The sequence below is a fragment of the Solibacillus kalamii genome (assembly GCF_002174535.1).
Taxonomy (GTDB): Bacteria; Bacillota; Bacilli; order Bacillales_A; family Planococcaceae; genus Solibacillus; species Solibacillus silvestris.
The window spans coordinates 461,372-519,042 of sequence record NZ_NHNT01000002.1 but is presented as its reverse complement, the minus strand read 5'-3'; the positions used below and the strand labels follow the sequence as shown (position 1 = coordinate 519,042).

Below are 57,671 nucleotides of genomic sequence, written 5' to 3'. Positions count from 1 at the left end.
GGAAGTCCAAAGCCCATTGTTCGCCAGTAACCGGAAAATAAAACAGATTGATCTTTTTGTTTGAAGTTACGATTCGTCCATACTGTATTATCCCCTGTATCCAGTGCGAGAATAGCATCCGGTGCTACTGTTCGGTCAATGGCGCGGATAATTCGGGATGGATGAACAGGATAACCTTTAGTATTGCCCTCCTCCTCATTTTGCGCTGCCCATTTATCTTTTGCTTGCTGTAAATGGGCTACCCAATCCTCGGAGCGGGTGAATTCTTGCAGGCTCTCCGTTAAAATTGGAATAACTTCCTCAGTTTTTCCCATGATTCCTAGTTCTGTCGGAATTTCTTTTACAAACTTATCAAATTGGCGGTCGATCTGAATAATTCGTGCATCAGTTGGCACAAACCCTTCCGGCCACCAAGTCGTGCCCGCAAGGAGTACTACATCTGCCTGTTTAAATACATCTGCAGCATAAGGATTCCCGCCTTCGCCAATCCCTTGTAAAACAAGCGGTGAAGTTTCATCAAACAAACCTTTTCCGCCTAAACTTGTAAGAATGCCGGCTCCCCATAAATCCGCCATTTTTTCCAAATCCGCTGAGACAGAAGTGGCACCTAAACCAGCCAGAATCATCGGTCGCTTGGCTGTTCTCATAATGTCTGCTGCGTGTTTCAAACTTTCATTAGTAAAGCTGGAAGTACCCTCAATCACATCGGGCAATCGACGCGGTTCCCCTTTAGCAGGCATCATTAAAATATCCTTTGGTATGGACACATGGGTTACAACCCTCTGTCCGAGAGATGTCCGTGCTGCTTTTTGCAGAACTTCAATTGTCGCATCTGGGTGTGCCAGATTTGCAGAATATGCAGCAAAAGGCTTCACAAGCTCCTGCTGGTCAATATATTGCGGATATTCTGTGCCGATTTTACTGCTTTCGGCCTGACCAGTGATTGCAAGTACAGGCGCTCTGTCTGCATGCGCATCACCAAGTCCATTTATAAGATTTGCTGCACCTGGTCCCATCGTTGCAGTACACACACCGAGACCACCAGTGAGTTTAGCTTCTGCAGACGCCATAAAAGCAGCTGTCGACTCATGTTTAACAGCAACGTACTTAATTTTATCCTGTTTTGCCAGTGCATCGATGAGTCCGAATGTCGCATCACCTACTACCCCATATATCCGTCGTACACCGAACATATACAGTTGATCGAGCATTAATTCAGAAACTGTTCGCTCTATTTTTCCCATGACATATGAACCTCCTTGATAGACCTTCCTAACCTGCCAGTTATAAAGTCTAATTTATATTTTTTGTTCACCTTTTTTAACTTTCCCTAAATCATTCGAGTTAATCTTCCTTTTTTTAAAACGCTGGTTATGTAATATCGCGTTGGGAAATTTTATCAAATAATATATAATGAATGAACTTATGGAAACATCTTTTCTTCGTGGTTTTTTAAAGGTTATGCTATATTCAAATTGTTAGGAGTGATTTGATGAAGAAATTTTTAACTGTTACTGTAATTATTCTTGTTTTACTCGGAGCAGCCGGATATGCTGTTTGGCATTTTGGGACAAATATTGCTTCCGAAAAAATCGTACAACAAGTAGAAGCTAATTTAAATGATGAAGATAAAGAGGAAGTAAAATCCTATATTGCAAAAGATCCAAAGCTTCAGGAAATTGTAAACGAAGCGGCAACTACGAATCCCGATTCTCTACCCTTCCAAACGAAGGAAGAAGCAACTCGTCTGTTAATAAAAAAAGTAGGCATTAATCGTTTACTAGCCATCCAGGAACAGGCTCAAAATGGTTCAATCAGTATTGATGAAGTAGTTTCTGAAATGGAAGGTACACTGTCTGAGGATGAAATATCTGCGTTAAAATATGTTTTATATAAGGAATTGTATAACCAGAATTAGTCAACTCGCCGTCAATAGCAACAGCTTCGTATTGGTGAACTCAAAAATAAAACTCGATTTCGAATAAACGGAATCGAGTTCTTTTTATACAATGTATTTTTCTTTGCATATAGCCATAATAAATTATATTTACTTTGCATTATCCTAAATTTCTTTAAGTTAGGAGGAACTAATATTAAAAAATGGCCATATATTTTAGGCATTTTTACTTTCGTAGTATTTTGTTTTTTATGGATAACGTTTGAAACAGCCCACATTCAAGCTTTTGACAAGGGCGCTTTTGAATTATTGTACGGTAACAAATTCATTACACTGTTTCATTATTTAGGTGAAACTAAATTTATTTTTACTGTCGCAATAATTCTTTGTCTCATTATTTGGATTTACAAAAAAGACTATAGATTGATTGGTTTTGTTATTTTTTCCGTAGGTGGTGGATACGGATTATATCAACTATTAAAACGAATAATTGAGAGGCCGCGTCCGGATATAGCGGATCAATTTTCTACATTTAGTTTTCCTTCAGGACACGCTGTACATGGCTTGGTATATATATTTACGATCGCATATGTACTTAACCGACTTTACACTTCATCAAGAACTTCACTAGTCGTTTGGATCGCAGCCATTGTCTTAACTATACTAATTGGAATTTCTCGAATCACAGAGGCACGTCACTTTGCTTCAGATGTGATAGCTGGTTGGTCGCTTGGCTATAGCTGGTTTATGCTTTGCTTTTTGTTGTATAAAAGAAGTAATGATTTTAGACGCTCAGAAAATAACCATTCTGATATTTAGATAAGTTTGCGAAAGCAGAATACTGGAAAGCATCCTTCGAATAATTTTAGAAATTTTGGCGAGAATAGTCACAGCACTAGGTTCGAAGGATGTGACACTGTGGACTTTTTTTACGGACAAGAATCTCTAACGGCAATTCAATGGATATTAAGGGCAATTATCGCCTTCTTTTTCTTATTTTTTGTAGTTAAAACAATGGGGTTACGTTCGTTTTCCCAACTACGATTACTTGATTATACAATGGCAATACTCATTGGCAATATCATCGCCCACCCACTATCAGATGAAGGGTTAGGATTGGAAGGATCATTGATTTCCATGTCTGTTTTAGTCGTCCTTTATTTAGGTTGTTTATATGTAATGAGAAAGTTTATCCCGTTCAGAGAATTTGTAGCGCCTCCCCCAATTGCTCTCGTTAAAAATGGGCAAATTAATGTAATAAATTTAAAAAAAGCAAGAATCACAATAGATGATATTTTATCAGAAATGAGAAAACAAAGTATTTCAGATATCAATAAGATTGCTTTAGCTCTATGGGAACCGGATGGGGAGATATCAATTTTTCTTTCTCCAGACCATCAGCCTGTAACAAAGTCAGATCTCAATATTACATCCCAACCTTTTTCCTATCCAATTACGATAATAAAAGAGGGTAAGATTAAATATGAAACGTTACGTAATTCACCCTATACTGAAGAAACCCTTAAAAATACTGTAAAAAAATCTTATAACGTAGAAATTAATGCGATATTGATTGCAACAATTGATCAAAATAATCAACTGCAAATTTTCCTCAAGTAGAACCCAAGTAGAACTATTAAATTGTAAGGTTCTTTTGCATTGTAACAGTTGGAATTTCATCACCATTTTTATTAATGATGATTTCTTCCTTCACGATTTTATATCCCATTTTTGAATAAAGCGCGATATTATTCTTTTCAATTTTTCTAACTTTGCATTTTGAAACAAATATATTATTTTGTACAGCGTAGCCTTCTAAGTATTTCACCAAGTTAGTTGCTACGCCCTCCCCCTGGTTTTTAGGTAAAACAGACAATCTTGAGAAATACATGAACCCATCATTTAAAATGCATTTTACGAGTGCTATTAATTCATCGTTATCGTATACTCCGAACATTTCTGTCCCTTTCTTTAATTCAGTAAGAATGGAGTCCTCTGTTTCATTTAAAGCACTGGACGGTTGTGGGTCTGTTTCGTAACGCTTAAATGCTTGATGGATAACTTTAACCGCTTCCGTTGGTTTAATTTTCTTTTCAATCTTCAAAATAGCACCCCTTTTGATAAATATACTAATTATACATATATTACAAAATAAGTAAATTCAAAAAAGAACATTTTCTTATATCAGAAAAATGTTCTTTCTAGTAATATTTATTTAATCTCAAAATCACTTAGCAGATGAAGTCCTTGTATAGTAATGCTTGGTGAATTACGAGAATTCAATTCTTATAAAGAAATTCAGCGATCGAATAAACTATAGAAATCAAGGGTAGCGCAACAAAAAAGAAAAACCAGAAAAAATCCGCATTCTTAATTTTAAGCTTAGGTTTAATTTCTCTTTTTGCTTTTACACCAATCTCCATTACTACACTCCTTTACTACATAATTTTGAAGAAGATTCACTTCTAATTTATCCAAAACTGTAGTAAATCATATACCCTTTCTTTCAGGAAAGCAACCCATAATTGATATATTTCATAGTGTATTTTTTCACTATTTTTCTTCCCGCTAAAAAAACCGATTAATTCATAAAACTAAAGACCTTTTTCACTCTCTCCCATCATACAAATAAGCGCTGTTTCTTGTAATTAAACCGCGCACGAAGGTTAAATTTTGTTATTCTGCTATAAAAAATCATTACATCATATTAGGGATAAAAACTTTCACAAATAAGAAGTAGCCTAAAGCACCAATAACTAAGCCGATAATGATGATTCCAATCGATAATGTTTTAATTTTTATGATTTTCACCTCACCTAAATTACCTCTCAATATAAATTACATCATTTGGAGGTTCAAGATACTCTTTATCCCCTAATGAAAAAGTGGTATGTAAACGTTCAATTTCCGCATACTGAATTGCTTTACCCTCATTGACAAAAACCAATAGATAAATATCATCCCTCGAACCAATGTTGCTTGGATCAGTGAATTTAACGCCGACCTGTTTTTCTATATCTGCTTGTGTCGTATAAAGCTGAACTAAAAACGCCTTGTCCCATTCGAAATCGTCAAATGTGTTTAGATAAGTTTTACTGGTGCTATTACCGGATACCATAATAATCGAAGAATGCAGTCTTTTTTCAATTTCTGTATTCCGTTTAATATCGCTATCATTACACCCGGTTATCAATAGCAAGACTAGCAATAAAAACGCAATCTGTTTTATCAATACTAAATCCCCTTTATGAAAATAGACGCGAATTCTTGTTCAAGAACCGCGTCTTTCAATTAAGTTATGGAGCAAAATCAATTAGGCCTGTAAACAATAAGAATAGCGCTAATACCCAAAAAATAAAGAGCGATGAGGAAAGAATTAAAGAGAGAATGGGAATTAACTTTTTCTCTTTTTCTTTCGATAGCGCCACAAGTGATAATAAGATCCCTATAAATGTCATGACATAGGTGATATAATCTCCTGTCATATTTCCAGTCTACTTTCTTATACAATGTTAAGCAAATATCGGTCTTTAATTAAATCTTAACTATTTTATACTATGCCCCAATAATGAAATTGAATAGGACTATTTCAGAACCTCGTCGATTTACTGATTCAAGTCTGTCACCTGTAATTTATGATAAATATTAGCTACCCTCATATTGATAAATGATTTGTACAACACCGGAAGAGAATGTTCTTGTATTTACCACTTTTAAATTTAACCTCTCTTTAATATCGATAAACAGCGGTTTGCCTTCTCCCAATACGACTGGATGAATGGATAATCTAAATTCGTCAACAAGCCCTAAATTGATAAAAGTAGTAATGAGGCTTGCTCCGCCATATAGCCAAATATCTTTACCAGGTTTGCTCTTTAATTTAATCACTTCTTCACGGATGTTATCATTTATAAATATTGCCTCATGACCGGTCCAATTTTGAGTTCTGGAGAAAACATATTTCTCTTTACTATGAACCAAATCCCACATTTCTTTTTCGGTTTCGGAGCCCCCTTCTTCAGGAATATAGTGTCCCCATAAGTCGTAGCTTTTTCTGCCGTAAAAAATTGTATCTACTTGATTCAAAAAATCGTTAAAGTTCATTTCCGGGTCCATAATACACCAATCTATTTCACCGTTTTTCCCTTCAATCAATCCATCTAAAGTAATTGCCAAATCTAAAATTAGTCTTCTCTTAGTTGTATGATCTGCCATAATTTTTTCTCCCTCTTTGATGCTGCTTACTTCCACTCTTCACCCAAAATCGCGTAATAGTATTCATCCCACCACTCATCACCGTTGGGAATACATTTTTTGAAATATCCTTCCCTTCTCATGCCAATTTTCTCCATTACACGATATGAAGGCGGATTTTGTGGCTGACAAGTTGCGATCACTCTATGTAGCTTCTTTTCTTCAAAGGCATATTGTAACATTGCTTGAGCCGCTTCAGTAGCATATCCTTTATTATAAAATTTCGGGTTGAATACCCAGCCAATCTCATAAGTATGATCTCCAAAATATTTACCGAAAAATATATGTCCAATCAAAGTATTTTCAACTTTCAATATGACTGCGAACTTCTCCGCTACATTCCCCAAGTTCTGTTCGATAAATTCTTTTGCCATTTCTTCTGTAAAAACCCCTTCAGGTATATATTTCATGACATTGGCATCGGATGTATATTCATATACCGCCTGTAAATCGGTCATTTCGAATTTCCGTATTAATAATCTTTCGGTTTCAACGTGCATTCCATTACCCCCATTTATAACTACTATTTTCTAGTTTCGACATTGGTTGATTGTTTACCTTTTTAATAAAACGTTCTGGTTACTTCAAACAAAAAATCCTCACCACACGAGTTGGCGAGGATTTCACTTAGCATTTACTTAAGCTTGTTGATTGTTTCTTTTGAAATATAGAAACCACTTTCATTGTATACGCTGATAGTATTTGTCAGAATTTCATTTGTCGTTACTTTGCCTGATTTATCCGCTGTTTTTTTAATAATTATGTCCTTATTTTCAGGAATTTCATAAGTAGTGGTACCTTTCTTCACTACAAGTACCGCGTTTTCCTTATCCGATAGGTCGATTGAAGTCGTCATTCCTTTACCATTCAATGCTACTTCTGCGTTCGTGTAAAGATCTTTTGTTAATTTATCTAATTTAATGCCCATGAAGTTGGCCATTTCTTTTGCTAAATCGGTATTGTCAACTAATCCGGAAATTCGTTTTGGTCCATATGAGTACAGGAATACGTCATCGCCCGTATGTCCACCAGTAGTGTATCCTAAATCCGCACGCTTTGATAAAAGATCGACGAGTGTACCGGCAAGCTTCTTCGTTTCTGCTGCGTTCAGGGCAGCCGTTTCCTCTGCAGTTAAATTATCAAGTCCATATAATTTCGCTACTTCAACTAAATTCGAACGATCGGGCTTTAAGTGGCTTAGTGCGCCTTCAACTGTCATCGTTGCCTTCTTCAATGGATTAATATAATTGGAAATATTAATTTTGTCATATGTAGAGTTCGTGTTTTCATTACCAATCGTAATCCCGCTGTTGCCGTGGTCTGTTACAGCTATAACCATCGTATTTTTATCTTTCTTCGCAAATTTCAGCGCTTCATTTACCGCATCATCGAATGACAAAATATCCGTAACCATTCCGATTGGATCATTCGCATGGGCTGCCCAGTCGATTTTACTGCCTTCGATCATAAGGAAGAATCCATCCTTATCTTTGTTCAGCGTATCGATCGCTGTTGACGTCATTTCTGCCAGTGAAGGTTCATTTGGATTTGTTTTCGTACGATCTAGTTCATATGCTAAAGAACTGCCCGCAAAACTTCCGTAAATTTTATCGGATTTAGATTTTAATAACTCATCCCGCGTCGTAATGAGGTCATATCCTTTCTCCTCAATTACGTTAACTAGATCTTCGCCATCTTTCCGGTTTTCTGATTTTAAGTAATCATATCCACCGCCAAGAATCACATCCATATTTTGATACACTTGCTGCTCACCGATATCGTCATAGTTACTGCGAGAAGTTACATGTGAAGAAAAACTTGCTGGTGTCGCATGCTGAATTTCAGATGTGGACACGATTCCTGTTGCCTTGCCAAGTTGTTTTGCTCCTTCTAACACATTGGCAACTGGTGTAAATGCATTGTCCGGATTTCCTTTTACGCCCGGCATATCAATTACGGATGGCAGTACCCCTACATAACCGCTGTTTGATTTATGGCCGGTAGCAAGTGCCGTTCCAGCTGGTGCCGAATCTGTGATAGCCGATTCTGCTGAATACGTTGTCACACCACCTGTTAAAATTTCATCCATTGCGAGACTTTCACCTTTGTACCAGCGAGCTAACGATACAGCATTATTGCTGGAACCGTCCATCACTAGCATGATAACATTTGTCGGCTCCTTTTTTGCTTGTTTTGCTTCAGCTTCAGTATTGAACTGCATGACAGAAAGAGATGATACTGCCACTGTCCCCGCAAGTGCATAAGTAAACCATTTTTTCTTGTTCTTCATCAATGAAATTTCCTCCTAAGCAACCGCTAATTTGTAATTCGATTTCATTGTAAAGTTCTTTTGTAAATCTAGAATGCTACAATTGTTAAGAAATATTGAGTCATTGTGAAGGTCAAAAAAAAAGAGGGAAGCTCATCATCCGCTTCACCACTTTAAAAATTGATTATAGTAAAATATCTATCCATATTTTAATGGCCGTGGCACCAATCATAATTGCAAGCAGCCATTGCAGCATTTTTACATTCATTTTCTGGCCGACTTTTGCACCAAGTGGCGCGGCAATGATACTAGCGATAATCATAATAAATGCCGGCCAATAGTCTACCTGGCCTGTCATCACTTTGCCGACACTACCACCGATCGAGGAGATGAATGTAATTGCCAAGCTTGTCGCAATCGTGATTCGAGTTGGAATTTTTAACACCGTCAGCATAATCGGTACAAGTAAAAATCCGCCGGCTGCCCCGACAATTCCTGACCCGATGCCGACAATCAGTGCAAGTGAGCTTGCCAATACTTTATTGAAGGTAATTTCTGTTGTATTTTCAACCGTTTTCTTTGGTATAAACATCATAACAGCTGCAATGGCGGCTAATAGACCATATACAATATTAACGGCATCTTCAGACAAAAATCCTGAACCGTAACTGCCGATGAAGCTACCGATTAAAATCGCCACACCCATATAGATAATGAGTTCTCTGTTTAACAACCCGCTTTTACGGTAAGCCCAAACCCCTGCAAGCGATGCAAATAGCACTTGTACAGCACTAATACCGGAAACTTCATGTGCGGTAAATGCCACCAAACCGAACATTGGCGGAATATAGAGCAGCAACGGGTATTTAATGATTGAACCGCCGACACCTAGCATTCCGGATAGAAACGAGCCGATAAATCCAAGCCCGAATATGACAGCTATATACATAAATGATAAATCGATTTCCATATGTTTTCCTTCTTTCAAAAATTCAATTTATACCTCAGCTAAATAATTGTGACTTCAGCTGGGGTTTATCTTTATTCAACGGGCGTTTATACACCCGCTGAATAAAGATATAGCGAGTAGAAGCTTCATCTACCCGCTATTTTTTTATGCTTTTTGAATGTAGAAGTACAGGACGCCTGCTTCTTCTTTTTGTTCTACGATAGTGTGGCCGCCTGCACCTGCCCATGCAGTAAAGTCATTTAATGCACCTTTGTCTGTCACTAATACTTCCAGAACTTCTCCTGAATTCAATGTATCGATCGCCTTTTTTGTTTTTACGATCGGCATTGGGCAAGCTAAACCTTTAGCATCCAGTGTTTGTTTAATATTCATGTATAATTCCTCTTTTCATTAATTTGATTGTTCTATTAAAATCATTTTTTATTAATCGTTATCTTACTGCACAGCGGTTCGGACCAATCTCCATCTCTGTCTGTTCTTCATCGCTTGGTGTCACTTTCCCCATATTCACGATGCGGATTTCCTGATAAGCATTCGGCTGCGGTGGCAAGTTGTCTGTTACCATTGAACGGAATTGCTTTTCGTCTTGTACATTTAAACCATGGTTTTCAGCGAATAAATCACCTAAACGTTTTGCTACTGTTCCGTCTTCATTCAGCTCATCGATGATCATGAAGTGCGCTGGCAGTACGATTAAATCTCCAGCCAATGTGCGGTAGCGTTTGTATAATGTTTCACGTAAGTCACCAACCCAATCCTCCGCTAATCCGGCTAAGTCCGGGCGACCGATCGAATCGATAAACAGGATGTCTCCTGTTAATAAGTACTTTCCGTCAATCACAAATGAAGTTGACCCAATTGTGTGACCTGGCGAATACATCGCGCCCACTTCGATTTCCGATGCACCTAATGTTACTGTTAGGCCATCTTCAAGTGCTGTATAATCGAAAACTACTTCTTCTGCATCTTTTGGCGGCAGGTAGTATGTTGCACCTGTTTTTTCTGCAATATGACGTCCACCAGAGATGTGATCTGCGTGCAGGTGCGTATCGAAAACATGCTTAATCTCAACACCTTTTTCTTTTGCGAAGTCAGTGAATACATCCGTGAAGCGAACTGCATCGATAATTGCTGCTTCCCCACCGTTGATTGCCATGTAAGAAAGACAGCCTTTTCCTAAACGTACAAACTGATACAGTTCACCGCCATTGTTCAAGTCTCCAACTTTAATCGGTTCAAGGTACATCGACCATGACTTCATGCCGCCTTCTAGATAACCGACTGACAGACCTGCATCTGAAAGCATTTCCGCCACCATGATGGATGATCCTTCTTTAGCACATACAACCAATACTTCTTTTTCGGCAGGAATTTGCGGTAAAATTTCATCTACGCCATCCAACAGTTCAAAATAAGGAATATTTAAATAATCAAATTTGTGACCTTCGATTTTCCAGTCTTTAAATGCATCTTCATTACGAACATCTAAAATAAACAATTCTTTGTTTTCGATTACTTTACGCGCCACTTGTGCGGCTGTCCATGCTGTTACTGTCATCTAAATTACCCCCATAGGTATATTTTGGTTTAAAATTTTTTCTGTTAAAACGTTAATGTTGGTGCTGCATCCTTCGCATATTCCATGAATGTAACGGCACCGCCTACTTCAATGCCATCCACGAAATCAGCTTTTGTCAGGCCCATTACGTCCATTGTCATTTGGCAGGCGATGAACTTCACACCTAAATCCTGTGCCATTTCCACTAATTGCGGGATTGCAGGTACATTCGCATTGGCAAAGCCTTCCGCAAAGTGTTCTTTACCGGCAGGCATTTCAAGTGCATTCATCCCTTGTTTATGAATGAGGTTCAATCCTTCAAATGTGAAAAAGATGGCGACTTCTTTATCGGAAGCTGCTGCTGCCGTTGCGATATTGAATACTTTATACGCATCGAAAAGTCCGCCGTTCGCTGCGATGATTGCTACTTTGTTTGTCATATTACTCTACCTCTTTCTTCAATTCGCCTTCATAACCTGTCATACCAGGCAAGACGTTGTATACTTTTGTAAATCCAGCTTCAGCCAGTTGTTTTGCTGCCATATCTGAGCGTGTACCTGTACGGCAAATTACATAAATAGTTTGGTCTTTATCGAGTTCATCCATTCGTGTTGCTAATTCGCCCATAGGAATTGATTTTGCTCCCGGGATATGGCCAAAAGCGTATTCCGCTGCTTCACGTACGTCCAAAATCATTCCATCTTCCTTCACGGCATCTTCATTCGAAATCGTTTGTTCAAATGATTTTTCCGCTGCATCATTGATTTCCGGATTGCACTTTCGGATATAGTGATAAAACACACCATTTACTTCATTTGAGCCGATATATTGATGACCGACCGTTTTCGACCATGCAGCTAAATCTGCCACCGAGCCTTTATCTGTCGCCTGAATCTCGAGCACTTGTCCTTCTGCCACATCATTCATCGCTTTTTTTGTTCTGACAATCGGCATTGGACAAGCTAAACCTTTTGCATCAAGTTGTACGTCTGATTTAATCATCGTTATCCTCCTAGGGGTATTATCCTATTTAAATTTTTTACTTACTTAACTTCGCCATTCCATTCAAGCATACCGCCTGTCATATTCGTCACGTCAAACCCTTGTGATTCCAAAAAAGCTGTTGCCTGACCGCTGCGGCCGCCTGAACGGCAAACCATAATGTACGGTGTTTTCTTATCCAATTCGTGCATACGGAATTCCAGTAATCCTAATGGAATATGGGTAATCCCCGGAATATGACCTGCTTCTACTTCCGCTACTTCACGAACATCGATTAAATGAACCGCTTCACCTGCTTCTAATTTTGCTTGTACTTGTTCTGGTAAAATTGTTTTCATTCTTTCTTCCTCCTTAATAGGCACTCATGCCGCCACGTATATTCGTGACACGGCTATAGCCTAATTTTTTCAGTTGATTACATGCTTGTTTGGAACGCATGCCGCTTTGGCAAATGACCACAATTTCCTTATCCTTTGGCAGTTTTGAAAAATCAGAGCCAAGTGGGAGATTTTTAAATTGCTTCACATTGCGCGCTTTATACTCAGCAGGTGTGCGTACATCAATAAACAATTTGTCTTTGTCATTGATCATTGTTTTGAGTTCTGTCGTCGAAATCGTCTTGACGCCTTTTGCCGGCTTCATGCGCCAGGCTAAAAATGCCACGATCACGGCGATTAACAGTATTGTTTCCATATGTCACCTCTTATATGAATAGGTTGACGTTTCCGTCTTCCGCATCCGCTAAATAGGCCGCTACTCCGGCGTATTCGATGCCATCAAGCAATTCTTCTTTTTGAAGTCCCAATAAATCCATCGTCATCGTACATGTCACAAGTTTAATATCTTGTTCCTGTGCCATTTCAACGAGTTGTGTCAACGTTAATGCGTTATGCTTATTCATTACATGCTTGATCATTTTTGGTCCCATGCCAAGCATCTGCATTTTTGATAAGCCAAGTTTTTCTGCTCCGCGCGGCATCATTTTGGCGAACATTTTTTCCAGGAACCCTTTCTTAACAGTTACCGGTTCTTGTTTTCGTAATGCATTGATACCCCAAAAGGTATGAAAAATTGTTACCTCATGATCATATGCAGCCGCACCGTTTGCAATAATGTAAGCAGCCATCGCCTTGTCGTAATCACCGCTGAATAATACGATTGTTGTTCTTTTCTTTTCCAACGAAAGTCCCCCTACCCCTATAGGTATAATATATTTTAAAAATAAAAAGCCTTATCGACTTTTTACTAGTAAATCTACTGCCTGTTTGACCATGGCATTTTTATCCATCGTTTCGGCATCTTCCTTTGAAAGACACTCCACTAAATTATCCGTTACGATGACACCGATTGTACGGTCAACAGCAGAACGGACAGCACTAAGTTGTGTGATAACATCTTTGCAGTCCTTTTCTTCTTCCATCATCCGTAATATGCCGCGTAACTGACCTTCGACTTTTTTCATTCGAGCCAATACTTTTGGATCATACTGCATATGCTCACCTCATTTGGAATGATTTATTAACCAAACTATACTACCCCACAGGGTATATGTCAAACATTTAATTTTCTAGTAGTGTTGAGAACAGAAAAGCTATTTCTCACTTTGTATTATACCCCTATAGGTATAAATGTCAACAAAAAGAAACTCGCACTTTTGTGCAAGTTTCCAAAACTAGAGCTCATGTCTTTCCGCATCTTGTTTTGTTGGATGCACTGTTCCAAATGGATGATTTGGTGGTGCATAGATGGAATATAACTTTAACGGAATATTTCCGATATTGAATAAGTTATGCCATGTGCCAGCAGGGATGATGATGGCGCTATCATCAAAAACGATCCATTGCAAATTTAAATTGTCTTTACCTTTACCCATTTGAACAATTCCTTAACCTTGTTTAATCCGTAGAAACTGATCGACATTCGGATGCACAATATCCTCGCCTGGATGAAAACTCATGACAGTCAATTGCAGATGATTCCTGGTCCATAAAACGGTCCGGAACGTACTATTGCGCTTTGTCGCTCCATGAATATTAATGACAAATGGGTTTTTGCCATAGTCCGTTATATCATTCATGCTGTTACCAAAATCCCAATATATATTGGGCATAAAATTCATGTTGATTTCATCCCTTCGCTTACAATGTATTCCATATAAATAGATTATGAAAACTTACAGTTAACGTTCACTTTCTTTTGAGTTAATTCCATTTATTCCTTTAGTACAGGGGCATTTTTTCAATTATTATACATACCACAACAATCATCGATAAAACTATCGTTAACCATATAATCTTTTCTCCTAACAATAATACAGAGGGATAAATTAGTTTCTTTAGTGTCCGTTTTAAGATTATATGTTCTTTAAAATATCTTGCGGATTTATTATTCCATAATAAAATTAAAAATAACACTTTTCTTTATAGGAAAAGTGTTTACTGTAGTTCTTCGGTATGTCATGAAAGAATTTTATAAACAGCACGCTGATGCGAGAAAGTTTTAAAACCATGAATTCCATGGAAATTGCCGCTTCCCGAGTTATTGACACCGCCAAATGGTAAATGAAGATGCGTATTGTGCATAAAAATACCGTTGACCGTCACTCCTCCAGAAGACGTAGTACGGAGCACCTGCTGTTGGAAATGTTCATCCTCACTATAAATATACAGCGCTAAAGGCTTTGGATTCTGCTGGATATAGCGAATCGCCTCCGACACATCCTTATACGTTTTTACAAATGTGAGCGGTCCGAAGATTTCCTCATCCGCAATCCGCATGTCGGGCATAATATTTCCTAATAAAGTCGGTTCGATTAAACGATTTTCATCATCAAATATCCCTCCGCTTAATACGGTTGCTCCTTTTTCCATTGCATCCTCGAATAACCCCTTAATCCGATAATAGTGTGCATCATTGACAATTTGAGTACGCTCCGTTGTGCGTAATTTACCGTCACCATAGAGCATACCTAGCGTCATTTGCTGAAAAGCCCGTGCAAAACCTGTTAAATCGTCTTCATGAACAAATAAATAATCTGGTGAAATACAAAACTGGCCAGCCATCATTACCTTTCCGAAAACGATTGTTTGCGTCGCTTTGAAAGGATTATACCCTTTATCGATAATAACCGGCGATTTACCGCCAAGCTCAAGCGTTACAGTTGCCAGATGCTCGGCCGCTTCACGCATGACTATTTTGCCGACACGGGGACTGCCCGTAAAGAAGAAATGATCAAACGGCAGCTTCAGTAATTGCTCGGATACATCGGCTTCCCCCTGAACGAACGCGACCTCCTGCTCATCAAATACCGATTCAATTATATCTTCCAGTATCTGATTATAGGCAGGATTAAACTCGCTTGGTTTAATTAATACACAGTTTCCTGCAGCCAATGCATCCACTAATGGATGAATTGTTACGGACATCGGAGAATTCCAAGTCCCGAAAATGCAAACACAGCCGCGTGATTCATATAAAATATAGGCTTCTCCATCTTGAGTATTTTCAACCCGATCAGGTTGCATCCATTGCTCCAGATGCTGAACAGTAAAATCAATCGCCGATGTGACGGAATAAATTTGTTGCTCGGCTGTCATAGTCGTCATGGCAAAATCACTGTTCGCGGCCTCTACCAAATCCTGTGTACGTGTCAAAATCGCATTTTTCAAATTCATCAGTTTTTTGATACGCTGCTGTGCTGTTGTTTGACGTGCCTGCCACTGAAAACTTTTTTGCTTGTCAAAAATACTTTGTAGCTTGTTTAACGTAGAAAAACTCATCTTTCCCACTCCCTTTTATAAAATTAAACTTACCTATTTCAAATCCTTTAATTTAAACAAGCTGCTCTGTGGCTGGTTCTTCTTCCTCTATTTTCAAATTGCGCTTTTGCAATGTGATGACAAAGATTCCAAGTGCAAGAACAACTGCGCCTAAGCATGCAAACAGTAAGTACGACAAGCCTTGACTTAAATTTGGAAGTCGTAAAAACAGTCCTAGGAAAGATGTTGCCAATAACGACGATACTGCAACAGCTAACTGAATGACACTCATTGCAACACTAATATCTTTATCAGGCAAGTTCATTTGAATTCCTGTGTGGAAAATTGAAATCAGGACACCGCTGGACGTTCCCCAAATTAAACAAATAATCGTTAAGGCTAATGTAGAAGCAGATGTTGTAAAGAACGTTAAAGTGAAAATCATAGAAGCAAAAATAACCATCGCAATGATTGCAACCAATTTGAAATCCTTCAACTTTACAACAAGGAATCCGCTCATTGCAGCAAATATGAAGGAAGTCGTCCCTCGAAACGTCATAAATAAGCCTGTTTCAGTAGGTGTAAAACCAAATAAATTTTGTAAGAACATCGGCAATAAAAAAATTAGCCCGGTTGCGGCAAACATAACGGCAAAAACACTTAACATGCAAACGACAAAAACCCGATATTTAAATAACCGTAATGGCACGACCGGATGTGCAACCTTCTTTTGGCTAGTAATAAAACCGAAAATCGACAGGACAAAGACGATGACCAACACGAACATCGGGACAGATAGCCAAGGAATTCTTGAGCCGCCAAATGTTGTAATCGCAACAAAAACTAAAATAGCGGCACTTAAAATACTTATTCCCTTATAATCAAGTTTCGCATTTTCTGTCCTCGGAATATTCGGCATATATTTAACGACTAAATACAAGCCAACCACTCCAATTGGAGCTATCGAATAAAATACCCAGTGCCAGGACATATACTGGACAAATATTCCACCCAATGTAGGCGCGACTATTGCTGTAATGGCATTTAATGCCCCATAAAACCCTAAAAACTTCGCCCTGTTCGCCAAATCAAATATATCGCTGATGACGATCAGACCAACTACAGCCGCAAGTGCGCCGCCTAAGCCCTGTATCGCCCGGAAAATCATTAAATGGTAAATATTCGATACCAACAAAGGTGTTATTATTTCCGAGACTAAAATAACTAAAATACCGATAATCAAAATTTGTCTGCGCCCGTAAATATCACTCATTTTCCCTACTATTGGCGTCATTATTGCACTTACAGTCAAATTTACAGTGAATACGAGCGAGTAAAATTCGATGCCGCCAATATCATCAATAATTTTAGGCAACGCGACTGAGAACTGGGAGGAAACCATAAGCCCCAATTCAATACACATAAAGACCCCAACCATTAATAAAACCTTTTGTTTATATGTTAGCGACTCAACAGTTTTAGACGTTTTTAACATGAACAAAATCACCTCTTTGATTTTGATTATTTTGTTAGACTAAACTTTCCGCTCAATTAAACAAATAGCCCGAACTATAACAATGTTGTGTCGTCGGCTCAGACGTCTTATCTATAAATTCGGATTAATTTTCTGAGTTTCATTAAAATAGAGAGCGACTTGATTTAAATATTTCATATATTTAAACGCAAATCACTCTCTATATATAATCCTCTATTTATGCGCCATAATAGTTTGCTGCTCTGTTTGAACAGAATTTTGACTGGTCCAATTTAAAGCATTAATTGCCAGATCATAATATTGATCAATGCTTCCTAAATAATTTTCGTAGTATTTAGCCTGCTTTATAAATAAGTGACAATCGATTTCCTCCGTGAATCCAATCCCGCCATGAATTTGGATATTATGGGACGCCAATCGAATGAATGCCTGCGTTGCAAAAATACGCGCACTGCAAATTGCCTCAATCCGGTCTTCTGAAAAAGTCTCCATTGCCCAGTTTGCATAATAGGAAAGCGAACGTGCAGTCTCCAAATCCAATTTCATATCTGCTAGACGATGTTTAATCGCCTGGAATTTACCGATAGGGTTTCCGAATTGTTCACGGATTTTAGCGTACTCGCTGGCCATCTCCACTATATGCTCCATTGCACCTACCGCTACGGAAGATAACGCAGCATTATAATAAAGCAAACCCTCCTGCAACATTCCCCAGCCATCTCCTATTTGGCCAATAACATTTTCAGCCGGAACTTTCACTTGTTCAAATTCAACCATTGACAGCTTTCTCGTTTCAGCAAAATTATCCTGTGGTGTAATCGAAATTCCCGGTGTGCTAAGATCCACAGTGATTAATGTAATTTCATTGTGTATTCGTAGTGGAACTATAACATGCTGTGCGAGCTCTAGATCTGGCACCAGTGTTTTCACACCATTTAAAATAATCTGCCCCTGACTCACTTCACCAGAAAGCCGGATCCCCTGCTCTTTATAGCTGCCACCTGGCTCTAACCATGCCACCGTAAAATTTAAATCCGAATCGGCTATTTCCTTTAAAAAATATTGCTTCTGCTCCTTCGTTCCGAAACGTTCAATCATAGGAACTGCCATTGCATTTGTTTCAAGGTGTAAACCCGGAAGCAATACCCTGCCGAACTCTTCCATGATCGGCACTAAATCGAGCTGGCCTAAGCCCATTCCCTCGAATTCTTCCGGGATATTCAATTTTGTCCAGCCCAATTCCTTTAAATCCGATAAAATATTTTTTACATGCTCTTTTTTGTTATCAATATAATCTCTTGCAATTTTCGTATGTTCCATATCCCCTAAAAATTTCTTTATATATTCCCGAAACATTTCCTGTTCCTGGCTTAAAGAAAAGTCCATCTATTCACCTTCTTCTCATTTATTTGCCAATATCCTTTGGCAGGCCTAAAATGCGCTCCGCAATTGTATTTCTCTGGATTTCACTCGTACCGCCTCCGATTGTTTGACCAAAGGCATAGAGATAATTCCTTTGCCAATACGAGTCGCCATACACGGCATCTTTTTTCCATAACAGCCCTTGGTGCCCCTGAATTGAAATGGCTTCTGCGAACAGTTCTTTCGTATTTTCGCTGACTAAGAGTTTATCCATTGAGCCTTCCACTCCCGGATGACCCACTTTTAGCTGCTTAGTTAAATTGCGGTAATAGTTCAGCAAGGACCCGCGCGACTTAATATACAAATCCAGCAGTCTTTTGCGGACATCCGGCTTATCTATTACAGGCACATGATCCTCCGTTACATTGCGGGCCAATTCCACCAGCTCATCAAATTGCTGTTCCAATGAGAACACCTGTGCACCAATGCCCGTTCTTTCATGCATGAGCAACGCAATTGTTACACGCCATCCATCATCGACAGCACCGATAATTTCACTTTCATAGGCAACCGCATCATTCAAATAAACCTCATTGAAATCATGCTCTCCGTCCATTTGAATAATTGGTCTAACCTCGACGCCCGGCTGGTTCATATCCAATAAAAAACATGTAATCCCATGGTGCTTTTTCTCGCCCTTACTCGTTCGGGCTACTAAAAAGCAGCGATCTGCAAAATGCGCAAAACTTGTCCAGATTTTCTGCCCATTTATAATCCACTTATCGCCGTCTTTCACCGCTGTCGTTTGAACAGCCGCCAAATCCGAGCCTGCGTTTGGTTCAGAATAACCCTGGCACCATACTTCCTCACCGGTAATAATTTTTGATATATATTTTTCCTGCTGTTCCTTGCTGCCGATCTGCATGAGTGTGGGGCCTACCATATGTAAGCCCACATAGTTAACAAGTGGCGGTGCCTTCACACGAACCATTTCCTGATGATAAATGATTTCTTCCATCAGCGTCGCATTGCGGCCGCCTTGCTGTTCCGGCCAAGCAATCGCTGCCCATCTTCCCTCTGAAAGTTTTCTTTGCCAATTTCGTAAAAATTGGCCTAGCTCTTGTTGATTTTCCGGCATTTTAAAGGTGCCAGCCAGCCAGCCCTCCGGCAGATTATTTTCCAGCCATTCGCGAAGCTCCAGACGAAACTGCTCCTCGTGACTTGTGTACGAAAAGTCCATCCATATCCCTCCTTCTTAAAGAATTTAGACTAATACCCACTGTGGAATCGCTCGCTCCTCAGTAGCCTCTATCCATACCATTTTTACCTTTGTTCCGATGGAAACTGTTTCTGTATTGCCATGGAGTACATTACCAATGATCTTGATGTCAGGGTATTCCTCCAATTGGACAACAGCGATCACTGTTGGCAGTTCATTTTGGAAGCCCGGTAAAAATGGTCTATTTGAAACGATATACGTGTAGACCTCACCGGTAATTGTTGAGCCTAAGTTTTCCCAGATTAAATCGATGCTTCCGCAGTTTGCGCAGCTCGGTCCAGGGGGGTGATTATAATTGCTGCATGTATTACATTTTTGCACATTCAGCTCATGTCGATCTGCCGCATCCCAGTAAGGCGCATTATAGGTGTTTTTCAAAGGAATCGGCTTTTCGTAAATAACTTTTGTCTCTTCTTTCATTGTCATTCCTCCTATTTACATAAAATCATGGCACCGGCAACATCCGGTCCTGTCCAACCTGTACAAATTGCCAGTTCTGTATCTTTTACCTGACGTTCGGTTCCCTCATATTCACGTCGAACTTGGCGGACAATTTCCAATACATTATTCATGCCGTGTGTATAGCCTTCCGAAAGCATGCCGCCCGCTGTATTTGTAGGAAGCTTGCCATCCATCCGCAAGTTTCCAGAACTTACAAAATCTCCCACTTCACCTTTTGGTGCAAGTCCGTATGCCTCGAGCTGACGTAAAACGACCCAGCTGAAACAGTCATAAATCGATGCAACCTTAATATCCTCAGGTGAAACGCCCGCATTCTCGTATAATCGGGGCGCAACATAATCTGCTGCAACTTCATCGATATTTTTCCAGTAATGGGCGTGGGATACTACTTCTCTTGCAGCCATGCCTAAAATTTTTACAGGGACGGATTTGCAGTCTTTGGCACGCTCTGTGGAAGTTACAATAATCGCGTTTGCCTCATCAGACTCCAAACAGTAGTCATGCTTTGTAAATGGTGAACTTAAATGTGCCGTGCTCATATATTCTTCCATCGTCAATGGTTTCCCGTAAAAAAATGCTTTCGGATTCCGCTGTGCATGCTCGTAAAAGCTTGTGCAAACATGCCCTAAATGCTCCTGTGTCAATCCGTTCAGATGCATATGGCGAGTGGCAAACAACCCGAACCATTGCCCTGGACTGCCTGCCCCATAAGGAATAATAAAGCTCCCGCCATCAAAACCGTTTTGAAGGGCATCAATACTGAATCCGCCTCCACCCATGCGGACACCGGAGCGTCCATTCATCGAGCGGAAAATAAGCACGGTATTTGCCTGTCCTGTTTCAATCAAACCAATGGCCTCTGCGATTAAGAGCTCAGTACTGCTCCCCCCGCCGAACATTTCTTTCACAACTTTAGGCCGAACCCCTAAATATGTTGCCACCTGGTGCGGATTACAAGAATCCATCTCCGAATAGCTCATGAACCCATCAATGTCTTTTGCTTCCAAACCTGCATCTGCTAGTGCAGCCCGTGCTGCTTCCAACGCCAATTCCAATGGGGTAACCCCGGAATTTTTCGAACGATTACTTTCGCCTACCCCAACAATGGCATATTTTTCCCTGATTTTTTCCATTCAGCCCACTCCCTCTATGTTAAAATTGGATAATGGCTTCGCCAGATCCAACAACCTCGCCTATGTCCTTTACTGCATATAATTTCAAAACAACCTCTGTCCTACCGTCAATTTTCGTTTTTTCCTTGACGATTCCTTTACACACAATTTCATCCTCCGGAACAGTCATGGCACCAAAGCGCATTTTAAAATCGGTTACTGTACCTTCATTCGATACAATTTTATTCACGTATTCTCCTAAAAAACCCATGATTAGCATTCCGTGTGCAATCACACCATTTAACCCGATTTTCTGGGCGAAAGCATCATCTGTATGCAAAGGATTAAAATCACCTGAAGCTCCTGCATATTTTACAAGCTGAACCTTTGTTACCTTTTCTTTTTTATATTCCGGCAGATTCAGCCCTTCCACTAATTGGCTAAGATCAATCATATTAATCTGTCCTTTCTGCATAAGAAATTTAATTCAGCACTAACGGGCGGTATACAATATTAGTCCGGCTTGTTACTATGTGCCCGCCGTTTTCGTCTTTTATTTCTGTATCGAATAAAATGAATTCCATCATGCCGTTTTTTCCTTCTTTTTCATATACATCCGTCACCTTCATCTGGCAGTACAGCATCTCTCCCACACGAATCGGACGAGTATAGAAAAATTGCTGTTCACCATGAAGCATTCGTCTGTAATCCAACCCTAAATCCAAAGCGTCATTTTCATTGTCGGGTGTCACGGCAACAGGAAACGTCAACGGTGCAACGATCCCTTTATGAGGTGTATTTTTGGCATATTCTTCATCCGTATAAAGCGGGTTCGTATCGCCAATCGCCTGCGCAAATTGTCTAATATGACGCTGTTCCACCTTGAAGGTAAAGGGTTTACCTGTTTTACCGATTAAATGTGCAAGCTCCATCGCTTTATCCTCCAATCAATTCCTTTTTAATACTCTCTTCAGTCACTACAAGCATGGCATCTGCAGCCTTGATTCCATTTTCATAAACAATCAGCGGATTAATATCCAATTCCTTGATTTGGTCTTTATAATCAAGCATTAACTGGGAAACTCTTAAAAGCACATCGATAATCGCTTCTTTATCTACCGCTGCCTGACCCCGAGCCCCGTCCAAAATGGCCTTTGCCTGCAGTTCGTCCAATAGTGTCCCGGCATCCTGTCTGCTTAATGGTGCAATCTTGAAGGCGATATCCTTAAATACCTCAACAAAAATGCCACCTAAACCAGCCATAATAACCGGTCCGAATACTTCATCATTTTTTGCGCCGATAATCACTTCTGTCCCCTGCGGCAGCATTTCCTGTACAGAAACACCATTTAAAACAGCAGCAGGATTGTAGTTCCTTGCATTTTTCATAATTTCCATGAATGCTTCCTTCACTTCTTCTTCAGAAGAGACATTTAAACGAATTGCATCTGCCTCTGTTTTGTGAGGGATTTGCTGCGAATCGATTTTCAGCACAACCGGAAACCCAATCTGCAATGCTCTTTCCACAGCTTCTTCCGCAGAAAGTGCTACATAGCGCTTAGTGATTGGAATGCCATACCTCGCTAGAACTTCACTCGCCTCTGACTCACTTAAAACAGCACCTGGTGTTAACAAATCATCAATCTTCTCATGTTCATAACGTTCTTCCATCCCATCTGTTTGAACGGTATTTAAAAACTGACTGTATTCTACTATTTGTGATAATGCCCGCACCGGGTTTAATGCGCCTGATACTACCGCTATTTCATTTTCAATTAAGATCGGAGTCGTTTGTGGGTATGTGATCTCTCCTAATGGGAACGGGAAAAAACCAATAAATTTTTCACTGTTTTTTGCGACGGTTATAAACTCTTTGAAATACTCGTTATGCTCATCCCAGCTATGCGGAAACTCTGTCAGCAGGATGTTATCAACCTCAGGACTATTCACGAGCACCTTTAGGGTATCCAGGAAAAATTCCGGATTTGTGAAAGAGGCTGCGGCAGTCAAGTCAATTGGGTTCGTAACACTTGCGTAATCCGGTAAAGTCTTGCGCATTTCCGCCATTGTCTCATCAGAAAGTCTAACAATATTCAATCCATATGCCTCACAGCGATCCGCTTCATTAATGCCCCGGCCGCCGGAGCTTGTAATAATCGCCGTGTTTTTGCCCTTTGGCAATCGATTTGGATTAAACAATTTTGAAAAGGCAATGACATCCTCTGCATCTTCTACACGAATAATGCCGTGCTGCCTGAAAAACGCATCGTAGATTTTATCCGATCCAGCGAGTGCTCCCGTATGAGAGGCAGCTGCTCTGCTCCCGGCATCACTACGCCCGGTTTTCATTAATACAATCGGCTTTTTCTTTTCCAAAGCCTTACGTGCTGCCTGTTTCAGCTTTTCAGGGTTTTTTGCTCCTTCGATATAGCCGCTGATTACTTCAATCTCATCATCATTGACCATATAGTCGATATAATCTTCCATTGTTGTATCCATTTCATTTCCGCTGCTGATAAAATAGTTGAAGTTGATGCCATACTGGGCTGCTGCCATATATGTTAAAACACCGAATGCACCGCTCTGTGACACATAGCCAACTCCTCGCTTACCAGTCATTGGAACGTCTAACACAGAAGATGAGAAGGTGCCGATTAAACCATTCGATGTATTGACTAAACCGACACAGTTTGGACCCAGCAATCGAATATTATTTAATTTGGCATATTCCGCCAACTCCAGCTGTAGTTTCTTTCCTTCTTCACCAGCCTCCGAAAAACCGGAAGCAAAAATGATCGCAGCTTTTACCTTTTTTTCTGCGCAGGAGATTAGACCATTTTTAATCTGATCGTAGGCTACACAGAAAATAACGAGATCAATAGAATTCGGGACATCTGTCAATGACGGGTAGCTTTTCAGGCCCGCAATTTGCTCGGCTTTCGGATGGATTGGATAGATTTCGCCCTGAAATTTACCGTCAATCAGTGCCTGGAGCTGAATGTTGCCGATTTTGTACTTATTCTCTGATGCGCCTAAAATCGCGACCGATTCAGGATAAAGTAAAGGCCTAATGGATTCATAGCTTTCTACATTTTGAGTCATTTGCATTCCTCCTAAAATGTTTTTAGATGATTCATCTATGAACCCATCATACATTTCCTTATTTATTTACACTGAAAATTCTGACTAGTAAATTAATAGAGTTATTATGATGTCAATATACTGGAATAATTCATTTAAAGTGTTGTAACTGCTGCTATTTGAATAGGGCGGAAAAAATCTTATGTTCACACTAACCCCGACTTTCATTCATTATAATCTCGACTTCGTTTCTATGTAAGCGCATTCATATAATGTAGAGACAAAAATAAAAAGCCTCCGAATAATTTCAGAAGCTTTAGTCAAATCGCTCTAGCCAATCCCATATTTTCTTTTGAATTTTAGAGGAACCTACAACAAGCCCTCTCTCGATTTTATTTAAATACGAAGCAGAAACTTTAATTTCCTCCGCGATATTCGTTAACGTAAGGTTATGATTCCTGCGTACTCGATTCATACGCTGGATGAGCTCTGTCTGGAGACTGCTCTGCATATCCTTACTGGCCGCAACAGACTTGGCGGGCTTCTTCACTCTCTCAATCGACCGGTAATGTTCTTTTATTTCAGGAGAAGGAACAATAACGATGGAAGTATTTAGCCAATATTTGGCCCAGCCCTTTCCTTCCGCTCTATTTTCATCCCAGTTGATATAGTACCAGTCGGCAATGATTTTATCCTCCACTAATTTATCCAGCGCCTTTTCAAACCGCTCCCTTGTTCTGATTGGCAGACGATTATTTAGCCCCTGCCCGCATACTTCCAATAGCGTATTCACTCTGTTTAATTGCTGGTAGTCCCCTTTATATGCCTGTGTCCTCCATCTCCAGCTTAAATAGCGGCATAATTTCTTTTCAAGGTTAAATCGTGCGGCATGATAGTGCATTGCTTTTAACGGAAGTAATGCCATCTGCCGCTTGGACGAGACTAAATATTTTGCGAATACTTTATCGACCGTAAATGTAATGGACTTACCGCAAGTCTCCTCATTCACTTCATATTCCTCGCCATTTGGATGTTTAAATAAAAAGGTTCTGCCTTGGACTTCTACCTGAATTGGCTTGTTATTTTTGTACATCACTGTTTTATCAATTGTTAGCCACAGACTTTGAATCACCTTTAAAGAATGGATGACCTGTTCCCTCTGTTTTGTTTCAAAGCCTCCACGCCGCCCGTCTCCATTGAGTTTAGGCCGGAGCCCCCTCATTGTTAAAATATCCCTTAATTCAATTTCCACAATATCGTCGAGATTTTTAGCCAGCTGTAAATAAAGATGACAAAGAATATCCAGCACATCCACATCGATAATGGACATTTGCCGGACTATATTTGACGCAATTTGTTGCATATTTTCATAAGCAGAATTAAAGTTCCGGTTTTCCTTAATAAACGGAATGATTTGAAGATTCCCGCTCGTATTTCCCTTTTCAAAAATATATTTAGGCCAAATACCTTCATCACCTATCACAAATTTCTGTTTATAAATCGCTTCTCTCACTACATGATAGGCTACATTATTCAGAACATTTGCATAGTTGGACATGTATTTCGGTTGAAGTGCATCATTGCCTGCCCCACCATTTTCGGGCTGTTCGATGACACTACCAAGTTGTAAAGAGGCGGAAACATTATTATTTATTTCATTGATCAGTCTTCTTTGCCATTCTTTAAGATAATGATCGACATTATGACTAAACTTCCTAATAAATGATTTATTAGTTGCCAGATTAAAGCGCAGTAATTCAAAAAATTTCACATTTAACTCTTCTATCGTCAATTCTTTGATACCTCTGATTCCGTCCAGCAGAATCATTTCCTCTAAAATAAAGATTTTTAATTGATTCTGGAGCCAAATATAAAAATTATCCCACGTATCTTCTTTACCTATAAATGTTTCATTCTGTATAATTGCCTTCGTTTCCTCAATAGAATTCTCTAGCAATTGATCGTTATTTAAAATTGCATTACTTCCCTGAGTGCTATGGGCTACAATATAAAAGTTAATGGAAATCGCCATCTTTTCAATTATTCTTTTTCGCAGCTGTAACCGAATCTTGTAATATAACTCCTTATTTCTAGCATACTCCTCCTCATCAATAATATAACTTGGAGTATTCGTATTGCCTTCATCCTGTTCCAGATCGACAATGGAGCCCTCCTCAATATGTCTGTCGAAAAAAAGACTGTAATTCATTTTTTCAGTAGGAGCATCATTGACCGAAAGAACATAAAAATTTTTTATTCTATGCTTTTCTTCCTCCATTGTACGTTCCAAATATACCTGCGTAGATTCATTAGTTATATAATTAAACATAGCACCCTCCCACCGTACAAAGAAAAAGTAGTATAAATAAGAATAATTTTATCATAATGCAAGAATTTTCTTAATATTCATATTTATTATACATGACTTTGTGGATTTTTTGACTTATTCTAAAGATTTTAAGGGATTTGTTATTCTTGATTGGTAGATGTCTAGAATATAAAAAAGCGCTTCTCTTTCATTGAAGAAAAGCACTCGTTTTTTGATTTGCTATTTAATTTTTAATAATTGTTCTTCCTAAATGCTGACCATTTTTAATTCCTTCAATCGTGTGAGGTACTTCTTCAAGTGAAATTTCGCTTATTAGAGTGGTTTGAGCAATATTCCATTCATTCGCTATTTTATCCCAAATATAACCTCGATCTTTAATTGGCACATTTACTGAATCAATTCCCAAAAGGTTAATTCCTCTAAGAATGAACGGCAGCACTGTCGATGTTAGTTTGATCCCGCCTGCATTTCCGCACATACTCATACTTCCGCCATAAGAAATTTGAGGGATTACTACAGAAGCAATATCTCCTCCAACAGTATCTAGGACAAAATCGAATTTTTGCTTATTTAACGGTTTATTGAGTTCTCCTAATTCGTCTGCAAAAATGACATCAGTAGCTCCTAAAGATTTTGCTACGTCGATCTGATTTTCTTTCCGAACTAACGCAGCAATATTTTTGTAACCAATTTTTGATAAAATTTGCACAGCTATACTACCTACTCCGCCAGTTGAACCAGTGACCAGAATCCTCGGATCTTTGTTTAAATCCATCCCCTTCTCCTCTAATGCCATGATAGAAAGGGCAGCCGTAAATCCGGCTGTTCCAAAAACCATCGCATCTTTTAAAGATAAATTGTCCGGTAAAGGAACAATCCAATCTGCCGGAACTCTGGCATATTCCGCAAAACCTCCTGTATGGCTCATACCCATAGCAAAACCTGTCACAATTACTTTCTGTCCTTCTGTATAGCGATTATCTGTTGACTGAACAATCGTTCCGCTTAAATCTATTCCAGGGATAAGCGGATAATTCCGGATAACTCCTCCATTTTTTTGAACAGCTAACATATCTTTATAGTTTATTGAAGAATAGGAAACCTTAATTAAAACTTCGCCATCCGAAAGACTGTCGAGATTAACATTCTCCAAACCGTAAATTACCTGATCTTGTTCTTCTTTTACAATAATTGCCTTGAATTGATCCATAACTATCTGCCCCCTTCTGCAACAAAACATTTCTATACCAAAAATGTTTTATTACAAAAACTTACATGATATGATAGGTAATGTCAATATGGGGGAGATAAAATGGAATTAAAAGATTGCATGAATTTTTTGCTGAGCGCCAGTCAGAATAAGGTTTTTAAATATTTCAGCAAACTTTTGGAGGATTATGGCGTAACACCTGCCCAATATGGTGTGCTGAATTGTTTGTGGAGAGAAGGGCAATTATCGCCTAAACAAATTGGTGAAATGGTATATTTAGAAGCCCCTACTGTCTCGGGGATCTTAGATAAAATGCAAAAAGCCGGACTAATAGAACGTTCAATCGATCCAAACAACCGTAGAAATGTTTTAGTAATGGCGACTCAAAAATCGGAAGAAATCAGAGATGAAGTGGAAGCTGCAACAATTGTGTTGAATAATCAAGTTCTCGAAAACTTGACAGATAGCGATACAGAAGTGCTGAAAAGAGCATTGGAAATAATAATTAAGTCTGATTTTTAATTATAGATACCCTTTTGATAGGGTAATCGCTTAGTGTGCCCCACAGATTAATCCAACCAATAAAAACACCGAAACGCAAAATCTAACCGCGTCTCGGTGTTTTCAGGTTATTCATCTATTCGAACGCAGGAGTAGCCGTTTCGTCGTAGTTTTCTTTCAGGAAATTACGCACTTCTTCACTCGTCATCGCTTCCGCAAGCTTTTTGATCGCTTCGTCGTCTTTGTTGTCTTCACGAGCAACTAAAGTAATGGCAAAGTCGTTTTCTACACCTTCAGTTAACAGTGCATCACTTTTCGGCGTTAAGCCAAGTGGTGCCGCATAGGCAGGTGTCATAACAACCGCATCCGCATCATCGTACATACGTGCTAGCATTAACAGGTCAACTTCTTTAAACTGAAGATTTTTCGGGTTGTCCTCGATGCTTGCTAATGTGTAATACACATCTGTTTTTTCCTTTAATGTGATCACACCGTGCTGGGCAAGCAGCATTAACGAACGGTCAACGTTTGAAATATCGTTGGCAATCGCAACAGTTGCCCCATCCGGCAATTCTTCGATTGAATCATAATTTTTTGCATACACACCGTAATTTGCAAAGTAAATTGGCTGGATCGGCACTAAATTCGCGTCATTATTCCGATTGAATTCCTCCATATACGGTACGTGCTGGAAGAAGTTTGCATCAACTTCCTTTGCAGCTAGTGCACTGTTTGGCTGTACATTATCGCCTAATACGACAATTTCCAGATCAATGCCCTGCTCTTCTAATTTAGGCTCGACTAGCTCCAGAATATCTGTCATCGGTGAAATTAATGAGGCAACTTTTAATGTTGTCTCTTCCTTTACTGCTTCTTTATTCGTTTCTTTTTCTTCATTCTGTCCGCAGCCAACTAAAGCTAATACTGCCGCCACACTTAACATCCATCTTTTTTTCACAATCTTTCTCCTATCTTTTGTCCAACCATCTTGCTGCAGCCGTACCAATCATTTGAATGAGCTGCACCAAAATAATCATAATGAAAATCATGTAAAGCATTAGATCTGTCTTGAATTGCTGATACCCGTAGCGAATTGCAAAGTCACCGATACCGCCGCCCCCGACAACACCCATAATTGTGGAATACGAAATAAAACTGACTATTGAAGTCGTCAGGCCGAGCACTAGTCCTGAACGCGCTTCCACAAAAAGAAAACTAAAAATAATACGTCGAACCGAAGCCCCCATTGAAACAGCAGCCTCGATTACACCTTTTGGCACATCGAGCAGTGACTGTTCGACAAGCCTTGCATAATGGGCAATGGCAATAATCGATAACGGAACTGTTGCCGCAACCGTACCGATTGCCGTACCGACAATGAGCCTTGTAAAGGGAATCAAGAATACGACTAGCAGCAGGAATGGAAACGAGCGGATCGTATTCACCGCTAAGTTTAGTATGTTGTAAACGACACGGTTTTCAAGCAACTTTTCTTTCCCGCAAAGAAATAAATATGTACCGATTGGTAATCCGATTAATACGGCAGCTACAATTGACACACCGACCATGAAAAACGTTTCACTGATCGCCCGCCAAATCTCGGCTTCATATTGACGCAATACATCAGGCATGTCCGAATCCACCTTTCACGAGCTGATCGACGAAGCTTTGCGGATGATGGCTCGTTTCAAGTACGCCACTAGGTGTTAACTCAACTGTTTCGTATATTTGCCCTGCATCCAGTACAGTAGCCCGATGGCAAATACTTTTAACGACTTCAAGCTCATGACTGACAAGCACAATCGTCACACCGAGCTCAACATTAACCTTCTGTAAAACACGCAATATTTCCGCAGAGGTGTTTGCATCGAGCGCAGAGGTTGGCTCATCACAGAGCAGGACGGCCGTTTTGTTCGCAAGTGCTCTTGCAATTGCCACACGCTGCTTTTGTCCGCCGCTCAGCTGGGCAGGATATTGATTTGCAAACTGTTCCAATCCTACAAACTTCAGACATTCCATTACGCGCGCTTTCCGCAGCTTTTTAGGATAGTTTGCGAGAACGAGTGCAATTTCTACATTATCCCGGACGGTTTTATTAGCAACGAGGTGAAAATGCTGGAAAATCATTCCGATCGATTTTCTCGCTTCACGAAGCTCAGCATTCTTTAAAGCTGTTAGTTGCTGGCCATTGATGAAAATATTCCCGCTATCCGGTACTTCCAGCAAATTCATCAAACGCAATAACGTCGATTTCCCTGCACCGCTTGCCCCGATCAAACCATGAATTTCCCCTTTAGCAACCGTTAATGTCACATCTTGAACGGCCATAAAAGAGCCAAACTTTCTTGTGACTTGCTGTAATTGAATCACCTGTAAAAACACCTCCACTGCATACCCAATCGATTTCTAATTATAGTAGATTTTGCATCAGCTACCAAGAGAAATGTTTAATGTAAAAAATACCAGGTTCCATAAATTTGCAGGTTATCGATTATGTACAATCCATACAATAAAAAAGACTGCCGCAAAGTTAGAATCTATTTCTAACTTCCCGAACAGCCGATTAGTATGATTAAAACTTAATAAGGGACTTCATCCAATTTAATTGGTGTTGTTTTATTGTCCTTCCAATCATCATAGATGGAAGCATACAAGACAGTATCTGAGATTGATCCGTCTTCATTTTCCCATGCATTACGTAAATAGCCTTCTTTTACGAAGCCTGCCTTTGTAAAACATTTTCTCATCGCTAAATTATCCGCTCTAGTATAACCTTCAATTCGAATTTTACCTTGTTCACCATACAGATAATCTTTTAGCCAACTTAACGATTTTTGACCAATGCCTTTTCCTCTTGCTTCTTCCGTTAACCTAAGATCAAACAATGGAATTGTATCTTCAATGTCATCGATTATTATTATTCCGACCTTTTGTTCTTCTTTAATAATCCAAAACGCTTCTCTTCCCTCAGAGTAATATCCTTTCTCAATCGCTCTTTTTATCGCTGCCGGATCTAACTGAATCTTCGTATGAAAAGGCCAATGATTGGAACATAGTAAATCAATCAGTTCTTCATTTTCTGAGTTATATTTCTTAATTTCCAAGACAATCACTCCCTTTCAAATTCAAGCTGTTTCACAAGTTCTGAAATCGAAATAGGATAGTAGTTTACCTCCTGGGATGTCCAAAAGTCATCCCCTTTATATCGTGGAACTATATGTATATGAAAATGTGTCCCCTCATCCATAATTGCGCCGTTATTTTGAATAATGGTTAGCCCGTCTATCGAAAAGTGCGTTTCATATACATTTATAATCTGTTTCTGCAGTTTGAATAGCTCCATTAATGCTGAATCAGAAAGCTCGCGGATATCCATAAAATGCTGTTTTGATATAATTAATAAATGACCGGACTGAATCGGATCGATATCTAAAACTACTTTAAAATTATCTGTTTGGATTAGTATTTGTTTCGTTTCTATCCCCACACAGAAAATACAAGTCATAAAATCCCCTCACTCAATTTCTTGAAAATCGACTGCACAAATTGTTCTTTATAGGTTGTGTAATCTGCAATTCCTTGCATATTTGTTGAGAAAAATTCATTTTTAAGCGCTTCGTATTCTTTCTTTACCGCTTCATTTGCATTCAAATAATCTCTAAAAAAGCGCATTTGATGCCACTTTGCCTTATTGAATTCTACAAGATGGATGAAATGAGTTTTCGTTTCAAATGAAGCATCTGTAAATTTTGCGCAAACAATTTCATCAGGTCTTTCAACTTGTAAGCGATAAAAACCAGCTTCCTTGAGTCCAATGAAAAAGGCTTTATCCAGCAAGTTAAAATTTTCAACACCTATTACAATATCAATTACCGGCTTTGCCGAAATCCCTTCAATAGATGTGCTACCGATATGTTCAATCTGATACGACTGCAAATTCGTGTGCCCCATGATTTTTCTCTTGGTTTCGGCAAATTCCCTTTTCCAGCCGGCTTCATGCGGCACAAGTACAACTTCATTCTTTTTTAATCCGAGTTTCATCATATCCAATCCTTTCGAACCAATTTTTTTGGGGGGGAATTTTTCCTTACTGATGCCATTCAAATAGTAAAATGCGATTTTCGGTTTGCTGATAAATTGCCGTGAATGTATCTGACTGACCATTTTCTGATTGTTGGAAGTAGAAATCACCAGGTTCTACTTTAGTGGAATATGCTTCAATCGTATTTTTGAATTCATCATCATGCTGGATTTTATACATATTTTGACCTCGGCTTATAAAATGGGAAACGGGTCGATTTGCCTCTATTAAATTACCCTCTGTCACTTTTATAAAATCATGAAGTTGTTCAGGGTTAACCTTGCTATCATATAGTAATTCCGTTACCCATTCCCCATCTCCACGAGCGGGATATTTTGTTGACCACACATTGATAATTTCATTTGGAATCGGTAACTCTACACCCCAGCGTTCTTTATAATGAGCCGTAATTTCTTCTGGTGTTGACGATAACCTGTAGAGGGAAATAAAGAGCAAGATAAATAATACAATAAAAAAGATCCAAATTTTTTTATAGATTCTTTTCTTACTGATACTATTTGTCTGTCCACTAGTTATATAATTCATTCACCTATCGCCTCTTTCAAAAAAGCTGATGTTCACTTCATATACGCCTCTTCTTCGTACCATTTCATAACACTTCTCATTTCAAGGTTCTCTTTTACTTAAAAAACTGCCCAATTACTCAAGGAAGCAATAACAGCAGTTTTCCAGCCAAAATAGATTTTGCAATTTTATCAAACGTATCTTACTATGGTTTGCTTGCTGAGCCAGGCTTCACAAAATCACCCTGGATTGGTTCTGCGCCCCGATGAAATTTGATACGTAGTGATTTAGCTTGCAGGAAATCCTGATGATCCATTACTTGAAAATGGATATGGGCTTCTGAGGAATTGCCAGAATTCCCGCATAAACCGAGCAGTTGACCTGCCTTCACTTTATCCCCTGCTTTCACACAGATTGAATCATTCTTAAAATGGGCAATCATGCTGAATTCATTGTAATCATGTGCAATGATGCAATAGTTTCCTGCTAGATTTTCTTCATCCATCTCGCCAGGAACATTGTCTGTAATACCGTCAATCACTTCGACAACTACACCATCAGCTGGTGCTACGACTTCCGCTCCGAATGCATAGTAATTTTCATTTTGCTGTGTCGAGTTTTTATATGTTTCGTTATTGTCCATTTTGACTAAATCGTAAGCATAACGCTGCTGTTCATACGGATAATGATAGTTGATAAACTCGTTCGTGCCGCCCCAAAAAACATACCATTCATCATTAATCGGCATGTTGTATGTATTTTTCGTCCATATTTGATCGCTGTTTGGATAAGTTGCAAACGGTTTTAAATAGATTGCCTGAATAATATCCTGCCTGTCATACGCTATTACAACTGCTTTGGAATAAGTTTCATCAACCCAAATATGCCGGTCAAGCCCTTGAAATGTATTGGACACGATACACGTATAACTGCTCACATTTGAATTATAGTCTAAAGAAAGCTGGCGAAATTGTTCAAACGATACAAGGTTCTGAAACGACTTTGCTGTTTTCTCGTAGATTTCCTCAAATTCACCGGCTAAAAAATACCGACCGAACTGTTCTTTAAATTGATTATTCATTCAAATGCCTCCTCTTCCTTACCTGTTTATTTATACGAATTTTCAGATAAAAAGTTTCAAAAAAAATTCCTTTCGTATCGTTAGAATCCGAGCACACAAAAACATGGCCGCTTCTTTATGAATGGCCATGCATGTGCATTTTCAATATTTACGCCATAGCAATCCAAATAAGGAACACTAGGACAACGAATATAATTTTATACTTTTCCACTTTCAATATGATCAAGTTTGTAATCTCTCTTTTAATCGGCCACCAAATGCTTAATCCATACCCAAGCACTAATAATAGGAGCAATGGCTTATAATGTGGTCCAAACCAGTAGTAATAGGCGGCCAAAACAGCGAGGATGATTAAGCTAATTGTCATTGCAATTCCTAATCCGCGAATTTTTTTCGGCCTTTCAATTTGACGGCGACTATAGTAGCTGGTGGACATCAAGTTCATCACAATAACGCCTAGCGCAATAAAAATTACAGGAAATTGTAGTCGATCATGCGCATTTTCCAAATCAGCTAAAACAGTGGATGGATATTGTTCATATCCTGGATAATATGCATTGTTGTTGACGTCATATAAATAGTTCCATGCCAATTCGAATTTTCGTAGTTCTCCGTTTTTATACAGCACGACAATATCATAATGCATGTCACTCTTTGGAGGAGCCATGACAGCAGGGAGCTCTGAAATATTTTCGAATAAAGCGGTCATTTCATCTGTCGTAACATTTTCAACGCCTACGAAAAGTGTCGAAGTTCTGCCTCTAAACCCCTTTTCTCCGTTATTTTCATATGAGGTAATTTTAGCAATCTCTCCTGATGCTGCCTGATTGTTTTGAATGTCCGATGTGAACAGTAAAAACAGGCCGATGAAACAGATTGCCACCATTACACCTAATTCACGGAATGTTTTCATTGACTTACGGGGTTTCGCAGGTTTTTTATGAATGTTGGTGTAAATGGATTTTTTTAATGATTCATTTTCAGGGAGTTCATTTAACTGTTTTAATTGATCATCAAGCTTCATCAATTACACCTCCTAAAATTTTCTGCAATGCCTGCATCGCACTCCGCTGTGTGTTAGCAACCTTCACCGAAGTTAACCCCATAATGTCACACGTTTCCTGAATTGAAAGCTCCTCGATTTTTCGGTAAATGATAACTTCACGTTGGACTGGTTTTAACTTTTGCAGTGCCTCGTATAATTGTTTTCTGTCCTCTTCCTGGATAAGCCATTCATGCGGTACATAACCAAAATCCTGTTGCTCCGGGGCATTTGTAAATGGAAGCCACTTTATTAATGCTTTCTTTCGATAATAGTCATAAACAAGATTCCGTGCGACTTGCCTCGTATAAGTTTGGCAATTGGTTACTTTGGTCAGGTCCGATTTATAAATTCGAACAAACGTATCCTGCGTTAAATCTTCGGCAACTTGTGCGTGAGATACCATGTAGCGTATGTACTGATAAGTTTTGCGGAACTCCTGCTCATAAAGCTCATCAAAATCCAAATCCATCACCTCTCTTACTTATAAAGACGAACAAAATAAAGAAATATGTAATTTTCTTTTAATAAATTTTTTCACACTGAAAAAAGCACCTCCTTTATGAGATGCTTTAGTTATTCGATAGGGATTCTACTTTTCTATCGGAGTGTTCTCCTTTTTTCGCGTTCAGTTCTCCATTCGTAGCGGCAAGTTCTACTTTCACACCGGTGCGTTCCACCTTACCCGAGAAATTTTCTACTTTTCTCGTGCAAGGTTTACTTTCACACCGGAGAGTTCAACATTCCCTCCGAAATTTTCCACTTTCCACTCCCAATATTCTAATTTATAGCCGCCGTTCCACTTTCCGCTCACAATCTTTTAAATTCACTTAATTCTCATTATCTTAATCATCTTCCAAATTAGCACACCAAACAGCGCTGCCAATATTATGAAAAACGGCCAGCCGATTGTTGCCGCATCTCCTAATGCAATCGTGACAGACCGGTATACGATATAAGCGAATAATATATTAATGATATTGCGCATATAATTTAATGTTTGGCGACTATTTCGGTAAAACACCTCGGCATTGGATACATTAATGCGGGCCGGATAGTTGTGTGTTTCGGGGAATTTTTCGAAAATCATTAAAAAGAAATGCATCGCAATTCCAATGCCCGGTAAAATTAACAGCTCCCATCTAGAGCCCCAGCGGTCGACATTGCCGCTGCCGTCAAAATGGGCAGGCACTTCATTCGGCAGTACTCGCCAGTTCATGAATAGCACAATGAGCATAATTGCTAATGCTATATAGCCGATTATATCCATTAGCCATTCGGATTTTGTTTTTGAAATCTCAATTTTAGGGCGCTTTGTCAAACTCATTTCCATCACCTCTTTAGATTTTTTTACTCAGCACTTTTTATAGCAATGTTCAGCCAATATCCGCTATACTTGAATTTAATCATCCTCTTGATAGGAGAACTACTTATGCTACTTGAAATTATTCAATTTTTACGGGAAATCGACCAAGTCATATTTTATTACATAAAAGAACTCGGACTGTATATTTATATTCTGTTATTTGCGGTTGTTTTCACGAAAACAGCCTTTGTGATTTTAACGTTTTTACCAGGAGACAGTACGGTGTTTACAAGTGGTACATTAGCGGCAATCGATAAGCTTGATTTTATGACATTGCTCATCATCTTTATCGTTGCGACAACGCTAGCTGACAGCAGCAACTATCTTATCGGTAAATCGATACGGAAAATTCCGCCGAAGCGCAATCTGTTTAGGCGTTTTTTATCAGAGGAAACTAATGAAAAAGCTCTGAACTTCCTGGAAAACTATGACCGGGTTGCCATTACGTTTTCACGCTTTGTGCCGTTGATGCGGACAATGACACCATTTATATGCGGATATTCCGGCTTTTCGTATGGAACATTTTTGCGCTATAACTTCATGGGGGCCGTACTTTGGACAGTTGTCTGGCTTGGCGGTGGCTTTTTACTTGGAAATATTCCATGGGTTGAAGAAAATCTCGTTCTGACACTCACAATCATTTCCATCTTTGTATTTAGCTTCACAGGTTATGCGTACGTTAAACAATTCAAAAAAAAGGCGGTTACTGCCGATTGAAAAAATGGAGCCTATCACGATCAGATGATAAGCTCCTTTTTTTAGTTTGTCTGATTTTCCTGCTGATTCATTTCATGTAAATATTCAATAATTTCACGGATGCCGTCTAACGAATGAACGAGAATATTCGGGTCAATACAAGAAATCATGCGGTCTTCCAAATTGGCAACCGCCGTAAAATATTTCGTTTTTTCGTAATTGACAAGTCCCATCTGTTTTAAAATGCCTTCTTCAAAGTCGATAATTTCTTTCGCATCGGCAACGACCAATCCATAATTAATCAACTCTGTCTTCAATACAATAATTTTAGACGTTGGTGTATTTGTTGGGCGATTATATAAAATAGTCTGAAAATCGATAACCGGTGTAAGTTCCCCGCGAATTCGCGTAAAGCCGAGTAAGTAGTTCGGTAAATGTGGAATCGGTGTGACGCGATCCAATTTTTCTATCGAAACAACCTGTTCTACCGGAACAGCATATTCTTCTGTGCCGCATAAAAATACGACTGCTTTTTCAATGCTCATATGGATACCTCTTATTTCGTTGTTTGAACAACGATTTCTTCCAATAGATCCGCCAGTTTTTCTAGTTCTTCAACCGGCATTCTTTCGTTTGTTGTATGAATTTCCTCATAGCCAACCGATAAGTTTACAGTAGGAATACCGAACCCAGCGATAACGTTCGCATCACTACCGCCACCTGAAATACCGAGCTGTGGTGTACGACCAATTGCTTCAACGGCTGCTTTAGCAACTTTAACAACTTGATCCTCTTCTGTCACACGGAAACCTGGGTACATTAACTTCACTTCTACTTCAGCACGCGCACCCATCTCTTGTGCAACACGTTCAAATGTTTCTTTCATATGGTCTGTTTGCGCATTCAGTTTTGCTTCATTAATCGAACGAGCTTCCGCAAGAATTGATACTTCATCACACACGATATTTGTAGCCTTACCTCCTTCGAAACGGCCGATATTCGCTGTCGTTTCTTCATCGAGACGCCCCAATTTCATTTGGGCAACCGCTTTTGCTGCAACAGTAATCGCCGAAATCCCTTTTTCAGGTGCAACGCCAGCATGTGCGGTTTTACCGATAATTTTTGTAAATACTTTTGCCTGGAATGGTGCTGCAACTACAATACCACCCACTTTTCCGTCACTATCAACCGCAAAACCGTATTTCGCGGTAATTTTTGAAGGATCGAGTTCCTTAGCGCCAACTAATCCGCTTTCTTCGCCTGCTGTAATGATGAACTGGATTGTACCATGTACGCTATCCTTTTCTTTTAAACGACGTGCCATTTCAAATAATGCTGCGATACCTGCTTTATCATCCGCGCCAAGAATCGTTGTGCCGTCAGAATATATATAGCCATCTTCTCGAATTTCCGGTTTAATGCCTTTGCCCGGTACGACTGTATCCATATGTACTGTAAAATAAATTGGCTCGATTGACTCATCGCCTTTTAATGTTGCGATAATATTGCCTGCACCGTGGCCGTTGCGTGTATGTGCATCATCCTGAAAAACATCAAAGCCCATTTCTTCTAATTTTTTCACTAAAATTGGTGCAATTACTTGTTCATGTTTTGTTTCTGAATCAATTTGCACTAATTCTAAAAACTCTTCTACTACTCGGTTCATAATCGATAACTCCTTTAAATAACTAGTTTACGTTTTATTGTACGCCTCTATTTTTGAAAAAACAATGATTGATCATCGGCATTTAAAATGCTTTCCTTTTCTATTAGAAGAGCCTGTTCTTTTTCGATTGTCATGCTCAATTTTTGCTTTAAATCGCGAAGTGTATTCGCCACATCGTCCTGCACGCGCAAGATTTGATCGATTGCTGTTGTAATTTTAGAGTGAATTGACCAATCAGTGAAAATATTATCGAAAAAGTAATCCGTAAACATAACAAAACCATCCGTATGAACTTCCAGTGTATTTTGACGCATCTCTTTAATATCCAGCAGTTCATTTTGGAAACGTTGCAGGGCCATTTGCGCTTCATGCAAATAGCTGTTCGTTTCTTCGAGTTTGTCGTGCTTTAACGCTGTTGCGATAAAGCCCCCGCCTAAAAATGTATCCCATGTTGAGTAGGATTTGGCATCCTGCAATTGGGAGCCGGCATCTGTCAGCTTATTAAATGCCTGTTTTCCCGCATCGATCGCTTCATCGATTTCGATTTTCAGCTGTTTGCATAAAATCTCCTGTTCAATGATGCCCGTTAATTCCTTCGCTGCTGCAGGTGCATTCGCCATTAGCCACACTTGTTTTTCTTTTTCTATTTTCTTCAGTTGCTCACGGATAGTTGAAACATTTATCGTGCTCAATTGTTGAACAAGTTTAATCCGGTCTTCTTGTAAATCTTTAAACGTTAACTGAGCTTCTACCAGCTTCAGCTCGGTAACTGCTACAGAGTCCATATTTTGCTCGATTAGCTCATCCTTTTTCCCGGACCAGCCGCGGAAAAGATTGACGAAAGAAAATTCCTCGAGTTTATTCAATTGTTGGCGTGTGTTTTGCAAATCTCGTTCATGCTGCTCAACATTCTGCTCTGCATGTTGAATTTGAAGTTCAAGACTTTCGATTTTTTTGCTCAGTTTTTCCGCTTCCAAAAGTTGAATGTGATACTGCTCTGCTTGCTGTTGCAATTGCTGCCATCCCATTTTATCCACTCCTTTGTTTATACATGCTGCTAAGCAGCCGTACAATCTGCAACACTTCGATTGATATTACAGTTCATCCTCATCTTCCTCGAACAGATCCTGTAGCATTTTTTCACGGTGCTGCAAAAAGTATGAGGTAATTTGATAATGTTCGGTTTCTTCGTATTCCACTTGCTCGATGCCATCTTCATTAAATTGATAAATGACCGCTCCTGGGTACCCGAGTAAAATCGGTGAATGGGTTGCGATAATAAATTGGACATTGCCCTGTTTCACCAAATCATTCATCAATGTTAAAAACGCTAGCTGTCTTGTCGGGGATAATGCGGCTTCCGGCTCATCCAGTAAATAAATCGCCTGACCTGTGAACCGGTGCTGGAACAGTGAGAAAAATGATTCCCCGTGTGATTGATGATGAAGTGATTTCCCCCCGTATGCTTTGTAGCCATTTTCATCGGTATCATCCAAATGCGAGGCAAACTGGTAAAATGTTTCCGCGCGCAGAAAAAATCCGTTCGTTACTTTTGGCCACCAGGAGAGTTTCACATAATCTCCAAGTGCAGATTCGGATTGATGCACTTCATATGCCTTATAGTTTTGCGTGCTCCCCCCTGCCGGATTGAAACCGATCTGATCCGCAATGGCTTCTAGCAATGTTGATTTACCTGCACCGTTTTCTCCAACAAAAAACGTGACCCGTGCATCCACATCCAGCTCATCCATATGGCGAATAAATGGAATTGAAAACGGGTACTCGCTATAGTCCAATATTTGTTCTTTTTTTAGTTTGACTGATTTTAAAAACATCTGTTTTCTCCTTACTCTACCGCAACTATTATGAATCCGACGATAAATACACTTCTTCAAATGGTTGAATGATGACAAATCCCTCACCGGAAAAGGCCATTTGAATAGATTCATTGCTGCCGCGTCCAATGAGTGTGCGGAACGTAATATCCGTTACAAACTCTGGTTTCAAATTCCCGGACCACGCAACTGTGGCATTCGGGTCCGTATACACAGTTTCACCCGGCTTCACGATTAATGTTAACGGCTCAAAATGGGTTGTAATCGCCACTTTTCCTTTGCCGTCCAGCATCACATTGAATAAGCCGCCTGCCATCATACCGGCCATTTTGCGCATAAGACGAATATCCCAATTTATCGATGGCTCAAACGCGAGCAGATCATTGCCGTTCACGCACAAGCTTTCGTTCTGCAAATCAAAAATTGTAATCTTTTTCCCTTGGTCCGCTAAGTATAACCGGCCTTTGCCTTTCGCTTTCATAAGTTGAGTGCCTTCACCGGTCAAAGCTTTCTTGAACATTTTCGATACGCCATGTTCCAGAATCCGTTCACGCTCAAATTTGATAGAACCGACATAGGCGATCATCGCGCCCATTTTTGACCATACTTCCCCATTAAGATTCACTTCGAGTACGCGATCAGTTTCCAATTCAAAATAATCGTTTTCATTCTGGTCTTGCTGCGTCTTGTTTACAAAATCGCGAATGGAATAGTTCCCCATAAGTAAAACCTCCCTTTTTATGTTCTACGGATTAATTACTGTATAGGTTTCGAATTTTCTGCATTTTATAATTGTATTAATGCATGATTGATTTTTATCACTACTATCTCATGAAAAATTCCATTACAATAAAAAAGAGGTGATCATGATGGAGTATCGACGTGAAATTGCTTTAGTGTACAGTATTGAGGAAGCTATGACAAAACTGAACATGATTAGGGGGCACGGTTTTTCCGAGCATGAAATCCATGTGTTTTCAAAAGATATCCATCCTCTACAATCACTGAAAATGTATACCGATATTCAAGTCCACCTTGCCGGCAATTGGTTTGACCAACTTATCAGTTTTATACCACGCCAAAATGTATATGAAGTGAGCTTACGCATATTGCACCTAACCCCTGAAGAAACTGCCCATTACGGTCATGGCATTGATCTCGGGGCAATCTTCCTTTTTGCCGAGCACGAACACCCGTATGAAAAGGAGAAGAAAAAACAGCAAGCGGCTTTCAATCTGTCTAAAGCAGTAGAGTAATTTTATAAAAAACTGCCGTTGATGATAATGAATTTTAAAATTAACGCACCAGTGACCAAACTAATGACAATTAAATTTAAAATGAAGATAAATCGCTTTGGAAACGGTATGTTCAAAAGCGATGCAATGCTCCAATGAACAATGCTGTAAATAAGTAGCACAATGAACGTTCCAAAAGCTTGAAAGGCAATGGTCAGCAATCTGCCTGAATTCGAAATATCTCCCGGTGGCGCATCTGCTGCAGTAAACAGCATAGAACCAATAAACAACATCGATATGAAATAACAGCTATAGCCGATCAGGCTGACCATCCCTGTATAGACTAAGTAGTTTACAACCTTAGTTAATTTCATCCTATAAAGTGCAGACTCAATATTTTGCCTCAATTAATTGATTCCTCACTTCCACACTTCATTCAGTTTATCACTATAAAATATTATAGATTTTTTGTATGTCTGAATTTGAGGGTCAGAGGAAGTGCTCGCTAAATTTTTTAATAGAAGCTCCATGGAGCGCTCGTGTTCATTCAAGTTAAACAACGTCATCGCATAAAATACTTGAATGGCTAAATTGTGTGGAAACTTCTCTAACCCTTTTTCAAGCATATGTTTTGAATTTTCGTACTCCCCTAATGTTCTATATGTACTGCCAAGACCTAAATAAGCATTCGCTAAATCTTCTTCATTCAAATTACCTTGAATTGCCTCTTTATAATACGGTACAGCTTTGGACTCTTCTCCAAGCACATCGAAGCTCCAAGCACACTGGTAATTTACATAGGCATCGTTAGGATGTTGTTCAACTAGATCCAATAATAGCTGATTGGATTGGTATAATTCTCCATTACTTCTTAAGTCTATTGCTCTCTGTAGTTGATTCCTTTCATTCATCCATCAAGTCCTCCTGTCACTCTGTGTAAGTATTCAATGAAAATCCCTTTAATTTTTTACAGTCTTTCCCTTTCTTTAGCATAATGGCTTTTTGTAAATTTCACTATAATAAAAAAGGAGTATTTACATTTAATAGGTGATTAATTTTTGGTAAATTTCTAATATTTTATCCTTCTTTTTCTGTTCTGTTTCCTTCTGAACTTTTAAAAACAAAAAACACCTCAAAAATGATTGTATAGTATACAAATCATTTAAGAGATGTTTTCTTAAAATACTTTAATTAAACATTATAGCGGAATGTTCCCGTGCTTTTTGTAAGGACGGTCTTCCTGCTTTGTTGAAAGCATATCCAATGCTTGAATTAACTTGATACGTGTTTCACGTGGATCGATAACATCGTCAACCATACCGCGTGATGCCGCTACATAAGGATTAGCGAATTTTTCTTTGTATTCTTCAATTTTCGCTGCCCGTGTTGCTTCCGGATCAGCCGATTTCGCAATTTCACCTGCATGAATGATGTTTGCCGCACCAGCAGCACCCATTACTGCAATTTCCGCATTCGGCCAAGCAAATACTAAATCCGCGCCAATTGCTTTTGAGTTCAATGCTACGTACGCACCGCCGTATGCTTTACGTAAAATAACTGTAATTTTCGGTACAGTTGCTTCTGAGTAAGCATACAGTATTTTCGCACCATGACGGATAATCCCACCATGTTCTTGTTTAACACCCGGGAAGAAGCCGGATACGTCTTCAAATGTAATAACAGGCACGTTAAATGCGTCACATGTACGTACGAAACGAGCTAATTTATCAGATGAATCAATATCTAATCCGCCAGCTAAAAACTTCGGCTGGTTACATACTAAACCAACTGATTCACCCGCGATACGTGCAAAACCAACTACGATGTTTTTCGCAAATTCTTTTTGCACTTCCATGAATGAACCTTCATCTACTACTTGCTCTACTACTTTACGAACATCATAAGATTTTGTTTGGTCAATCGGTACCACATCAACAAGCTCTGAACGGAAGTTATCGCCTTCTGGAGCAGCTTGTTTTGGTGCTTTTTCTCGGTTGTTCTGTGGTAAGTAAGATAGTAATTGCTGAATTTGTGCAATTGCAGCTTCTTCGTTTTCAGCACGGAAGTGGGCATTTCCTGAAGTTGCGTTGTGCACTTTAGATCCGCCAAGGCCTTCAGCAGAAATTTTCTCACCCGTTACTGTTTCAATTACTTTAGGGCCTGTAATGAACATTTGAGATGTTTTATCAACCATTAAAATAAAATCTGTAATCGCTGGTGAATAAACGGCCCCACCAGCACATGGCCCCATAATTACCGAGATTTGCGGAATAACACCAGAATAGATTGAGTTACGGTAGAAAATATGACCGTATCCGTCAAGTGATAATACACCCTCTTGAATACGCGCACCGCCTGAATCGTTAATACCAATAAATGGTGTACCGTTTTTCGCTGCCAAGTCCATTACTGCTGCGATTTTTTTCGCATGCATTTCACCAAGCGCACCGCCGAATACTGTGAAGTCTTGTGCGAATAGATATACATTACGGCCATTGATTTTACCGAAACCAGTAACTACGCCGTCACCAGGGCCTTCCAGTTTATCCATACCAAAGTCAACAGTACGGTGTGTGATGAAAGGGTTGATTTCAACGAATGACCCGTCATCCAATAACATATCAATACGTTCACGGGCAGTCATTTTCCCTTTTTCATGTTGCTTTTCGATACGCGCATCTCCGCCACCAAGCTGGATCGCTTCTTTACGGTCATAAAGCTCATTAATTTTATCAAACATATCTGGAGTTACTGTCATTGTTGTCATCGTTATTTATCCCCTTTTCCGCTTTTATCGCATAATTCGTAAAGTACACCATATGAGTCTTTCGGGTGTAAAAATGCTACTTCTGCGCCGCCAGCACCTGGTCCCGGCTCTTCAGATAATAGTCGTACACCTTTGTCACGAAGTTCAGCCATGCGCTCACGAATACCAGTTACGCCGAATGCAACATGGTGAATGCCTTCTCCGCGCTTTTCCAAAAACCCATGAATCGCGCTTTTTTCGCTCATTGGCTCAAGCAGCTCAATTTTTACATTGCCTGCATCGATAAAAGCAACTTTTACTTGCTGTGATTCTACTTCTTCCATCTTTAATAATTTCAAGCCTAGCGTTTCTGTGTAATATGTAATACGTTCTTCAATATTACGAACGGCAATGCCGATATGATCCACTTTTTCCACGGTACTGACTCCCTTTTGAATAAAATTATTAATTCCTCCACATCTGGATCGTGTCCAGACATCTGTTGGAGGCATATTTTTTATTTGGTGTACAATAAAAAATTTAAAATTTCGAAAATGTAAAATCTAATGTACTTGAGAATTCCTTCAAATTTGATAAACTAGTACTAGTTCATATTGAAGGAGCGAAAAGAATGAGCAACAAAAAGTTTCAAAAAATAGTCGTTTATTCAATGGTTGTTATCATGTTAATCTCAACTGTTGCAATGGGTGTCGCAGCAATTATGTAATGGATGTTTATGCATCCATTTTTTTATTTCATCCGGTTTCTGAAGTTGATTTCCATTCCGGGTCGGACGCTTTCCACGGGCCCGAGGCCAACACAATGTTGGTCACAAAAGCGTTGCCACAGGACGTGCCGTTCTTAGCTTTTGTTCCTATTGCTCTCCCTCGGGCTGTTCCCGCTGTAGTCGCCTCCCCTTCATTCCAATCAATTTGCATTTAAATCAAAAGTTGCCGTCCCATCATGTTCCATATTATTTCATCCCCTTGAACGATTGCTTGATGACCAGGTATTCATCCATTTCTTCAATAAACTGGTACAATGCCGCCATGGCGAGGAATGTTTCGTGATCGGTTGGCAATGGCATTTTGGCGAACTCTTCTTTTACTTTGTCGAGCTTTTCCAAAAAGCGGCTTGCTGTGTTTCCTGAATGGACGTGCTCGCTCAAGTCTTCCATAAACGCTGCAATTAAAGTAGCCTGCTCCGTCATTACCGGCAGTGAAGTAATTTTCGGCAACACGCGCTCAATAATTTCCAGCTGTCTTTCACGCATATCAAAATACAAGTAATATGTATTTTCTTTACGAGTTACGTGGTTTTCAACATCTTGGAATGCCAGTGCTTTTCCTGCTTCGACCACTTTCGCCGCCTCAATCAGTTCATGGCCATCCCATAGTGTGTCGCCATCTCTTAGATACCCTGCAATTTCTGCAAGAATTTTCTTCAATAACGACTCCATTTTCTCACGGTGGTAATACAGGCCTTGCTGGATATCCGGCATATACATATTAACGACTAAACCAACCCCGTAACCGATTGCCATTAAGTAAAACTCATTAATTAGCAAATCCGCCGTAAAATTAGCGGTCAAATAAATATGCATCATAATAACCGAACTTGAGATAAAACCTTCCACAACTCTCAGCGAAACGATTGTCGGAATGAAAAGAATCATGACAATCCCCAAAACAACCGGTGAATAACCGAATATTTCGAAAAATATAAATGCATAAGCGATCCCGATAATTGTTGAAACAATCCGGGTATACACTGCATGGAGAGATTTACGTTTTGTTGGTTGAATGCTTAAAATCGTCAGAATACCAGCTGCCGTGAAAAACTGCAAATCAAAATATTGGGCAATTGCTATCGCAACAGCAGCACCAATGGCTGTTTTTAATGTACGATAGCCGATTGAAAATTTCTTCATATCGGTTGAACTCCCCCGTTATAGGTGTGCAGCGGGTACGTTCAATACGTACCCGTTACACAATAACTCTAGTAGTATTAGATTTCTTCGCAGTTTTCCTCGAAGTGACCTTGAAGGTTTGTTACAACGCTCATTGGGTCATGTCCTTCGATTTCAAAGCGGCCAACTTCTCCTACAACTTGTCCATCTTTCAATAATATGAATGATGGTGATGATGGAATGTGATCTTCACCGAAATAATAACGTGCTGCTGCTGTTGCTTCTTTATCTTGACCAGCAAATACTGTTACTAAATAGTCAGGACGTTTATCATAATGTACAGCATGTGTTGCTGCAGGACGTGCAATACCGCCAGCACAGCCACATACAGAATTCACCATAACAAGAGTTGTTCCTTTACGAGCAAACGCTGCTTCCACATCTTCCGGAGTGCGCAGTTGTTCATAACCTGCTGCTTCCATTTCTGTACGTGCAGTCGTTGTAATTTGTTGCATAAATAAATCATAATCCATGTTCATAAGCTTTTTAGCCCCTTTCTATGTTCCTTTTTATCATAGCAAGGTTACGAAAGATGTGCAAAGACTGTTGATTATCATTCATTTATTTTCATCTTTTTCGCCAAATAGTGCATTAACACCTTGTGTAACCGTCAGTTGGCCATGCAATATTTCTTCCTCAAGTGACCGGACCTGTTTTTTGCGTTCCGGATTTTTATAAAACGAATCAATTAAATGATCGGTAATCATTGTATGGAACCAGTCGCGTGTTTGTTCATGGCGACGAGTCATCCAATAATTCGATTGCTTGATCGCCTGCTCAAATTCCATCAGCATGTCCCATACTTTGTCGAGCCCGGTTTTTTCAAGAGATGACACCGTTAATGCCGTACTGAGCCACCCTGGAGTTGATGGCTGAAGGAAATGAAGGATCTGCTTGTATTCCTGCATTGTCCGACGTGCAGGACGTACATTGTCCCCGTCCGCTTTATGGACGATAATACCGTCTGCAAGCTCCATAATGCCCTTCTTCATCCCTTGCAGCTCATCTCCCGCACCCGTTAAGACTAGCAGAAGGAAGAAGTCGACCATACCGCGCACATACGTTTCACTTTGACCGACACCGACTGTTTCAATCAAAATAACGTCATAGCCTGCTGCTTCGCATAACAGCATTGTTTCGCGGGATTTTTTGTGGACGCCGCCTAATGTACCGGCACTCGGCGAAGGACGGACAAATGCATTATCCTGGCGCACCAGTTCTTCCATCCGGGTTTTATCCCCTAAAATACTACCACCTGAAAGCGATGAGCTCGGGTCGATTGCGAGAACCGCAACACGCTTGCCCATTTTACAGAGCATTGTTCCGAATTCCTCGATAAACGAGCTCTTCCCCGCACCCGGTACACCAGTAATCCCAATACGGATCGAATTACCTGTATAGGGCAACAGCTCTTGCAGCAGCTTCTGTGCTTCTTCCTTATGAGCATTGTTCGAGCTTTCAATGAGCGTAATCGCTTTTGCGAGCGAAGTACGGTTACCCGCACGTACTTCGCCAGCCAGCTTCTGTAGATCAAGTGCTTCCTGCTTTTTTTTACGGAATTTCTTTGGGTTTGAATAGCTCATACCATCATGACCACCCTTCACACCATCCATGACAAATAAAGCGCTTTTCTCGTCTTGTGGCATCACTATTCTGCCACTTCCTCATAACCTAACTTTTTATAGATTTCTTCAATAATACGCATGGCCGATACTGGAATAACAGTACCTGGCCCGAAGATTGCCACAGCTCCCGCTTCATATAAGTAATCATAGTCCTGAGCTGGAATAACCCCGCCGCAAATAACAATGATGTCTTCACGTCCAAGTTTTTTCAGTTCTGCTACAAGTTCAGGCACTAATGTTTTATGGCCGGCTGCTAAAGAAGATACTCCAACACAGTGAACGTCGTTTTCATTTGCCATTTGCGCTGTTTCCTCAGGTGTCATAAACAACGGAGAAATATCAACATCGAAACCTAAGTCCGCATAACCAGTTGCAACAACCTTCGCACCGCGGTCATGTCCGTCTTGTCCCATCTTCGCCACTAAAATACGTGGACGGCGACCTTCCGCTTCCAGGAAGTCTTCTGTCATTTGCTTCACTTCCGAAATCATTTCATCATCCGAAAAGTTTGCAGAGTAGACACCTGAAATTGAACGGATAACCGCTTTATGACGGCCGGATACCGCTTCAATCGCATCCGAAATTTCACCTAATGATGCACGTGCTCTTGCCGCATCCACTGCAACAGCCAATAAGTTTTCAGAGCCGTCTTCAGCCGCTTTCGTTATACGGGCCAAATGTTTTTGCACTTCCGCTTCATCACGTGTCGCCTTCATTTTTTCAAGACGGGCAATTTGTGCTTCACGTACGATCGCATTGTCGATATCTAAAATGTCGATTGGATCTTCTTCAGCAAGACGGTATTTGTTTACACCGACAATCGTTTCTGTTTTTGAATCGATTTTCGCCTGGCGTTTTGCCGCTGCTTCTTCAACTTTCATTTTCGGAAGTCCTGTCTCAATCGCTTTTGCCATTCCGCCAAGAGCTTCGATTTCTTCGATTAATGCCCATGCTTTTTCTGTCAGCTCATCTGTCAGTTTTTCAACATAATACGAGCCGCCCCATGGATCGATTACTTTAGTCATTCCTGTTTCTTCTTGCAGGAATAGCTGAGTATTACGTGCAATACGAGCAGAGAAGTCCGTTGGTAAAGCAATTGCTTCATCCAGTGCGTTTGTATGAAGCGATTGAGTATGGCCCATCGCTGCCGCGTTCGCTTCGATCAATGTACGTGTTACGTTATTGAATGGATCTTGTTCCGTTAAACTCCAGCCTGATGTTTGCGAGTGTGTACGCAATGCAAGAGACTTCGAGTTTTTCGGATTGAATGTAGACATCATTTGTGCCCAGATGCGACGTGCTGCACGCATTTTCGCAACTTCCATGTAATAGTTCATACCGATCGCCCAGAAGAACGATAAACGCGGTGCAAATGCATCAATGTCAATACCTGCTTTTAAACCTGTACGTACATATTCAAGACCGTCTGCCAATGTATACGCAAGCTCGATATCATTTGTCGCACCCGCTTCTTGAATATGGTAACCCGAAATGGAAATCGAGTTGAATTTCGGCATGAATTTCGCCGTATATTCAAAAATGTCTGCAATGATTTTCATCGACATTGCCGGTGGGTAAATATATGTGTTACGTACCATGTATTCTTTTAAAATGTCGTTTTGGATCGTACCGGCCAATTTATCAGGCGATACTCCTTGTTCTTCTGCTGCAACGATGTAGAATGCAAGAATCGGTAATACTGCACCGTTCATTGTCATCGATACCGACATTTGATCAAGTGGAATGCCGTCGAATAAAATTTTTGTATCTTCAACTGAATCGATTGCAACGCCGGCTTTTCCGACATCCCCTGTTACACGGGGATGATCCGAGTCATAACCGCGGTGTGTTGCCAAGTCGAATGCTACTGAAAGCCCTTTTTGACCCATTGCCAAGTTACGACGGTAAAAAGCATTTGATTCTTCCGCAGTTGAGAAACCTGCATATTGACGTACTGTCCACGGACGCGCTACATACATTGTCGGGTATGGGCCACGTGTATTCGGCGCGATACCAGCCACATCTTTTAAATGTTTTGCATCTTGAATATCTTCTTTATTGTAAACCGAATTTACTTCAATGCCTTCATTTGTGACGTACGAGCCTGTAGAAGTAAGTTGCTCTTGTTTTAATACATCTTCAATGACAACTGTTGCGAAATTTGCTTTGCTCATTGTTGTACCCCCTTCACGCTCATCACGACATCCGATAGCTTTTCAACGATGTTTTGACCTGCATAAATAAAGCCGTTTAAGCCTGCTGCAGTCCACGCCGCTTCTTCTTCTTTATATTTACCCGCTGCATCCAATACAGCTGTTTGCTTTTTGTTTTCAAGTAATGCCGGAATAATGGCCTTTGTATCTTCATCCGTTGCTGCTACTACTACATAGTCATAGTCTGCACTTGCCAGCCAAGTTGTTGCATCCTCAATTGTTTGGAAGCCTGCTGTTTGGTATGCGACGATGCCTGCTGTCGCAAAGAATCCTTGTACAAAATCTGCGCGCGGCTTATAATTTTTCAGCTCGCCGAATGTTAAAATCGCTGCTTTGATGCCAGTTTGTGCATAAGTAGCACGCAGGTTTTCAAATGGAATGGCAAGACGTTTTACACCTGCAAATTGAGCATTTTCACTAGTTGCTACCCCATCTTGCGGGTTTGCATAAATATTTGTACCGATTAATGAATGCTTGCGTGTTTCCACTTGCTTCATGCGTGTCGCATACACTTCCTCAATATGAGCATTGATGCCGTATGCTTCCAATCCACCAGCAATTTCGATTTCCAAAAACAGTGCCCATGCTTCTTTTACATAGTCTGCTGTTAATGATTCGATAAAGTACGAACCGCCTGATGGATCGATTACATTTGTTACATGCGACTCTTCTTTCGTCACAAGGGAGACATTGCGCGCAATACGGACCGACTGACCTGTCACACCTGTCAATGCATCATGCGGATGTACCGTAATAACATCTGCACCTCCGATTGCCGCTGAGAATGCTTCATTGCCTGCACGTAATAAATTTACATAAACATCATATTTCGAGAAGCTGCGTACCGAAGTTTCCACTACGACCGGGACAGCGCTTGCTTCATTGCCGAATGCTGAAGCAAACGCTTTCCATAATACTTTGAAGGCACGAAGTTTTGCTACTTCTGCAAAGAATTGTGTATCGACAGCGAACTGTACGAAAAACTTCTGTTCAAATGCTTTAAAATCTTCTACCGTATTAGCAAGTTTAGCTGCTTGTGCAAGCGCAATAGCAAGCTCTTGTACCGCATTAGCGCCGTCATTATGGAATGGAATCGTATTTGCACAAAACGTGCGGACATTTGGATAGTTAGCTAATTCTATTGTTTCAAGTGAAACAATATAGCCTACAACGTCTTTACGTTTAGCTTCGTCAATATATTTGAATACATCCAGCACTGCATCTTCAGCAGAAGCGACGATAAATTTAAATGAATTTTCCGATAAATAAGAAGCGAGTTTTTCGCTGTCTTGTTCAGACCAGTCAAATGCAATCGGGCTGTTGATTGTAATCATTTCATTGCCGCGCGATAAGCTATCCTCGATATTGGCAAAAAAGCTGGCTGCATCTTGGCCTGCAATTTGCTGTGCAACAGTGAAGCTCGTCTGTTTTGTTAAAGTACGTATTGTTGATACTTGTTTCTCCAGTTGGTCTCCCAATTTTTCGATTAAGCTTTCTTCTGTATAAAGTGGGTCAAGCGTGATATTTTCAATTGTCTTTGTAAATAAGGATTCAAACGGTTTTCCTTTTAATGCTTTAACTGCTTCTTCCTTCCACTGCTCATAGCTGGCTGATTGAAATTCGATCTCTTTCATATTCATTGACATGTGGTCGCTAAGTAGCTTCCCCCCTTGTTATATTTCTGTACTATAGTTTACACGAGAATGTTCTGACAATAAAGAGAAAAAAAACGTGAAAGCCTTATTTTACAGGCTTTCACGGCGTTTTCAGTAGACTGACATCTTCTCTTTATCGACATTTTCGAGAATTTCTTTCACACGAGATAAGAATTTCCCACAAATCATACCATCTAAAATTCTATGGTCTAATGATAAACATAAATTCACCATAGAGCGTGGAGCAATCATATTCCCCTGTACTATTACAGGTCTTTTTACAATACTTTCCACCTGCAAAATAGCTGCCTGCGGATGATTGATAATTCCCATTGACTGAATAGAACCAAACGAACCAGTATTGTTAACCGTAAATGTACCACCTTGCATATGCTCCAATTTCAGTTTTCCATTACGGACAATATGTGCATATTCATTAATTTCTTTTGCAATGCCTTTAATTGATTTTTCATCGACATTTTTGATAACCGGTACGAATAATGCATCATCTGTTGCAACGGCAATCGATAAATTAATATCTTTCTTTTGAATAATTTTATCTTCCGCCCAAACAGAATTGATGATCGGGAATTCTTTTAGCGCCTGGGAGACCGCTTTTAGGAAAAAAGCAAAATACGTCAGATTAAATCCTTCTTTTTTCTTGAAATCTTCTTTAATGCTGTCGCGGTATTCAACAAGCTCTGTCACATCCACTTCCATCATCATCCATGCATGCGGAATTTCATGGGTGCTGCGTAGCATATTTTTTGCAATTGCTTTACGCACTTGTGTAACCGGAATTTCAATGTCTCCAGCAGCAACTGGAACCTCTTGTTTCGGCTGAGGCGACGATACCGGTTCTTGTGTAGAGCCTTGAGCTGACACTTGCGAAGATGATTCTTGTTTTGTTTCAGCGAATGCTGTTGGTTGTTCATCATTCGAAATATCCTGATTTGTCGGCTTACCTGCCGCAACATATGCTTCGACATCTTTTCTTGTAATCCGGTTGCCGACACCTGTGCCGGTAATTTGTGCCAAGTCGACATCGTGCTCATTCGCCAATGCTAAAACAGCAGGTGAAAAGCGGCCAGGTTTGCGTTCTGTGCGAACTGGTTTATCTTCTTTTTTCGCTGCCGGTTTTTCTTCTTCTTTCTTCTGCGAGCCGGCATTTAAAATCGCCGAACTGACATTCGAACTTTTTTCTACTGGAGCTGGCGGCATTTCGGAGCCTTCCACTTCAATTGCACATACAACTGCGCCTACCGGCAACGTTTCACCTTCGTTTGCGATTAACTCTGTAATTACCCCTGCAAACGAAGAAGGGATTTCAGCATTAACTTTATCTGTTGTCACTTCTGCTAATGGATCATATTTATTTACTTTATCTCCCACTTGGACAAGCCAGCGTTCAATCTTACCTTCTGTCACACTTTCTCCAAGTTGCGGCATGACGATATTTTGAATTGTCATTAAACAATCCCCCTTTAACTAATAGGCCTTTGCTCAAAAAAGTTGCAAGCCAAATATAGATACTTGAATTAAATAAGGGCATCTCAAAATATATGAGTTGATTTCCATTTCAGGGAGGACGCTTTCCGCGGGCCCGGCTCGAGCCTGTAGTCTCTCCCACGGGCTGTTCCCGCAGGAGTCGCCTCCCTTCCATTCCAATCAACTCGTTTCTCTACAAAATTGTAGCTTAAATATTCTGTCCCTTATTCTATTAACTAGAATTCTGCGAGTTCGCGAATTGCTTTTTCTACTTTATCAGGATTAATCATAAAGAACTTTTCCATTGTTGGTGAATATGGCATTGCGGGAACATCCGGACCTGCGAGACGCTTGATCGGTGCATCCAGTTCAAATAAGCAATGCTCAGCAATGATGGCCGCCACTTCACCCAAAATGCTGCCTTCTTTATTATCCTCAGTAATCAGTAGAATTTTCCCTGTTTTTCTTGCCGCTTCAATAATGGCTTCTTGATCTAATGGGTAAACAGTACGTAAATCTAAAATATGCGTTTCGATACCGTCTTTTGCTAGACGCTCTGCTGCCTGCAATGCAAAATGTACTGCAAGGCCATACGTAATAACTGTCACATCATCGCCTTCACGCTTCACATCGGCTTTTCCGATCGGCAATGTATAATCATCTGTCGGCACTTCCCCTTTAATAAGACGGTATGCACGTTTATGCTCGAAAAACAGAACCGGATCTGGGTCGCGAATGGCTGCTTTTAATAACCCTTTCGCATCATACGGTGTTGACGGAATGACAATCTTCAAGCCAGGAGTACCTGCAAACATCGCTTCAACCGATTGCGAGTGATAAAGGGCACCATGAATTCCCCCACCAAATGGTGCACGCACAACTAAAGGACAGCTCCAGTCATTGTTTGAACGGTAACGGATTTTCGCCGCTTCCGAAACAATCTGGTTTACAGCAGGCATAATAAAGTCCGCAAACTGCATTTCAGCAATTGGACGCATGCCGTACATCGCTGCACCAATTGCAACACCGGCAATCGCACTTTCAGCTAACGGTGTATCCAATACGCGTGCTTCCCCGAATTGGTCATACAGGCCTGTTGTCGCTTTGAACACCCCGCCTTTCAACCCAACATCTTCACCTAATACGAAGACACTGTCATCTCGCTCCATTTCTTCTTTCATTGCTAAGTTAATCGCATCAATATAAGAAATTACCGGCATTACGCATCTTCTCCTTCCGCATACACAAAACGCAATGCATGTTCTGGCGGGGCATAAGCTGCATTTTCTGCATAATCTGTCGCTTCATTGACAGTATCCATAATTTTTTTGTTCATTTGTTCCAATAACGCATCGTCTGCTACACCACAGTCTTTTAAGTATGTTTCAAATAAAATAATCGGGTCTTTTGCTTTTCCTTCTGCAATATCCTCAGCTGTTCTATATTGACGATCGTCATCATCAGAAGAATGGGCTGTAAGTCGGAACGAAACCGTTTCGATCAGTGAAGGTCCTTCACCGCGTCGAGCACGATCAGCCGCTTCTTTCACCACTTTGTATACTTCCAGCGGATTTTTGCCGTCTACCGTTACACCAGGCATCCCGTAGCCGATTGCACGGTCAGATACTTGTGCACAGCCCAGTTGTCGCTCAACCGGAACAGAAATGGCATATTGGTTGTTTTCTACCATGATAATAACCGGCAATTTATGCACTCCCGCAAAGTTTGCCCCTTCATGGAAGTCTCCTTGGTTTGACGAACCTTCACCGAGTGTTACAAATGTGATAAAGTCCTTTTGCTGCATTTTCCCTGCAAGTGCGACACCGACCGCATGCGGTACTTGTGTCGTTACAGGAGAAGAACCCGTAAGTATACGATTTTTCTTTTGCCCGAAGTGTCCCGGCATTTGACGCCCGCCAGAGTTCGGGTCTTCTGCTTTCGCAAACGCCGAAAGCATTAAATCTTTTGCCGTCATCCCAAAATGAAGGACAACCCCCATATCACGATAGTACGGCGCAATATAATCCTTTGTATGATCAAGTGCAAAGGCAGCACCTACTTGAGCTGCCTCTTGTCCTTGGCATGAAATAACAAACGGTATTTTTCCTGCACGGTTTAACAGCCACATCCGCTCATCAATGCGGCGTGCCATTAACATCGTTTCGTACATTTTCAGTACATCTTCATCCGTTAACCCAAGTTGTTCATGTGTTATTGTTGTAATGTCAGTCATAAAATACCCCCTTGTCACTCTTAAAAATGAATCGCTTTCCCTTCAATCGCCAGCGCGGCTTCCCCGATGATTTCGCTTAATGAAGGATGCAAATGCACCATCTGTCCAACTTCCCATGGCGAGGCATTTAAAAACAAGCCAAGTGCAGCTTCAGATATTAAATCCGTTGCATGCGGTCCAATTAAATGGACGCCGACAACATCATTCGAACTTTCATCCGCAACTACTTTCACAAAGCCTGCTGTTTCACCATACACAATCGCTTTACCGATCGCTTTAAACGGGAATGTCGTTGTCACAACTTTATAGCCGTTGTTTTTTGCTTGCTCTTCTGTAAGTCCGACACTTGCGACTTCCGGATTACTGTAGACGCCTCGTGCAATATTTGCATAATGTAGAGGAATCGAATTCTGTCCCGCAATATGCTCGACAGCACGAATTCCTTCATGTGAAGCAACATGTGCCAACTGCATACCGCCGATAACGTCTCCTATAGCATATATATGACGTTCTTTCGTCTGGAAATGTTCGTTTACTGAAATATATCCATTGTTCAGTTCAATTTCTGTGTTTTCCAAGCCGATATTTGCCGTGTTTGCTACCCTTCCAACTGAAAGTAAAAGTGCTTCCGCTGAAATGGTTTCATCATTTACTTGAAGCGATACATTTTCCTTTGTATCAATTGCCGAAGGATCGAGTGTTACATTGAAATGAACGTTCACTCCGCGCTTTTTCAAAGATTTCAGCATCTCCGCTGAAATTGCTGCATCTTCAGTCGGCAGCAGACGGTCACCTAACTCTATGATCGTGACTTCTACATCAAAATCAGTGAGCATCGACGCCCACTCGACACCGATTACACCACCACCGATTATAATGGCTGACTTCGGAAGCTTTTCGATCGTCAGAAATTCATCTGACGTGAACACCTTTTTCCCATCAACTTTCAAACCGTCCAATGTACGAGGGCGAGAACCTGTCGCAACGATGACGTTTTGCGGCACAAGCATCTCATTTTCTGTGCCATCATTCATTTCCACCGATATTGTACCTGGCATCGGGGAGAAAATAGATGGTCCTAAAATACGGCCGAAACCATCATATACATCGATTTTCCCTTTTTTCATCAAGTGCTGAACGCCTTTGTAAAGTTTATCTACAACACTAGACTTTCTTTGTTGGACACGTTCAAAGTCGATTTTGACGTCATTCACTTCAACCCCAAAATCAAGTGCCTTTTTCGATTGCACATATACTTCCGCACTTCGGAGCAATGCTTTTGTCGGAATACAGCCCGCATGCAGGCAAGTACCCCCCATTTTGTTTTTTTCGACGATTGCCGTTTTCAGTCCGAGTTGTGATGCACGGATTGCGGCTACATAACCGCCTGTGCCCCCGCCTAAAATAACGACATCATAATCTTTTGCCATAACCGACACCCCTTTTTTCCAGTAACAAAATCAATTTCTTCTTTCGTAATCGCGTCTTAGCGACCGTTTAATATATTCTTTTCGTTTTGTAGGAACTGACTGCGGGATTTCGCTACACGAGCAATACGCTCTTCTGCTAAACGGTTTGCTGCCAAATAAGTCGGAATATCTTCTTCTTTTGATATTGCAAAAATCTTTTCCAAGCTTGTGTAAATCGTTTCAACACGCTTCATTGCACGCTCACGA

Annotated in this window: 65 protein-coding genes and 1 pseudogene (2 of these 66 running past the window's edge); 7 read left to right on the top strand and 59 right to left on the bottom strand. The window is 40.2% G+C overall.

All coding sequences use genetic code 11. From position 1 onward, the window contains the following. Positions 1-1,244, bottom strand: partial view of a thiamine pyrophosphate-binding protein gene (locus CBM15_RS06280; RefSeq protein WP_087616322.1) — the 5' portion only. It extends 373 nt beyond the left edge of the window; the window shows 1,244 of its 1,617 coding nt (coding positions 1-1,244); its start codon is at positions 1,242-1,244; the stop codon falls past the left edge of the window. Between the two features lie 248 nt (positions 1,245-1,492). Between CBM15_RS06280 and CBM15_RS06275 the strand changes: the two genes are divergently transcribed. The 3 genes from CBM15_RS06275 to CBM15_RS06265 all read left to right on the top strand — a co-directional run bounded on the left by CBM15_RS06275 (position 1,493) and on the right by CBM15_RS06265 (position 3,517). Next, positions 1,493-1,918, top strand: coding sequence for a hypothetical protein (locus CBM15_RS06275; RefSeq protein WP_087616320.1), 426 nt, complete (start codon positions 1,493-1,495; stop codon positions 1,916-1,918). A gap of 288 nt (positions 1,919-2,206) precedes the next feature. Then, positions 2,207-2,716: a phosphatase PAP2 family protein gene (locus CBM15_RS06270; RefSeq protein WP_239534683.1), complete on the top strand. Its 510-nt coding sequence runs from the start codon at positions 2,207-2,209 to the stop codon at positions 2,714-2,716. A 99-nt stretch (positions 2,717-2,815) separates the two neighbouring features. Then, on the top strand, positions 2,816-3,517 hold the full coding sequence (locus CBM15_RS06265; RefSeq protein WP_087616313.1) for a DUF421 domain-containing protein: 702 nt from the start codon (positions 2,816-2,818) through the stop codon (positions 3,515-3,517). Between the two features lie 16 nt (positions 3,518-3,533). On the opposite strand, the gene CBM15_RS06260 is transcribed toward CBM15_RS06265, so the two are convergent. From CBM15_RS06260 to CBM15_RS06130, 28 genes and pseudogenes are all read right to left on the bottom strand, one after another. Next, on the bottom strand, positions 3,534-4,001 hold the full coding sequence (locus CBM15_RS06260) for a GNAT family N-acetyltransferase (RefSeq protein WP_087616311.1): 468 nt from the start codon (positions 3,999-4,001) through the stop codon (positions 3,534-3,536). A gap of 175 nt (positions 4,002-4,176) precedes the next feature. Further along, complete coding sequence (locus CBM15_RS19330; RefSeq protein WP_193433755.1) at positions 4,177-4,320, bottom strand: hypothetical protein; 144 nt, start codon at positions 4,318-4,320, stop codon at positions 4,177-4,179. A gap of 398 nt (positions 4,321-4,718) precedes the next feature. Beyond that, entirely contained in the window at positions 4,719-5,129 is a 411-nt protein-coding gene (locus CBM15_RS06255) for a hypothetical protein (protein WP_087616309.1), read from the bottom strand. Between the two features lie 64 nt (positions 5,130-5,193). After that, entirely contained in the window at positions 5,194-5,382 is a 189-nt protein-coding gene (locus CBM15_RS06250) for a hypothetical protein (RefSeq protein ID WP_087616307.1), read from the bottom strand. Positions 5,383-5,542: 160 nt separating this feature from the next. Continuing rightward, entirely contained in the window at positions 5,543-6,112 is a 570-nt protein-coding gene (locus CBM15_RS06245; RefSeq protein ID WP_087616305.1) for a dihydrofolate reductase family protein, read from the bottom strand. A 26-nt stretch (positions 6,113-6,138) separates the two neighbouring features. After that, a complete protein-coding gene (locus tag CBM15_RS06240; RefSeq protein WP_087616303.1) occupies positions 6,139-6,651 on the bottom strand; it encodes a GNAT family N-acetyltransferase in 513 nt (170 codons plus the stop codon). A 134-nt stretch (positions 6,652-6,785) separates the two neighbouring features. Continuing rightward, positions 6,786-8,441, bottom strand: a complete 1,656-nt coding sequence (locus CBM15_RS06235) for an alkaline phosphatase (protein WP_087616301.1) — start codon at positions 8,439-8,441, stop codon at positions 6,786-6,788. 163 nt (positions 8,442-8,604) lie between these two features. Then, on the bottom strand, positions 8,605-9,390 hold the full coding sequence (locus CBM15_RS06230; RefSeq protein WP_008404126.1) for a sulfite exporter TauE/SafE family protein: 786 nt from the start codon (positions 9,388-9,390) through the stop codon (positions 8,605-8,607). Between the two features lie 144 nt (positions 9,391-9,534). Next, a complete protein-coding gene (locus CBM15_RS06225; protein WP_087616299.1) occupies positions 9,535-9,762 on the bottom strand; it encodes a sulfurtransferase TusA family protein in 228 nt (75 codons plus the stop codon). Between the two features lie 58 nt (positions 9,763-9,820). Next, on the bottom strand, positions 9,821-10,948 hold the full coding sequence (locus CBM15_RS06220; protein WP_087616297.1) for an MBL fold metallo-hydrolase: 1,128 nt from the start codon (positions 10,946-10,948) through the stop codon (positions 9,821-9,823). 44 nt (positions 10,949-10,992) lie between these two features. Then, positions 10,993-11,388 (bottom strand): DsrE/DsrF/DrsH-like family protein, encoded by a 396-nt coding sequence (locus CBM15_RS06215; protein WP_087616296.1) that lies wholly within the window; start codon positions 11,386-11,388, stop codon positions 10,993-10,995. Between the two features lies 1 nt (position 11,389). Next, positions 11,390-11,950: a sulfurtransferase TusA family protein gene (locus CBM15_RS06210; RefSeq protein WP_087616294.1), complete on the bottom strand. Its 561-nt coding sequence runs from the start codon at positions 11,948-11,950 to the stop codon at positions 11,390-11,392. Between the two features lie 41 nt (positions 11,951-11,991). Continuing rightward, on the bottom strand, positions 11,992-12,288 hold the full coding sequence (locus CBM15_RS06205) for a rhodanese-like domain-containing protein (protein ID WP_065215751.1): 297 nt from the start codon (positions 12,286-12,288) through the stop codon (positions 11,992-11,994). A gap of 13 nt (positions 12,289-12,301) precedes the next feature. Then, positions 12,302-12,643, bottom strand: coding sequence for a rhodanese-like domain-containing protein (locus CBM15_RS06200; RefSeq protein WP_087616293.1), 342 nt, complete (start codon positions 12,641-12,643; stop codon positions 12,302-12,304). A gap of 10 nt (positions 12,644-12,653) precedes the next feature. Then, positions 12,654-13,130: a DsrE/DsrF/DrsH-like family protein gene (locus tag CBM15_RS06195; protein WP_008404134.1), complete on the bottom strand. Its 477-nt coding sequence runs from the start codon at positions 13,128-13,130 to the stop codon at positions 12,654-12,656. Between the two features lie 51 nt (positions 13,131-13,181). Further along, complete coding sequence (locus tag CBM15_RS06190) at positions 13,182-13,442, bottom strand: metal-sensitive transcriptional regulator (protein ID WP_008404135.1); 261 nt, start codon at positions 13,440-13,442, stop codon at positions 13,182-13,184. Positions 13,443-13,622: 180 nt separating this feature from the next. Further along, positions 13,623-14,069: pseudogene (locus CBM15_RS06185) on the bottom strand (cupin domain-containing protein). Positions 14,070-14,406: 337 nt separating this feature from the next. Next, positions 14,407-15,729 (bottom strand): aldehyde dehydrogenase family protein, encoded by a 1,323-nt coding sequence (locus CBM15_RS06180; RefSeq protein WP_087616291.1) that lies wholly within the window; start codon positions 15,727-15,729, stop codon positions 14,407-14,409. Between the two features lie 52 nt (positions 15,730-15,781). Further along, the gene (locus CBM15_RS06175; protein WP_087616289.1) at positions 15,782-17,203 is read right to left on the bottom strand and encodes an MFS transporter; all 1,422 of its coding nucleotides are present in this window, start codon (positions 17,201-17,203) and stop codon (positions 15,782-15,784) included. A gap of 213 nt (positions 17,204-17,416) precedes the next feature. Further along, positions 17,417-18,589: an acyl-CoA dehydrogenase family protein gene (locus CBM15_RS06170; RefSeq protein ID WP_087616287.1), complete on the bottom strand. Its 1,173-nt coding sequence runs from the start codon at positions 18,587-18,589 to the stop codon at positions 17,417-17,419. 19 nt (positions 18,590-18,608) lie between these two features. Continuing rightward, a complete protein-coding gene (locus tag CBM15_RS06165) occupies positions 18,609-19,805 on the bottom strand; it encodes an acyl-CoA dehydrogenase family protein (protein WP_087616285.1) in 1,197 nt (398 codons plus the stop codon). A 24-nt stretch (positions 19,806-19,829) separates the two neighbouring features. Next, positions 19,830-20,264 carry a Zn-ribbon domain-containing OB-fold protein gene (locus CBM15_RS06160; RefSeq protein ID WP_087616283.1) on the bottom strand — a complete coding sequence of 145 codons (435 nt, stop codon included), beginning with the start codon at positions 20,262-20,264 and terminating at the stop codon, positions 19,830-19,832. An 11-nt stretch (positions 20,265-20,275) separates the two neighbouring features. Beyond that, positions 20,276-21,439, bottom strand: a complete 1,164-nt coding sequence (locus CBM15_RS06155) for a thiolase C-terminal domain-containing protein (protein WP_087616281.1) — start codon at positions 21,437-21,439, stop codon at positions 20,276-20,278. A gap of 19 nt (positions 21,440-21,458) precedes the next feature. Further along, positions 21,459-21,872, bottom strand: coding sequence for a MaoC/PaaZ C-terminal domain-containing protein (locus CBM15_RS06150; protein ID WP_008404148.1), 414 nt, complete (start codon positions 21,870-21,872; stop codon positions 21,459-21,461). Between the two features lie 28 nt (positions 21,873-21,900). Beyond that, positions 21,901-22,350, bottom strand: coding sequence for a MaoC family dehydratase N-terminal domain-containing protein (locus CBM15_RS06145; RefSeq protein WP_087616280.1), 450 nt, complete (start codon positions 22,348-22,350; stop codon positions 21,901-21,903). Between the two features lie 4 nt (positions 22,351-22,354). Beyond that, positions 22,355-24,520 (bottom strand): acetate--CoA ligase family protein, encoded by a 2,166-nt coding sequence (locus CBM15_RS06140; RefSeq protein ID WP_087616278.1) that lies wholly within the window; start codon positions 24,518-24,520, stop codon positions 22,355-22,357. A 295-nt stretch (positions 24,521-24,815) separates the two neighbouring features. Then, positions 24,816-26,828 (bottom strand): helix-turn-helix domain-containing protein, encoded by a 2,013-nt coding sequence (locus CBM15_RS06135; protein ID WP_087616276.1) that lies wholly within the window; start codon positions 26,826-26,828, stop codon positions 24,816-24,818. 223 nt (positions 26,829-27,051) lie between these two features. Continuing rightward, positions 27,052-28,038 (bottom strand): YhdH/YhfP family quinone oxidoreductase, encoded by a 987-nt coding sequence (locus CBM15_RS06130; protein ID WP_087616274.1) that lies wholly within the window; start codon positions 28,036-28,038, stop codon positions 27,052-27,054. Positions 28,039-28,140: 102 nt separating this feature from the next. Here CBM15_RS06130 and CBM15_RS06125 point away from each other — a divergent pair, with 102 nt between their 5' ends. Then, positions 28,141-28,560 carry a MarR family winged helix-turn-helix transcriptional regulator gene (locus tag CBM15_RS06125; RefSeq protein WP_008404154.1) on the top strand — a complete coding sequence of 140 codons (420 nt, stop codon included), beginning with the start codon at positions 28,141-28,143 and terminating at the stop codon, positions 28,558-28,560. A gap of 115 nt (positions 28,561-28,675) precedes the next feature. Here CBM15_RS06125 and CBM15_RS06120 read toward each other — a convergent pair whose 3' ends face one another. From CBM15_RS06120 to CBM15_RS06070, 11 genes are all read right to left on the bottom strand, one after another. Then, positions 28,676-29,497, bottom strand: coding sequence for a MetQ/NlpA family ABC transporter substrate-binding protein (locus CBM15_RS06120; RefSeq protein ID WP_087616272.1), 822 nt, complete (start codon positions 29,495-29,497; stop codon positions 28,676-28,678). Between the two features lie 10 nt (positions 29,498-29,507). Next, the gene (locus CBM15_RS06115) at positions 29,508-30,170 is read right to left on the bottom strand and encodes a methionine ABC transporter permease (protein WP_008404158.1); all 663 of its coding nucleotides are present in this window, start codon (positions 30,168-30,170) and stop codon (positions 29,508-29,510) included. Beyond that, the gene (locus CBM15_RS06110; protein WP_087616271.1) at positions 30,163-30,909 is read right to left on the bottom strand and encodes a methionine ABC transporter ATP-binding protein; all 747 of its coding nucleotides are present in this window, start codon (positions 30,907-30,909) and stop codon (positions 30,163-30,165) included. Before CBM15_RS06110 ends, CBM15_RS06115 begins: the two co-directional genes overlap by 8 nt. A gap of 209 nt (positions 30,910-31,118) precedes the next feature. Further along, positions 31,119-31,652 (bottom strand): GNAT family N-acetyltransferase, encoded by a 534-nt coding sequence (locus CBM15_RS06105; protein WP_239835816.1) that lies wholly within the window; start codon positions 31,650-31,652, stop codon positions 31,119-31,121. Then, positions 31,649-32,044, bottom strand: coding sequence for an HIT family protein (locus CBM15_RS06100; RefSeq protein ID WP_087616267.1), 396 nt, complete (start codon positions 32,042-32,044; stop codon positions 31,649-31,651). The genes CBM15_RS06105 and CBM15_RS06100 overlap by 4 nt, the downstream gene beginning before the upstream one ends. Then, entirely contained in the window at positions 32,041-32,580 is a 540-nt protein-coding gene (locus CBM15_RS06095; protein WP_087616265.1) for a GrpB family protein, read from the bottom strand. The genes CBM15_RS06100 and CBM15_RS06095 overlap by 4 nt, the downstream gene beginning before the upstream one ends. A 46-nt stretch (positions 32,581-32,626) precedes the next feature. Beyond that, positions 32,627-33,166: a hypothetical protein gene (locus CBM15_RS06090; RefSeq protein WP_087616264.1), complete on the bottom strand. Its 540-nt coding sequence runs from the start codon at positions 33,164-33,166 to the stop codon at positions 32,627-32,629. Between the two features lie 184 nt (positions 33,167-33,350). Continuing rightward, the gene (locus CBM15_RS06085) at positions 33,351-34,226 is read right to left on the bottom strand and encodes a M23 family metallopeptidase (RefSeq protein WP_087616262.1); all 876 of its coding nucleotides are present in this window, start codon (positions 34,224-34,226) and stop codon (positions 33,351-33,353) included. 148 nt (positions 34,227-34,374) lie between these two features. Next, positions 34,375-35,250, bottom strand: coding sequence for a dehydrogenase (locus tag CBM15_RS06080; protein WP_087616260.1), 876 nt, complete (start codon positions 35,248-35,250; stop codon positions 34,375-34,377). Then, positions 35,240-35,740, bottom strand: a complete 501-nt coding sequence (locus CBM15_RS06075; RefSeq protein WP_239835814.1) for an RNA polymerase sigma factor — start codon at positions 35,738-35,740, stop codon at positions 35,240-35,242. The genes CBM15_RS06080 and CBM15_RS06075 overlap by 11 nt, the downstream gene beginning before the upstream one ends. Before the next feature lie 354 nt (positions 35,741-36,094). Further along, a complete protein-coding gene (locus tag CBM15_RS06070; protein ID WP_087616258.1) occupies positions 36,095-36,595 on the bottom strand; it encodes a DUF1648 domain-containing protein in 501 nt (166 codons plus the stop codon). Positions 36,596-36,700: 105 nt separating this feature from the next. Here CBM15_RS06070 and CBM15_RS06065 point away from each other — a divergent pair, with 105 nt between their 5' ends. Next, entirely contained in the window at positions 36,701-37,351 is a 651-nt protein-coding gene (locus CBM15_RS06065; protein ID WP_087616256.1) for a DedA family protein, read from the top strand. A 41-nt stretch (positions 37,352-37,392) separates the two neighbouring features. On the opposite strand, the gene CBM15_RS06060 is transcribed toward CBM15_RS06065, so the two are convergent. The 5 genes from CBM15_RS06060 to CBM15_RS06040 all read right to left on the bottom strand — a co-directional run bounded on the left by CBM15_RS06060 (position 37,393) and on the right by CBM15_RS06040 (position 41,552). Then, positions 37,393-37,875 (bottom strand): chemotaxis protein CheW, encoded by a 483-nt coding sequence (locus CBM15_RS06060; RefSeq protein ID WP_087616254.1) that lies wholly within the window; start codon positions 37,873-37,875, stop codon positions 37,393-37,395. Between the two features lie 11 nt (positions 37,876-37,886). Further along, positions 37,887-38,996, bottom strand: coding sequence for a M20/M25/M40 family metallo-hydrolase (locus tag CBM15_RS06055; RefSeq protein ID WP_087616252.1), 1,110 nt, complete (start codon positions 38,994-38,996; stop codon positions 37,887-37,889). Between the two features lie 47 nt (positions 38,997-39,043). After that, a complete protein-coding gene (locus tag CBM15_RS06050) occupies positions 39,044-40,024 on the bottom strand; it encodes a hypothetical protein (RefSeq protein WP_087616250.1) in 981 nt (326 codons plus the stop codon). Between the two features lie 66 nt (positions 40,025-40,090). Then, positions 40,091-40,831 carry an AAA family ATPase gene (locus tag CBM15_RS06045; protein ID WP_087616248.1) on the bottom strand — a complete coding sequence of 247 codons (741 nt, stop codon included), beginning with the start codon at positions 40,829-40,831 and terminating at the stop codon, positions 40,091-40,093. Positions 40,832-40,859: 28 nt separating this feature from the next. Then, positions 40,860-41,552 (bottom strand): AIM24 family protein, encoded by a 693-nt coding sequence (locus CBM15_RS06040; RefSeq protein ID WP_008404184.1) that lies wholly within the window; start codon positions 41,550-41,552, stop codon positions 40,860-40,862. Positions 41,553-41,700: 148 nt separating this feature from the next. On the opposite strand from CBM15_RS06040, the gene CBM15_RS06035 reads away from it, so the two are divergent. Continuing rightward, positions 41,701-42,087 carry a YflT domain-containing protein gene (locus CBM15_RS06035; RefSeq protein WP_087616246.1) on the top strand — a complete coding sequence of 129 codons (387 nt, stop codon included), beginning with the start codon at positions 41,701-41,703 and terminating at the stop codon, positions 42,085-42,087. Positions 42,088-42,089: 2 nt separating this feature from the next. On the opposite strand, the gene CBM15_RS06030 is transcribed toward CBM15_RS06035, so the two are convergent. From CBM15_RS06030 to mce, 4 genes are all read right to left on the bottom strand, one after another. After that, positions 42,090-42,473, bottom strand: coding sequence for a hypothetical protein (locus CBM15_RS06030; RefSeq protein WP_087616244.1), 384 nt, complete (start codon positions 42,471-42,473; stop codon positions 42,090-42,092). A 12-nt stretch (positions 42,474-42,485) separates the two neighbouring features. Continuing rightward, entirely contained in the window at positions 42,486-42,977 is a 492-nt protein-coding gene (locus CBM15_RS06025) for a tetratricopeptide repeat protein (protein ID WP_087616243.1), read from the bottom strand. 287 nt (positions 42,978-43,264) lie between these two features. Beyond that, positions 43,265-44,833: an acyl-CoA carboxylase subunit beta gene (locus CBM15_RS06020; RefSeq protein ID WP_008404193.1), complete on the bottom strand. Its 1,569-nt coding sequence runs from the start codon at positions 44,831-44,833 to the stop codon at positions 43,265-43,267. Positions 44,834-44,835: 2 nt separating this feature from the next. Continuing rightward, positions 44,836-45,249 carry a methylmalonyl-CoA epimerase gene (gene mce / locus CBM15_RS06015; RefSeq protein WP_008404195.1) on the bottom strand — a complete coding sequence of 138 codons (414 nt, stop codon included), beginning with the start codon at positions 45,247-45,249 and terminating at the stop codon, positions 44,836-44,838. 194 nt (positions 45,250-45,443) lie between these two features. On the opposite strand from mce, the gene prli42 reads away from it, so the two are divergent. Continuing rightward, a complete protein-coding gene (prli42, locus tag CBM15_RS19240) occupies positions 45,444-45,539 on the top strand; it encodes a stressosome-associated protein Prli42 (protein WP_008404197.1) in 96 nt (31 codons plus the stop codon). A gap of 246 nt (positions 45,540-45,785) precedes the next feature. Here prli42 and CBM15_RS06010 read toward each other — a convergent pair whose 3' ends face one another. From CBM15_RS06010 to CBM15_RS05965, 10 genes are all read right to left on the bottom strand, one after another. Further along, on the bottom strand, positions 45,786-46,742 hold the full coding sequence (locus tag CBM15_RS06010; RefSeq protein WP_087616241.1) for an aromatic acid exporter family protein: 957 nt from the start codon (positions 46,740-46,742) through the stop codon (positions 45,786-45,788). 77 nt (positions 46,743-46,819) lie between these two features. Beyond that, complete coding sequence (locus tag CBM15_RS06005) at positions 46,820-47,260, bottom strand: BrxA/BrxB family bacilliredoxin (protein ID WP_087616239.1); 441 nt, start codon at positions 47,258-47,260, stop codon at positions 46,820-46,822. Positions 47,261-47,338: 78 nt separating this feature from the next. Beyond that, the gene (gene meaB / locus CBM15_RS06000; protein ID WP_087616237.1) at positions 47,339-48,427 is read right to left on the bottom strand and encodes a methylmalonyl Co-A mutase-associated GTPase MeaB; all 1,089 of its coding nucleotides are present in this window, start codon (positions 48,425-48,427) and stop codon (positions 47,339-47,341) included. A gap of 2 nt (positions 48,428-48,429) precedes the next feature. After that, a complete protein-coding gene (gene scpA / locus CBM15_RS05995) occupies positions 48,430-50,580 on the bottom strand; it encodes a methylmalonyl-CoA mutase (protein ID WP_087616235.1) in 2,151 nt (716 codons plus the stop codon). After that, on the bottom strand, positions 50,577-52,253 hold the full coding sequence (locus tag CBM15_RS05990; protein WP_338057542.1) for a methylmalonyl-CoA mutase family protein: 1,677 nt from the start codon (positions 52,251-52,253) through the stop codon (positions 50,577-50,579). The genes scpA and CBM15_RS05990 overlap by 4 nt, the downstream gene beginning before the upstream one ends. Positions 52,254-52,385: 132 nt before the next feature. Next, a complete protein-coding gene (locus tag CBM15_RS05985) occupies positions 52,386-53,744 on the bottom strand; it encodes a dihydrolipoamide acetyltransferase family protein (RefSeq protein WP_087616231.1) in 1,359 nt (452 codons plus the stop codon). 254 nt (positions 53,745-53,998) lie between these two features. Beyond that, positions 53,999-54,982 (bottom strand): alpha-ketoacid dehydrogenase subunit beta, encoded by a 984-nt coding sequence (locus CBM15_RS05980; RefSeq protein ID WP_087616229.1) that lies wholly within the window; start codon positions 54,980-54,982, stop codon positions 53,999-54,001. Then, positions 54,982-55,995 (bottom strand): thiamine pyrophosphate-dependent dehydrogenase E1 component subunit alpha, encoded by a 1,014-nt coding sequence (locus CBM15_RS05975; RefSeq protein WP_008404211.1) that lies wholly within the window; start codon positions 55,993-55,995, stop codon positions 54,982-54,984. Before CBM15_RS05975 ends, CBM15_RS05980 begins: the two co-directional genes overlap by 1 nt. A gap of 20 nt (positions 55,996-56,015) precedes the next feature. Beyond that, positions 56,016-57,425, bottom strand: coding sequence for a dihydrolipoyl dehydrogenase (gene lpdA, locus CBM15_RS05970; protein ID WP_087616227.1), 1,410 nt, complete (start codon positions 57,423-57,425; stop codon positions 56,016-56,018). Between the two features lie 56 nt (positions 57,426-57,481). After that, positions 57,482-57,671 carry the final stretch of a Leu/Phe/Val dehydrogenase gene (locus tag CBM15_RS05965; protein WP_087616226.1) on the bottom strand. Its footprint extends 905 nt past the window's final position, so 190 of the gene's 1,095 nt are visible here — the last part of the coding sequence; its start codon lies beyond the right edge, outside the window; its stop codon occupies positions 57,482-57,484.

Bases quoted from the DNA above. Each gene is read 5' to 3' on its own strand.
- CBM15_RS06245 (WP_087616305.1), bottom strand. From the start codon at position 6,112: ATGGCAGATCATACAACTAAGAGAAGACTAATTTTAGATTTGGCAATT.
- CBM15_RS06125 (WP_008404154.1), top strand. From the start codon at position 28,141: ATGGAATTAAAAGATTGCATGAATTTTTTGCTGAGCGCCAGTCAGAAT.
- CBM15_RS06225 (WP_087616299.1), bottom strand. From the start codon at position 9,762: ATGAATATTAAACAAACACTGGATGCTAAAGGTTTAGCTTGCCCAATG.
- CBM15_RS06160 (WP_087616283.1), bottom strand. From the start codon at position 20,264: ATGAAAGAAGAGACAAAAGTTATTTACGAAAAGCCGATTCCTTTGAAA.
- CBM15_RS06215 (WP_087616296.1), bottom strand. From the start codon at position 11,388: ATGACAAACAAAGTAGCAATCATCGCAGCGAACGGCGGACTTTTCGAT.
- CBM15_RS06250 (WP_087616307.1), bottom strand. From the start codon at position 5,382: ATGACAGGAGATTATATCACCTATGTCATGACATTTATAGGGATCTTA.
- CBM15_RS06115 (WP_008404158.1), bottom strand. From the start codon at position 30,170: ATGCCTGATGTATTGCGTCAATATGAAGCCGAGATTTGGCGGGCGATC.
- CBM15_RS06275 (WP_087616320.1), top strand. From the start codon at position 1,493: ATGAAGAAATTTTTAACTGTTACTGTAATTATTCTTGTTTTACTCGGA.
- CBM15_RS06090 (WP_087616264.1), bottom strand. From the start codon at position 33,166: ATGAATTATATAACTAGTGGACAGACAAATAGTATCAGTAAGAAAAGA.
- CBM15_RS06135 (WP_087616276.1), bottom strand. From the start codon at position 26,828: ATGTTTAATTATATAACTAATGAATCTACGCAGGTATATTTGGAACGT.
- CBM15_RS06140 (WP_087616278.1), bottom strand. From the start codon at position 24,520: ATGACTCAAAATGTAGAAAGCTATGAATCCATTAGGCCTTTACTTTAT.
- CBM15_RS06210 (WP_087616294.1), bottom strand. From the start codon at position 11,950: ATGATTAAATCAGACGTACAACTTGATGCAAAAGGTTTAGCTTGTCCA.
- CBM15_RS05985 (WP_087616231.1), bottom strand. From the start codon at position 53,744: ATGACAATTCAAAATATCGTCATGCCGCAACTTGGAGAAAGTGTGACA.
- CBM15_RS06235 (WP_087616301.1), bottom strand. From the start codon at position 8,441: ATGAAGAACAAGAAAAAATGGTTTACTTATGCACTTGCGGGGACAGTG.
- CBM15_RS06040 (WP_008404184.1), bottom strand. From the start codon at position 41,552: ATGGGGAACTATTCCATTCGCGATTTTGTAAACAAGACGCAGCAAGAC.
- CBM15_RS06060 (WP_087616254.1), bottom strand. From the start codon at position 37,875: ATGAGCATTGAAAAAGCAGTCGTATTTTTATGCGGCACAGAAGAATAT.
- CBM15_RS05990 (WP_338057542.1), bottom strand. From the start codon at position 52,253: ATGAAAGAGATCGAATTTCAATCAGCCAGCTATGAGCAGTGGAAGGAA.
- CBM15_RS06085 (WP_087616262.1), bottom strand. From the start codon at position 34,226: ATGAATAATCAATTTAAAGAACAGTTCGGTCGGTATTTTTTAGCCGGT.
- meaB (WP_087616237.1), bottom strand. From the start codon at position 48,427: ATGCCACAAGACGAGAAAAGCGCTTTATTTGTCATGGATGGTGTGAAG.
- CBM15_RS06205 (WP_065215751.1), bottom strand. From the start codon at position 12,288: ATGAAAACAATTTTACCAGAACAAGTACAAGCAAAATTAGAAGCAGGT.
- CBM15_RS06230 (WP_008404126.1), bottom strand. From the start codon at position 9,390: ATGGAAATCGATTTATCATTTATGTATATAGCTGTCATATTCGGGCTT.
- CBM15_RS06180 (WP_087616291.1), bottom strand. From the start codon at position 15,729: ATGAGTTTTTCTACGTTAAACAAGCTACAAAGTATTTTTGACAAGCAA.
- CBM15_RS06025 (WP_087616243.1), bottom strand. From the start codon at position 42,977: ATGAATGAAAGGAATCAACTACAGAGAGCAATAGACTTAAGAAGTAAT.
- CBM15_RS06100 (WP_087616267.1), bottom strand. From the start codon at position 32,044: ATGACTTGTATTTTCTGTGTGGGGATAGAAACGAAACAAATACTAATC.
- lpdA (WP_087616227.1), bottom strand. From the start codon at position 57,425: ATGGCAAAAGATTATGATGTCGTTATTTTAGGCGGGGGCACAGGCGGT.
- CBM15_RS06005 (WP_087616239.1), bottom strand. From the start codon at position 47,260: ATGAACATGGATTATGATTTATTTATGCAACAAATTACAACGACTGCA.
- CBM15_RS06200 (WP_087616293.1), bottom strand. From the start codon at position 12,643: ATGGAAACAATACTGTTAATCGCCGTGATCGTGGCATTTTTAGCCTGG.
- CBM15_RS06035 (WP_087616246.1), top strand. From the start codon at position 41,701: ATGGAGTATCGACGTGAAATTGCTTTAGTGTACAGTATTGAGGAAGCT.
- prli42 (WP_008404197.1), top strand. From the start codon at position 45,444: ATGAGCAACAAAAAGTTTCAAAAAATAGTCGTTTATTCAATGGTTGTT.
- scpA (WP_087616235.1), bottom strand. From the start codon at position 50,580: ATGAGCAAAGCAAATTTCGCAACAGTTGTCATTGAAGATGTATTAAAA.
- CBM15_RS06020 (WP_008404193.1), bottom strand. From the start codon at position 44,833: ATGACAACAATGACAGTAACTCCAGATATGTTTGATAAAATTAATGAG.
- CBM15_RS19330 (WP_193433755.1), bottom strand. From the start codon at position 4,320: ATGGAGATTGGTGTAAAAGCAAAAAGAGAAATTAAACCTAAGCTTAAA.
- CBM15_RS06055 (WP_087616252.1), bottom strand. From the start codon at position 38,996: ATGAACCGAGTAGTAGAAGAGTTTTTAGAATTAGTGCAAATTGATTCA.
- CBM15_RS06155 (WP_087616281.1), bottom strand. From the start codon at position 21,439: ATGGAAAAAATCAGGGAAAAATATGCCATTGTTGGGGTAGGCGAAAGT.
- CBM15_RS06080 (WP_087616260.1), bottom strand. From the start codon at position 35,250: ATGAAGCTTGATGATCAATTAAAACAGTTAAATGAACTCCCTGAAAAT.
- CBM15_RS05980 (WP_087616229.1), bottom strand. From the start codon at position 54,982: ATGCCGGTAATTTCTTATATTGATGCGATTAACTTAGCAATGAAAGAA.
- CBM15_RS06065 (WP_087616256.1), top strand. From the start codon at position 36,701: ATGCTACTTGAAATTATTCAATTTTTACGGGAAATCGACCAAGTCATA.
- CBM15_RS06095 (WP_087616265.1), bottom strand. From the start codon at position 32,580: ATGAAACTCGGATTAAAAAAGAATGAAGTTGTACTTGTGCCGCATGAA.
- CBM15_RS06045 (WP_087616248.1), bottom strand. From the start codon at position 40,831: ATGTTTTTAAAATCAGTCAAACTAAAAAAAGAACAAATATTGGACTAT.
- CBM15_RS05975 (WP_008404211.1), bottom strand. From the start codon at position 55,995: ATGACTGACATTACAACAATAACACATGAACAACTTGGGTTAACGGAT.
- CBM15_RS06050 (WP_087616250.1), bottom strand. From the start codon at position 40,024: ATGGGATGGCAGCAATTGCAACAGCAAGCAGAGCAGTATCACATTCAA.
- CBM15_RS06150 (WP_008404148.1), bottom strand. From the start codon at position 21,872: ATGATTGATCTTAGCCAATTAGTGGAAGGGCTGAATCTGCCGGAATAT.
- CBM15_RS06175 (WP_087616289.1), bottom strand. From the start codon at position 17,203: ATGTTAAAAACGTCTAAAACTGTTGAGTCGCTAACATATAAACAAAAG.
- CBM15_RS06070 (WP_087616258.1), bottom strand. From the start codon at position 36,595: ATGAGTTTGACAAAGCGCCCTAAAATTGAGATTTCAAAAACAAAATCC.
- CBM15_RS06170 (WP_087616287.1), bottom strand. From the start codon at position 18,589: ATGGACTTTTCTTTAAGCCAGGAACAGGAAATGTTTCGGGAATATATA.
- CBM15_RS06130 (WP_087616274.1), bottom strand. From the start codon at position 28,038: ATGGATCAATTCAAGGCAATTATTGTAAAAGAAGAACAAGATCAGGTA.
- CBM15_RS06010 (WP_087616241.1), bottom strand. From the start codon at position 46,742: ATGAAGAAATTTTCAATCGGCTATCGTACATTAAAAACAGCCATTGGT.
- CBM15_RS06220 (WP_087616297.1), bottom strand. From the start codon at position 10,948: ATGACAGTAACAGCATGGACAGCCGCACAAGTGGCGCGTAAAGTAATC.
- CBM15_RS06190 (WP_008404135.1), bottom strand. From the start codon at position 13,442: ATGCAGTATGATCCAAAAGTATTGGCTCGAATGAAAAAAGTCGAAGGT.
- CBM15_RS06075 (WP_239835814.1), bottom strand. From the start codon at position 35,740: ATGGATTTGGATTTTGATGAGCTTTATGAGCAGGAGTTCCGCAAAACT.
- CBM15_RS06240 (WP_087616303.1), bottom strand. From the start codon at position 6,651: ATGCACGTTGAAACCGAAAGATTATTAATACGGAAATTCGAAATGACC.
- CBM15_RS06145 (WP_087616280.1), bottom strand. From the start codon at position 22,350: ATGGAGCTTGCACATTTAATCGGTAAAACAGGTAAACCCTTTACCTTC.
- CBM15_RS06165 (WP_087616285.1), bottom strand. From the start codon at position 19,805: ATGGACTTTTCGTACACAAGTCACGAGGAGCAGTTTCGTCTGGAGCTT.